Origin of the sequence: Pontibacter toksunensis, assembly GCF_042686245.1 — a bacterium.
Classification (GTDB): domain Bacteria; phylum Bacteroidota; class Bacteroidia; order Cytophagales; family Hymenobacteraceae; genus Pontibacter; species Pontibacter toksunensis.
Genome location: NZ_JBHUOX010000013.1, coordinates 1 through 57,671, shown reverse-complemented (window position 1 = coordinate 57,671; position 57,671 = coordinate 1). Strand labels below are relative to the sequence as shown.

36 protein-coding genes (1 of these 36 running past the window's edge) are annotated in these 57,671 nt (G+C 47.9%); 25 read left to right on the top strand and 11 right to left on the bottom strand.

What is annotated here, in order from left to right:
* A protein-coding gene (locus ACFS7Z_RS16735; RefSeq protein ID WP_377486961.1) for a SusC/RagA family TonB-linked outer membrane protein crosses the window boundary here: on the bottom strand, positions 1-981 show its beginning. Its footprint begins 2,298 nt before the window's first position; 981 of the gene's 3,279 nt are visible here — the first part of the coding sequence; it begins with the start codon at positions 979-981; its stop codon lies beyond the left edge, outside the window.
* 37 nt (positions 982-1,018) lie between these two features.
* Positions 1,019-3,196: a fasciclin domain-containing protein gene (locus tag ACFS7Z_RS16730; protein ID WP_377486958.1), complete on the bottom strand. Its 2,178-nt coding sequence runs from the start codon at positions 3,194-3,196 to the stop codon at positions 1,019-1,021.
* A gap of 1,323 nt (positions 3,197-4,519) precedes the next feature.
* Here ACFS7Z_RS16730 and ACFS7Z_RS16725 point away from each other — a divergent pair.
* From ACFS7Z_RS16725 to ACFS7Z_RS16715, 3 genes are all read left to right on the top strand, one after another.
* Positions 4,520-7,498 carry a glycosyl hydrolase 115 family protein gene (locus ACFS7Z_RS16725; protein WP_377486955.1) on the top strand — a complete coding sequence of 993 codons (2,979 nt, stop codon included), beginning with the start codon at positions 4,520-4,522 and terminating at the stop codon, positions 7,496-7,498.
* Positions 7,499-8,083: 585 nt separating this feature from the next.
* A complete protein-coding gene (locus tag ACFS7Z_RS16720; protein ID WP_377486952.1) occupies positions 8,084-8,641 on the top strand; it encodes a glycoside hydrolase family 28 protein in 558 nt (185 codons plus the stop codon).
* An 89-nt stretch (positions 8,642-8,730) separates the two neighbouring features.
* Positions 8,731-10,425, top strand: a complete 1,695-nt coding sequence (locus ACFS7Z_RS16715; RefSeq protein WP_377486949.1) for a helicase associated domain-containing protein — start codon at positions 8,731-8,733, stop codon at positions 10,423-10,425.
* A gap of 264 nt (positions 10,426-10,689) precedes the next feature.
* On the opposite strand, the gene ACFS7Z_RS16710 is transcribed toward ACFS7Z_RS16715, so the two are convergent.
* Positions 10,690-11,853: a glycoside hydrolase family 43 protein gene (locus tag ACFS7Z_RS16710; protein WP_377486946.1), complete on the bottom strand. Its 1,164-nt coding sequence runs from the start codon at positions 11,851-11,853 to the stop codon at positions 10,690-10,692.
* 133 nt (positions 11,854-11,986) lie between these two features.
* Positions 11,987-12,349 (bottom strand): hypothetical protein, encoded by a 363-nt coding sequence (locus ACFS7Z_RS16705; RefSeq protein WP_377486943.1) that lies wholly within the window; start codon positions 12,347-12,349, stop codon positions 11,987-11,989.
* A 371-nt stretch (positions 12,350-12,720) separates the two neighbouring features.
* Between ACFS7Z_RS16705 and ACFS7Z_RS16700 the strand changes: the two genes are divergently transcribed.
* Positions 12,721-12,882, top strand: coding sequence for a chryseobasin-related MNIO class RiPP peptide (locus ACFS7Z_RS16700; protein ID WP_377486940.1), 162 nt, complete (start codon positions 12,721-12,723; stop codon positions 12,880-12,882).
* 27 nt (positions 12,883-12,909) lie between these two features.
* A complete protein-coding gene (locus ACFS7Z_RS16695) occupies positions 12,910-14,049 on the top strand; it encodes a multinuclear nonheme iron-dependent oxidase (RefSeq protein WP_377486937.1) in 1,140 nt (379 codons plus the stop codon).
* A 236-nt stretch (positions 14,050-14,285) separates the two neighbouring features.
* On the opposite strand, the gene ACFS7Z_RS16690 is transcribed toward ACFS7Z_RS16695, so the two are convergent.
* From ACFS7Z_RS16690 to ACFS7Z_RS16680, 3 genes are all read right to left on the bottom strand, one after another.
* On the bottom strand, positions 14,286-16,325 hold the full coding sequence (locus tag ACFS7Z_RS16690; protein WP_377486934.1) for a PAS domain-containing protein: 2,040 nt from the start codon (positions 16,323-16,325) through the stop codon (positions 14,286-14,288).
* Between the two features lie 377 nt (positions 16,326-16,702).
* A complete protein-coding gene (locus ACFS7Z_RS16685) occupies positions 16,703-17,917 on the bottom strand; it encodes a sensor histidine kinase (protein WP_377486931.1) in 1,215 nt (404 codons plus the stop codon).
* 466 nt (positions 17,918-18,383) lie between these two features.
* Complete coding sequence (locus ACFS7Z_RS16680; protein WP_377486928.1) at positions 18,384-19,517, bottom strand: parallel beta-helix domain-containing protein; 1,134 nt, start codon at positions 19,515-19,517, stop codon at positions 18,384-18,386.
* Positions 19,518-20,134: 617 nt separating this feature from the next.
* On the opposite strand from ACFS7Z_RS16680, the gene ACFS7Z_RS16675 reads away from it, so the two are divergent.
* The 13 genes from ACFS7Z_RS16675 to ACFS7Z_RS16615 all read left to right on the top strand — a co-directional run bounded on the left by ACFS7Z_RS16675 (position 20,135) and on the right by ACFS7Z_RS16615 (position 39,650).
* A complete protein-coding gene (locus ACFS7Z_RS16675) occupies positions 20,135-21,103 on the top strand; it encodes an ROK family protein (protein WP_377486925.1) in 969 nt (322 codons plus the stop codon).
* Between the two features lie 411 nt (positions 21,104-21,514).
* Positions 21,515-22,726: a DUF4861 domain-containing protein gene (locus ACFS7Z_RS16670; protein ID WP_377486922.1), complete on the top strand. Its 1,212-nt coding sequence runs from the start codon at positions 21,515-21,517 to the stop codon at positions 22,724-22,726.
* 363 nt (positions 22,727-23,089) lie between these two features.
* Positions 23,090-24,190 (top strand): LacI family DNA-binding transcriptional regulator, encoded by a 1,101-nt coding sequence (locus tag ACFS7Z_RS16665; protein ID WP_377486919.1) that lies wholly within the window; start codon positions 23,090-23,092, stop codon positions 24,188-24,190.
* Between the two features lie 1,076 nt (positions 24,191-25,266).
* Positions 25,267-25,887 carry an RNA polymerase sigma factor gene (locus ACFS7Z_RS16660; RefSeq protein WP_377486916.1) on the top strand — a complete coding sequence of 207 codons (621 nt, stop codon included), beginning with the start codon at positions 25,267-25,269 and terminating at the stop codon, positions 25,885-25,887.
* A 135-nt stretch (positions 25,888-26,022) separates the two neighbouring features.
* Positions 26,023-26,298 (top strand): hypothetical protein, encoded by a 276-nt coding sequence (locus tag ACFS7Z_RS16655; protein WP_377486913.1) that lies wholly within the window; start codon positions 26,023-26,025, stop codon positions 26,296-26,298.
* Between the two features lie 30 nt (positions 26,299-26,328).
* A complete protein-coding gene (locus ACFS7Z_RS16650) occupies positions 26,329-27,594 on the top strand; it encodes a glycoside hydrolase family 88 protein (RefSeq protein WP_377486910.1) in 1,266 nt (421 codons plus the stop codon).
* 106 nt (positions 27,595-27,700) lie between these two features.
* On the top strand, positions 27,701-28,960 hold the full coding sequence (locus ACFS7Z_RS16645) for a DUF2264 domain-containing protein (RefSeq protein ID WP_377486907.1): 1,260 nt from the start codon (positions 27,701-27,703) through the stop codon (positions 28,958-28,960).
* A 155-nt stretch (positions 28,961-29,115) separates the two neighbouring features.
* Complete coding sequence (locus ACFS7Z_RS16640) at positions 29,116-32,280, top strand: SusC/RagA family TonB-linked outer membrane protein (RefSeq protein ID WP_377486904.1); 3,165 nt, start codon at positions 29,116-29,118, stop codon at positions 32,278-32,280.
* An 8-nt stretch (positions 32,281-32,288) separates the two neighbouring features.
* Entirely contained in the window at positions 32,289-33,962 is a 1,674-nt protein-coding gene (locus ACFS7Z_RS16635; protein ID WP_377486901.1) for a RagB/SusD family nutrient uptake outer membrane protein, read from the top strand.
* Between the two features lie 220 nt (positions 33,963-34,182).
* Positions 34,183-34,554: a DUF2264 domain-containing protein gene (locus tag ACFS7Z_RS16630; RefSeq protein ID WP_449301460.1), complete on the top strand. Its 372-nt coding sequence runs from the start codon at positions 34,183-34,185 to the stop codon at positions 34,552-34,554.
* Positions 34,555-34,679: 125 nt separating this feature from the next.
* Complete coding sequence (locus ACFS7Z_RS16625) at positions 34,680-36,902, top strand: family 43 glycosylhydrolase (RefSeq protein WP_377486895.1); 2,223 nt, start codon at positions 34,680-34,682, stop codon at positions 36,900-36,902.
* Positions 36,903-37,009: 107 nt separating this feature from the next.
* Positions 37,010-38,419, top strand: a complete 1,410-nt coding sequence (locus tag ACFS7Z_RS16620; RefSeq protein ID WP_377486892.1) for a BNR repeat-containing protein — start codon at positions 37,010-37,012, stop codon at positions 38,417-38,419.
* A 70-nt stretch (positions 38,420-38,489) separates the two neighbouring features.
* Positions 38,490-39,650: a glycoside hydrolase family 88/105 protein gene (locus tag ACFS7Z_RS16615; RefSeq protein ID WP_377486889.1), complete on the top strand. Its 1,161-nt coding sequence runs from the start codon at positions 38,490-38,492 to the stop codon at positions 39,648-39,650.
* A gap of 209 nt (positions 39,651-39,859) precedes the next feature.
* On the opposite strand, the gene ACFS7Z_RS16610 is transcribed toward ACFS7Z_RS16615, so the two are convergent.
* Together ACFS7Z_RS16610 and ACFS7Z_RS16605 are read right to left on the bottom strand one after the other, a co-directional pair.
* On the bottom strand, positions 39,860-40,957 hold the full coding sequence (locus tag ACFS7Z_RS16610) for a PepSY-associated TM helix domain-containing protein (RefSeq protein WP_377486887.1): 1,098 nt from the start codon (positions 40,955-40,957) through the stop codon (positions 39,860-39,862).
* Between the two features lie 4 nt (positions 40,958-40,961).
* Positions 40,962-43,304 (bottom strand): TonB-dependent receptor, encoded by a 2,343-nt coding sequence (locus tag ACFS7Z_RS16605; protein WP_377486885.1) that lies wholly within the window; start codon positions 43,302-43,304, stop codon positions 40,962-40,964.
* A 335-nt stretch (positions 43,305-43,639) separates the two neighbouring features.
* On the opposite strand from ACFS7Z_RS16605, the gene ACFS7Z_RS16600 reads away from it, so the two are divergent.
* The 3 genes from ACFS7Z_RS16600 to ACFS7Z_RS16590 all read left to right on the top strand — a co-directional run bounded on the left by ACFS7Z_RS16600 (position 43,640) and on the right by ACFS7Z_RS16590 (position 49,826).
* Positions 43,640-46,105: a TonB-dependent receptor domain-containing protein gene (locus ACFS7Z_RS16600; RefSeq protein WP_377486882.1), complete on the top strand. Its 2,466-nt coding sequence runs from the start codon at positions 43,640-43,642 to the stop codon at positions 46,103-46,105.
* Positions 46,106-46,252: 147 nt separating this feature from the next.
* Positions 46,253-47,104 carry a 3-keto-disaccharide hydrolase gene (locus ACFS7Z_RS16595; RefSeq protein WP_377486879.1) on the top strand — a complete coding sequence of 284 codons (852 nt, stop codon included), beginning with the start codon at positions 46,253-46,255 and terminating at the stop codon, positions 47,102-47,104.
* 352 nt (positions 47,105-47,456) lie between these two features.
* Positions 47,457-49,826, top strand: a complete 2,370-nt coding sequence (locus tag ACFS7Z_RS16590) for a beta-L-arabinofuranosidase domain-containing protein (protein ID WP_377486876.1) — start codon at positions 47,457-47,459, stop codon at positions 49,824-49,826.
* Positions 49,827-49,920: 94 nt separating this feature from the next.
* Here the strand turns inward: ACFS7Z_RS16590 and ACFS7Z_RS16585 are convergent, their stop codons facing one another.
* Complete coding sequence (locus ACFS7Z_RS16585) at positions 49,921-50,388, bottom strand: MarR family winged helix-turn-helix transcriptional regulator (RefSeq protein WP_377486873.1); 468 nt, start codon at positions 50,386-50,388, stop codon at positions 49,921-49,923.
* Positions 50,389-50,843: 455 nt separating this feature from the next.
* Between ACFS7Z_RS16585 and ACFS7Z_RS16580 the strand changes: the two genes are divergently transcribed.
* The 3 genes from ACFS7Z_RS16580 (at position 50,844) to ACFS7Z_RS16570 (ending at position 52,890) form a co-directional block, all read left to right on the top strand.
* Positions 50,844-51,140: a PDZ domain-containing protein gene (locus ACFS7Z_RS16580; protein ID WP_377486870.1), complete on the top strand. Its 297-nt coding sequence runs from the start codon at positions 50,844-50,846 to the stop codon at positions 51,138-51,140.
* Positions 51,141-51,158: 18 nt separating this feature from the next.
* Positions 51,159-52,235, top strand: a complete 1,077-nt coding sequence (locus tag ACFS7Z_RS16575; protein WP_377486867.1) for an alpha/beta hydrolase family protein — start codon at positions 51,159-51,161, stop codon at positions 52,233-52,235.
* Positions 52,236-52,641: 406 nt separating this feature from the next.
* Positions 52,642-52,890: a hypothetical protein gene (locus ACFS7Z_RS16570; RefSeq protein WP_377486864.1), complete on the top strand. Its 249-nt coding sequence runs from the start codon at positions 52,642-52,644 to the stop codon at positions 52,888-52,890.
* A gap of 143 nt (positions 52,891-53,033) precedes the next feature.
* Here ACFS7Z_RS16570 and ACFS7Z_RS16565 read toward each other — a convergent pair whose 3' ends face one another.
* Positions 53,034-53,186, bottom strand: a complete 153-nt coding sequence (locus ACFS7Z_RS16565; RefSeq protein WP_377486861.1) for an adenylyltransferase/cytidyltransferase family protein — start codon at positions 53,184-53,186, stop codon at positions 53,034-53,036.
* Positions 53,187-53,803: 617 nt separating this feature from the next.
* Here ACFS7Z_RS16565 and ACFS7Z_RS16560 point away from each other — a divergent pair.
* Positions 53,804-57,406 carry a PVC-type heme-binding CxxCH protein gene (locus tag ACFS7Z_RS16560; protein WP_377486858.1) on the top strand — a complete coding sequence of 1,201 codons (3,603 nt, stop codon included), beginning with the start codon at positions 53,804-53,806 and terminating at the stop codon, positions 57,404-57,406.
* Positions 57,407-57,671 lie beyond the last annotated feature (265 nt).

The following is a 57,671-nucleotide window of genomic DNA, read 5'->3' as shown; positions in this document are numbered from 1 at the left end:
GGGATCGTATGGGTCATACTGAAACTCCTTCACAAAGTTCGTATTCAAAGGAACGCCATTGCGGTTCATGTACCCCTCCGGAATCAGCATGGAGTATTGATCTCCGGTAAGCATCGGGATGGCATCCGGCTGCTTGCTGATAACACCTTTGAAGGTATAGGTTACTCTTGGCTTTCCTTTTGCTCCGCGCTTGGTGTTGATGACCAACACCCCGTTAGAGGCCCGGGGACCCCACATGGCAGTGGCAGCCGCATCCTTCAGCACGGAGATATCTTTTATATCGGAGGGAGCAATGTTGAGCAACTGGGCGTAGCCCTGCTCATCGGCGGTGGCGAAGTTAAAGTCGTCGGAAATGGTGATATCGTATGGCATGCCGTCTACCACCACCAGCGGATCTGACCCCTGGTTGATAGATGAGGTACCCCGGATGCGGATAGCCATTCCGGAGCCCGGATCACCGGAGTTGGCCACGATGTCTACCCCAGCCAGACGGCCCTGCAGTGCCTGGTCAATGGAAGTGGCCTGCACCTCAGCCAGTTCACGTGCGTCGAAGCGGGAGACAGCCGTTGTCAGGTTCCGTTCCGCAACATCCAGCATACCTGTATTCGTGGTCTCCTCGGCCACAATTTCCACTTCTCCCAGTGTTCTGTTATCAGCCTGCAGCTTTATATTCATCTCGGTGTTGCTGCCGATGGGCTGTGTAAAGGTCTGGAAGCCGATATAGGAAGCTCTGATGCGGTTCTTGGGGTTGGTGATTCTGAGTGCAAAGTTTCCGCTCAAATCAGAGCTTACGCCTGATACTACCCGCTGGTCGCTGTCTATTTCCATAACTGACACACCGATGAGGGGCTCTCCGGTAGTTCTATCCGTCACAGTGCCCCTCACGAGAAGGCCCCCCGGCGTCTGGGTCCAGGCTGTGCCACTCAGCAGCATTACCATGCTTAAAAGGACACGGAAAATAATTGTACTGATATTTTTCATATGTATAACCTAATGAGTCTGTTACAATTCAATCATTCTATTCAGCATGTTGCAGGTAGTTGTCGATCTGGTGCAGCACGCTTCTGTTGGCAATTACATTGCTGTTCTCATTCACCACATGGGCTGTTCTTCCCTTCATATCAGTAACTGTCAGCTGGTTGGGCATATTCGCAACTGATAAGGTTGTCACATCACCCTGTGGGGTTTTGTACACAGATTCAAGGCGGCCTTCCTCTCTGCCGTTGGCAATAAGAGCAAAGCGGTTGAGGATATGGTACAGAAGGAAGCTCTCGATCTTTTGTTTCTCCGCCAGAACGGTAGTAGCAGGGTCGGCTGGCAACACCCCGTCGGCAACAGCCTGCTCCATTGCCTCGTTGGACGGGATAAAGTAAGTATAGAATGCCCCATTCGAAACACTGGTGATTTCACCGGTTTTCTTATCATAGATAGACGCGTTCTCCAGGTAGTTAAAGAAAGCGCTGAACTGCGGGTACTCTTTCATGTGGAGACCTATAGCCAGCTCAGGAGAAAGAAGCGGTTTGTCCAGGTAGTACACCACCCCATTCGATGCTTCCTTTCTGGCGGTTACCTTCGGGAGGTTGTTTTCAGCCAGGGCTGTCTGCGGATCCGGCTCCAGGTTACCAGCAGCGTATACCATGTTGTCTTTGAACTTGATAAGCTCTCCGCTGTAGGTATCAATGATGCCTTCGCCGCTCAGATCGTCCAGTTCCCCGTTCAGGGTAATGGCAATGTGAGAGCTCATGAGCCGGTCTAAGCGGGTTACTGCAAAGTTGGTTGAGCCGTTGTACATCCAGGAGTTTGCCTGTTCATCAAAGGAATAACCTGCCTCTGCCAGCACTTCATCAGACAGCAGAAACATGGTAAAGCTGACATTAGGGTTAGATACTGCGCTTCTAAGTTCCCGCTGCAGAAAGCGGCTCATGAGAGAGAACTTGGGGTCGAGGTATACTTTGCCAAATACACTATGGAAAGCATCTGACTCCTGCACCTTGTTAGCTCCATAAAACATCCCGTTGCTGAGCACCTTGGGGTCCACGATGTCAGTAGCAAGGTCGAACCGGGCAGGCTCACCCACATAGTTAGCGGTTGTGTTAAACTTGCTTGGCCATACAGTTGTCTGCCACATGTGGGCATTCAGAAAGTCAAAGATGATCTGCGGGTTCATATCGTCCAGCGACTCATAGTGCTCCAGCAACACATTATCGATGTAACTTTGAAGCACCTCGTTCGTCGGGACGAACATCGACCAGCTGTCGGTTTGCCCGTCGTTGTCCATCAGCTTCAGGAAATTTTCATTCCCGGGGTTAAACGCTAGGGCACTGGCAAAAGTCTTAAGGTAAACATCGCCCGTCGTTCCCTGAATTTTATTCCATTTTTCAGTAGCCTGCGCATTTACGGTATAGGTTGCCCCATACTTTTCCAGCAGTCCTCTGAACCTGGAGTACTGAGGCTGTGAACGCAGGTACTCATCTATGTTAGGCAAAGGCAGAAGAACCTTGTCAATAATGTGGATAAGGCCGTTCTCAGCTCTGACGCTGTGGTCGTTACCTACCACAGCAGCTCCTGCTACGTTAAAACCCGTGAAAGGCACGTTGGGGTAGAAGGTCGTGTAGTCAAGAGCAGAAAGCCCCTTTCCTGAGAAGTACCGGTCTATGAAGTAAGGAATGTATTTATTATTGTTGTCTTCCGGGAAATAGGTGTTCCCGTTCCGGTTGTTAGCCAGCACCCGCACCTCCCCCTCTCCAAAATTTGCCTTGTAAGGCCCGGTGTAGTAAGCTGAGCGTCGTCTAAAAGCCTCATTCTCCACCCAGCCTATTGAGGACTGGAAATCTGATAGGTATTCCTTATTGAAGGCATTGTATACCAGGGCATAGGTTACAATTCTCCGGGCCGTCTCCTCATCCACATCATTGATGCCACCCAGGTTTTGCTCCTGAAAGAAAGCCGCAAAAGCCTCATCGGTAGGAGCGAAAATCGTCCAGTAACCCGAACTGCTGAGCGTGTGCTTGTAACCAGCTTTTTCAACGCATGCCAGAAAATTCTTAAAGTTTCCCCTTGCCTCCAGTTGTTGGTAAATAGGGGCACCCAGGTTTTCCGGCCTGGCATAGAATTCATCAAATGTTTTATCCCGGCAGTTAGTCAGTAACACCAACAGCGACAAATAATACAGTAAAACTTTTGCAGGTTTTCTCATAAATATAATGGTATATTACTCTATCTCTGATTTATAATATATTTTATAAAGCCATGGTGATCTGAAGCTGACTACCTGGTGTAAATACCTGGTAATGTGCTATTTTCTAAAAAGAACACAGGCCAGTCTTTCATAGCTAACTTTTGTACTGATTATGAAAATTGCATTAATGGGATTTACCATCCGCTTTGAAACTGCATAGACAGCTGCCAGTTGTTGCTAATCGACATTAGGTGCTGTAGGTGCTCAACAGGAATAGCATTTTACCTTATAAGCTGTTATATATAATATAGATATATTAAATATTATAATGCGCAACTAGCTACGGAACAGCTGGCAGGGGAGTAACTTTATACCTCCGCCAGCTGTAGCTAAAAAAGAAAATAAACTACCCTTTCAAGCGTAATTTATGTGTGATTCCTTGCCTGCAAACCACCTGATTGATAATGCATATCTCAAGGAAAAGCCTTAAAGAATGATAACATTAAGATATGGAAACACGATAGGCTGAGACAGCAATGAAAAATGGCCGCTATACTTACTATAGTAGGGTTACTCTTGATAAGTACTCTGTCATTTATCATACTGGCATGTCTTGAGCTGGCATGTTTTAGATTGAGATGTAAATTTTCCCCATTCGCTACACATTAAAGGTTTGAGTATAACATCTATACTTGATGCTTTATATAAATATGTTTTAATAAATATAGGGAGTGATTACTTATAAGGTATCCTGTTGTAACCTGCTTCTCCTATAGCTTTGCAACTAAAGTTACCTCTTAACCGAGCGACATTCCTCTGAAATGAACTGATAGGGTTATCAAACCGGCGAACCGTTGCAGGGTTTTCCTTACTGCGTTGCATGCACTCTCCCGGTGATATGCTGATCTGTATCAACAAGACTTTTAGCACCAATTTATGGTGGCAGTACTGAGGTAAGGAGCAGGATAGTGCAGGACATTAAGTTTTAATGTGCATTCTAAATTGTAACTTAGTTATTACACTGTCACATCTTGCTTATTTGTCAGGAGTGACAAACCAGAATGGCTATTGGGGAAGAATTACCGGGAGCACCGATGGCGAACGCATTGATTAAGATGAGAAATGGCAGCGAACAGAGGTGTTGTCTTCGTTAGTAGCTACGTACAGCAAAAATCCTTTCTTGATTCACTGTTTTCTATGTTGTCAAGACAAATAGGTAGAAAGGTGTCAACAAACCGCAAGTATGAAGGCTATAGCAGCAGCCTGGCTTGTTAAACTACTTTCCCAACTATAAATGCAGCGAGCATTACTTTAAATCTTGAGTTCTATAGCCACCCCCTGATGAAAGGAAACATAGCTTTTATTGTTGTCTTTGTTCTTTGTCTGGCAAGTGCCAGGCTTCTGGCGCAGGATTCCTCAAAAAGTAGTATCAGCATCTCTGCTGATGCCACGCCTGGCGCTTTCCCTCTCGTTCAGGCAAAAAAAGCGGCACCCGTTTTTATCGATGACCAGGATGCAAAGGTAGTGCGCATTGCGACGGAGGCTTTACTTCAGGACATAGAAAGTGTTACTGGTATCGAGACAGCAGTCAGAAGCAGCGGGAACTGGAAGGAAATCTCCGGCTACCCGGTCATTATCGGCACGGTGGGACAGTCTGCCTTAATAGACCAACTGGTTAAAAGCCAGAAGCTCCCTGTCAGTGACATCGGCGGGAAATGGGAGAGCTACAGCATTACGGTGGTGGAAAACCCCTCTGATAACGTAAAAAGAGCCCTGGTAATTGCCGGGAGCGACCGTAGGGGGACTGCGTTTGGTGTGTTCGAACTCTCGCGGCGGCTGGGCGTGTCGCCCTGGTACTGGTGGGCAGACGTGAAGCCACGTCACCAGGAAAACCTCTTTGTTTCCGCAGGGGCGCTGGTACAGGGGCCTCCGTCGGTGAAGTACCGGGGCATTTTCCTCAACGACGAAGACTGGGGCCTGCAGCCGTGGGCGGCCCAGAACATGGATACCGACATCAAAGACATCGGCCCCAACACCTATGCCCGGATCTTTGAACTGCTGCTGCGCCTGAAGGGCAACCTGATCTGGCCGGCCATGCACCCGAGCACCAAAGCCTTTTTCCACTACCCCGGAAACCCAGAGGTGGCCGATGCCCATGCCATCCTGGTGGGCACATCGCATGCCGAGCCGATGCTGCGTAACAACGTAGATGAATGGGATGAGAAAACGATGGGTTCCTTCGACTACTTCAACAATAAAAAAACTGTTTCTGATTACTGGCAGAAGCGGGTGAAAGAAGCTCATGACCTGGAGGCTATATACACGGTGGGCATGCGGGGCGTGCATGACAGCGACATGAAAGGCGCAAAAAACACAGCAGAGGCAGCGGCCATGCTGAAGAAGATTATAGCAGACCAGCGGGAGATGCTGCAAAAGCATGTAAACCAAAATGTAGCGGCCATCCCGCAGGCATTCACAGCTTACAAAGAGGTGCTGGATATTTATGACCAGGGCCTGAAACTCCCGGAGGACATCACCATTGTGTGGCCCGACGATAACTACGGCTACATCCACCGGCTAAGCAACCCGCAGGAGCAGCTGCGCCCGGGTGGTTCGGGCGTGTATTACCATGCCTCCTACTGGGGGCGCCCCCACGATTACCTCTGGCTCAGCTCCACGCACCCTTCCCTGATATGGGAGGAGATGATGAAAGCCTACCACATGAAGGCAGACCAACTGTGGGTGCTGAATGTGGGGGATATAAAACCGCTAGAGTATAACATCGAGCTGTTCCTGGACATGGCCTATAATGCTGCTGCTTTTCAGGAAAGCGGCTCGGTAAAAAAGCACCTGCAGCAGTGGGTGGAAGAAATATTCGGTGAAGAAAAAGCAGCTTCTATAAGTAAACTGATGTGGGCGTATTACGATCTGGCTTTTGAGCGGAGGCCGGAGTTTATGGGCTGGAGCCGGACTGAGCCCACCACACAAACCAAGCTGACGGAGTACAATCATTTCTACTATGGAGACGAGGCACAAAGAAGGATAGACCGCTACGATGCCCTGGAAGAGCAGGTGAAGAAATTGCGCAGCCAGGTAAGTGCGGCAGATGCGGATGCCTTTTACCAGCTGGTGTATTACCCGGTGGTGGGAGCCTCGCTCATGAACAAGAAATTTCTCTACCGGGACAAAAGCTATTTGTATGCAAGGCAAAACCGGGAAAGCGCCAGCGACTATGCCCAACTCTCCCGCCAGGCCTATGACGGTATTATAACGGAAACAAATTACTATAACACCCAGCTGGCAAATGGCAAATGGAACGGCATGATGTCCATGGAACCTCGGAACCTGCCAGTGTACAAAGAACCGGTGCTGCCGGAGTTAAACAACATAGGCTCCGGTGTATGGAGCGTGGCACCAGAAGGGTTCGTGACGGCAGATTCTTCTCTAGTCGCGGGGCAGCAACCGGCACTTCCTACCTTTAGTAAATGGGGCAGCCAGGCGTATTTTATTGACCTGTTCCTGACCGGTAACCAGACAGTCTCCTGGAAGGCTGCAGCCTCTGATAAATGGATAAAGCTCTCGGAGGAAAGGGGGAAGCTGAACAGTGATATGGGGCAGAAAGAGCAGCGAATCTGGGTTAGCATCGACTGGAGCAAAGCACCCAAACGAGTAGAATTAACCGGCCACATCACTTTAAAAGGAGCAGGCAAAACGCACAGGATAGAGGTAGGCGCACGAAACCCCGCCGAACCAGCGCTTGCTGCTTATGGAGGGTTCATGGAAAGCAACGGCTACGTCTCCATCTTTGCAGAAAACTATAGTCGCAAAACAGACAAACAGACCAAAGGGTGGCGCCTGGCAGAAGATCTCGGTCATACCGGAAAGTCACTGGTGGCGCTTCCGCTGGAGGTAAAACCAGTGGAGGAAGCTGAAATCGTAGGAGAGGACTTGCCTTTTGTAGCGTATGACTTTTACACCTTTACAGCGGCGGCACCTACTGTCACTGTTTCCACACTTCCCACGCACCCGGTTACAAGCGAGCACGGCATGCGCTATGGGGTGTCTATCGATGACGGACCGATAGAAGTGGTGGACTTCCAAACCTTTGGCAGAAGCGAAGAATGGAAGAAAAACGTCCTGAAAAACAGGGCGGAGCGACAGGTGAAATATCAGCATCTCAGCAAGGGCAGGCACACACTGAAGATTTATCTGATCGACCCCGGCGTAATACTCGACAACATTATCATTGACCTGGGAGGACTGAAGCAGGCGTACTCTCCCATACCGGAATCCAGAAAGCGCGCTGGTGTTTTGCATTAAGCAGTATCAGGGCTTTGTGTGGATGATGCGGCAGTAGCCTTTTATGGCGGGTAACTAAGTTATGAAGAAAGATAACAGGCTGGTTGCTGTAAACTTCACTGCAGCACCGTCTTCTTATCCAGCAGGAAGAGAAGAGACAAAGAACATCCTATCCAGAAAAAACCATCTCAGGTAGCCGGAACATAGTCAGTCCCGGCAAGCACTATGGCAGGAATTACCAGGGAACTTTATGTAACAGGTGGCCGCAAGAGTGGCTGCCAGGCGCATGTTATGAGTCTAGGTATAACATCAGCGATAAGTTGGACAATGGAAAGGAGAACCTGCTCGAGGTAACATGGTGAGCAGGATACCGGTAGCCCTATCGGTGAACAACGCAGAGCGCCTAGCGGACTACCAGGTATACGGGGTGCCATGGGCGTGCCAGTTGCCGGGCAGGTTCCTATGTAAGGGCGAAGGCTGTGGAGCAGGTAAGGGCAGGATAGGGTAGTTGCCAACACATAGTATCTTGACTTATCCGGTTTCTCTTTTTTAAGAAACAGCAGGTGCAGTTTCCCTTTTTGTATCACCAGTAGAAAACCCAAAATCATGAAACCCCCGATGCTTTGCCTGCTGCTCCTCTTTTCTTTTATTTTCTTCTCCTTCCAAAAAGACAAGAGTAAAGTTACCCTTCACGAGATAAAGGTAGCGGCTCCTTTCAACATGCTCGGTATCAGCGTTCCGGATTTTAGCAAGTGCAGCAAATTGCCTATCACTGATTTTGGAGCCGTTCCCGGGGATAAGGAAAAAGTAACCAGGGCTATTGCCAGGGCAATCGACAAGGCGAATGAAATAGGGGGTGGCATCGTCATTATCCCTGAAGGAGAGTGGCTCACCGGAAAAATCCACCTGAAAAGCAACGTGAACCTGCACCTGAACAAAGGAGCTGTGCTTCTTTTCTCCGATAATCCTGCTGATTACCTGCCGGCTGTTCATACTACTTGGGAGGGGATGGAATGCTATAATTACTCCCCACTGATTTATGTTTACGAGTGTAAGAACATCGCCATTACAGGAGAGGGTGAGCTGAAAGCAAGAATGGATACCTGGAGGATATGGTTTGCACGTCCCAGGCCCCAGGCAAGCAGCACATACACGAGAACATGAATAACTTCCGCGATGGCAATGAATGAAGCTATGCCAGCTAACGAAACAAACAGAACCCCTACATCATAAAAGCAGGAGAAACAAAAGACATGGCACGTTTAGAGAAGAAGCTGTTTGACGAGAACTTTCTGAATTCCTGGAGCCTGAATTACCAGAAGCTGAGAGCGCTTTGCAGGCAGGGTAAACCGGTAGCGGCCAATGTCGACGAGCAGCTGGCGCAGTGGATAAGCATCCAGCGACGCATCAGGCACATGCTGCCGTGTGAGCTGAAAACGGAGCTGGCAGCGCTTCGGTTCGACTTTGATGAGAAGGATTTCTCCTGGGCCACCATGTACAGGCAGTTAGCTTGGTTTGCGGAACGCAACGGTCACACGTGCCTGCCCCCCGACCAGCAGCATGAAGACCTGAAAGACTGGCTGGTGAGGCAGATCATTGGCAGAAGCCTCCTCTCAGATGACCAATTCCGGAAGCTGGACAGCCTGCGCGTCGACTGGGATATGCCTATCAGCAGAGAGCATCGGTGGGAGCAGATGTATTGGAAGCTAAAGGACTTCTACCTCACTTTCGGGCATAGCCGTGTACCTCAAAAGTGGGCCAAGGACAAGCAACTTGCGCATTGGGTGACAGTGCAGCGAAGGACGCACTCCAGCAATAAATTAAAAGAAGACCGGAAACGAAAACTAGATGAACTGCACTTTGTCTGGAGCATACAGGACGTATATGCGTCTCAGTGGGAGCACTATTTCCAGCAACTGGTTTCCTTCCATAAAGCCCACGGCCACTGCAGTGTACCGGGCAAGTACGAAAAACTAGTTAGCTGGATCGAAAGGCAAAAACTCGCCAAAAAGGACAACGCACTGCCGCCCGACCGTGAAAAGCGGCTGGACCAAATCAACTTTATCTGGAGCTGCGAGAGCATCAAGCAAAAGCGTTGGGATGATGCATACGCCCAGCTTTATGCTTACCACCAGCAGTACGGCCACAGCTTTGTCCCAGTCCACTTCAGCAAGAACAAAAGCCTCGGGATATGGGTTGCCACGCAAAGGGCCCGTGAAGCGAAAGGCAAGCTAGGACCAGCTAAAAAGAAGAAGCTCGATACCTTGGGTTTTGTATGGACCAGGGACACGCAACGTCAGGTAAAATCTGCTTACGATACACGGTGGGAAGCCAACCTTGAGAAGCTGAAGGTCTACAAACAGAAAACTGGCTCCTGCCAGGTCTCCCTCAGGATAGATCTGGCCCTTCAGCGCTGGACCAGATGGCAGCGGAAACTTTTCTACCAGGGCAGACTATCACCGGAGCGCATAGACAGGCTGAACGCGATCCGGTTTCCCTGGAGCGTACAGGATGGGTACTGGATGCAGATGTACCGTTCCCTGCTCAATTTCAGGGAACTGTTTGGCCATACCCGTGTCCCTTTCCGGTGGGAAGCAAATCCGCAACTGGCGGCATGGGTTTACAGGGTGAAATCAGAAAAGTCAGCATTGGCCTCTCAGAAGAAAGAGCTGCTGAACAGCATTGGGTTTGACTGGACTCTGCGCAGAAGAACAGCACTGCCATGGCAGGACATGTATGCACGTCTGGTGGATTACAAAAAGGAACATGGCCACACGCGCGTTCCTGCAGGCAGCGGCAAAGACCTGAAGCTGGGCAAGTGGTGCAGCAGGATGCGAAGTGAACGGGCACATCTCGATCCGGAGCGTGTTGCGCTGCTGGAGGCTATTGATTTTGACTGGAGCAGCAAGTGTTCATGTGAAAAGGCCGCAAACAGAACCAGCAGGTAGCGTGGCAATTTCAGAATAGCAGGAATGCCAATTGTACGGGTGGCAGCGCTTTCCCGCTGATCAGGCAATCGAATATGACGGGCCGGGGCAGGTGGATTCAGTAAGCAAAAAGGGAAATTGTAATACTATCTGAAAAAGTTTATACAGGCATCTTCAGGTTGCTGACGCACGCCTGCGAAATGGCAGAGTCTCCGCTCGTGAGTCGGAGAAATGACATGAAAAGCCAATGCTGTTTGTGGCAATACCACCCAGCTTAATCGGGCGTCACTTGTTCTTATCTGCCCTTACGCCCGAGGGCAGCTTTTGCGGTGTGGTAGTAGGCCCGAAGACTTTTATTTTTCCGTCTTTCACCTCCATCCGGTCAATAAACACCACCCGTTCGTCTCCTGTTTTAGTTGTCCTTCCGTGGTAAACAATAAACATCTCCTTGCCGTCCGGTGAGTACGTGATGCTGTTGTGCCCCGTGCCTGTTACCGTACCGCCTTTACCTGTGTTTTTCTGCAGCACCGGGTTATTAGCTGCTTTTTCGAAAGGTCCTAAAGGCGAGTTGGAGGTGGCATAACCAACAGCATAATGCTGGCCACCGAAGTAATTGGACGAATACATGATGTAATACGTACTATCTTTCCTGAACGTAACGGAACCCTCTGTCCAGCGGCGGTTCACCTCGCGCGCTGTTACGGATCGGCTTTCCCATTCAGTTTGCTTGTCGTTAAGGCCCACAGGCGGCCGCAGCAACAGAACAGGTTCGCCAATAACACCGGAAAAATCAGGTTTGAGTTTAACGCCATACACCCAGCTTTCCTCAATCTCCTTGAACCAGCCCTTTTCCCGGGCCCAGTCGGCTACCTGGCTTTCCACCGGGTGTTTGTAGGCCGCACGGGAGTAATACAAATAAGCTTTTCCATCAGTGTCGAAAAACACATTGGCATCTATGATAGGATAGCCGGGATCAAATATCGGTTTGCTTTCCATGTCAATAAAGGGCCCGGTGGGTTTGTCGGCTACCGCCACCCCGATGCGAAAGTTCTCCTCTTCATTTGCAGGATTTTCCTTCCACTGTGCACTGTAAAACATATAAAACTTCCCGTTCACCTCATACACCTCAGGCGCCCAGTACGCACCACCCCAGCCGGCGTTTGGGTCGCTCCAGCCGTTTTTATTGTCGTGGAAATACACCTGCCCCTCCTTCTTCCAGTTCACCAGGTCTTTCGACGAATAGGCGGCAAATCCCTTTTCCGCTCCGCCGCCTGTGCCATACATATAATACGTATCCCCGGTATACAGCACGTAAGGGTCGCCGAACTGCACGTTCAGCGGGTTTGAATAAGTGGTTTGGGCCGTATCGACACGCCTGGCTGTTTGGGCCATTGAAAATTGCAAAGGCAGACAGGTCAGGAACAAAAACAACAGCAGGGTATTTTTCATTGTCATAATTATACTTCTCAAAATAAATCCACACTGACTATCCATTGCGTGGTTAGGATAAATCTGATGACAGTACGTACAAGCTTCTATACCGGAATCAGGAGAAAATGCAACCGGTAAAGGTGTCCTGAACTTACTCATCATTCCTGGAAAAAACCAGTTCCCCGTCAACTTCTGCAATCTCATACCCACTTTGCTTCGATGCAAGGACCACATCGAACTGTTTGAACAGTGAAAAGAACTCATCCCTGGATATCTCCTCTTCGAAGTACACTTTCAGAATGTGGTCTCTGTCCTCGGTAGATTTCTGGTTGTCTTTGCAAACTATAAAACCTGAAAACAGGTTGTTGTTTCCACCAGAGAAGCCAACCCCAACGGCTTCATACCTGCTTGTGTCTACTTTCTTTGACGCAAGAAAATTTTGAAGACCTGCCTGGCTGCTGACAGCAGCAGCGGCAGCTCCAAAGAGGTCCGTGTTCTGAACGTTCGTTTTCATTATTATCATTTCATGGTTTACTCTACCTTTTACTTCTGTGCACCCGAAATAGGTTTGCAGAAGAACAGGTTATCCTTTTATTTCCTTTGCCTCTGTCCTGCTTTCCCTGTATCCGTTCTTACAAGGCCTTTATTAATTTACTGCTTTGGCATGGCGTGTTTTCTAAAGTTTAAGAAATAATTTCCTGCAGCCTCTGAATGTCATGCCTTTCCTCCCTTGCAAGTGAGCTGAAGCTTTGCGCAAACCGGTACCTGTGCACAGGAGATCAAATTAATGCGCTTATGTTCCATACACATGCAACCCTTGATGGTGTACCAAGGGTCATGTAGTTGAAAAGAGAACTTGTGACTGCACCCATAATAAATAACAAGATGAAACTACCGAAAGCGTTACTCGGAGCCATACTGGTTGGCATTACGGTACAAACCGTGGGTTGTACAAAAGAGGAGTTATCCGGGCCTAAGACGGAGCAGGGCGGTGAGAAAGGGGTTGTAAAGGTTCCAGATAACTGCCCGGCCTGTGGCATGGGTTAGGCCGTGAACGCACAAGAACAGCACACTGTGAAAGAGGAACCGGAGATTTTAGCCTCTATTGCCTGTAATTTAGATGCCGATATACTGTCGGCGGCTTTCCCTTTGCTGGAAGAAGGAAGGGTAGAGGCGATAGAATGGTCTTTTGACACGCTTTACTGGACAGCGCAGGTGCCTTACTGGTTCACTGAGATGCTGCTCGCTTACAGCCAACAGAAAAGGCTGATTGGCCATGGCGTTTACTTTTCGCTGCTCTCAGGTAAATGGACGAAGGAACAGCAGCACTGGCTGGAACAGCTGAAACAGCTGTCTTCGCAATATTCCTTCGATCACATCACCGAGCATTTTGGCTTTTTCACTGGCCAGAATTTCCACTCCGGGGCTCCTCTCCATGTTCCGTACACCAGCACAACCCTGCGCATCGGGCAGGACAGGTTAAGCCGCATATATGACGCCTGCGAGTGCCCGGTTGGGCTTGAGAACCTTGCTTTTTCTTACGCTTTGGATGAGGTGAAGCAGCATGGCGAGTTCCTGGAAAAGCTGGTAGAACCCGTGAATGGCTTCCTCATACTGGACCTGCACAACCTCTACTGCCAGCTCCACAACTTTTCCATTTCCTACGACGGCCTGATCGCGCTGTACCCACTGCACCGTGTGCGGGAAATCCACATCTCAGGAGGTAGTTGGGAGGAGTCTGCGCTGGTACCGGCCAAAAAGATAAGAAGAGATACGCACGATGGCGCTGTGCCGGAGGAGGTTTTCCAGCTACTGGAACTTACCTTGCCGAAGTGCCCCAACCTTAAATACGTTGTGCTGGAGCAACTGGGAAGCGGCCTGAAGAACGAAAGTAGCAGGGCCCGGTTCCGCCAGGACTTTATGAAAATGGAGGCGTTGGTGCAAAAAAGCAGGGGCAGCCTCCACAGGCAGGGCGAAAATCAGTTTTTGCCGCTACAGTCGCTTCAGCCAGGCTCGGTTATCGAGGACGATTTGCTCCACGGCCAACAGCTGCAGCTCTCGCATATACTCGAAACTGCATCCTCTTACGAGGAAGCCTGCAACCTGCTTCGTTCCTCGTCGCTTGCTGAGTCGGTTTGGAAAGTAGAGAAGTGGGAGCCGCATATGCTGGAAACGGCTATGAGCATTGCTCAGAAGTGGAAAAGGCAAGGGTGATGGTGTCCTTTAGTGCAAAGCAGCCCACTCCCCCTGGGGCGTTGAGGAAATTAGCGGGACAGGTATGTTTTCTCTGCTGCTTAATTGGAAACAGCGGACTTATTTACAGGATACATGGCAGTTCCTAAAAGCAGAAACCTCTTTTTGTGCCAGAAAATGCATGATACCGGGTGGGGAGGAATTCAGATAAAAAACTACTGGTATACCTTAGAACAGATTAAAACAGCCCCTGGCTCTTACTTTCCAGCCAGCTTTCTTCTGTATTTCGCTCTTAACTTTACAAGTATTTTTTTCAGCCTTTTGATTTCGGTTATATCCCGGAAGTCTACCACGCCTGCGGCTATATTGCCTTTTTTATCTATAATGGGGCGGCCGGTAACGCTGATGTACCTTCCTTTGGGATGTTTCCTGTTCCGGATCAGCATTTCTACATCGTCCGATGCCTCGCCCTTAAGAGCTTTGGCCAGCGGAAGTTCCTCCGAAGGAAACACCGTTTTTCCGTCTGGCCTGAACACCCCATACCGCGTTGACCATGCGGCCAAAGGCATTTCAGCTGCGCCAATACCCAGGATCTCCTCCGCATTCTTATTGAACAGGAGGAAGTTTCCCTGGCTATCAGCTACCACAATGCCCTCGCCTATACTGGCAACAACTGCATTGAGGCGTTTCTCACTTTCCCGTATCAGCATTTCCTGGTTTTTCTCATTTGTAATATCCCGGCAAACAACCACACTGCCAATCACTTTTTCCTGATCATCGAATATTGGTCGCCCTGTTACTTTGATGTGCCTGCCCTCTGGAATATTGGCATTCCGGACAAACAGCTCCACATCATTTGTGCCCTCGCCCTTCAAGCCTTTAGCCAAAGGGAGCTCTTCCGGTGGGTAAAGCGATTTGCCGTCCGGCCTGAAAGAACCGTAGGTGGACGACCAGTCTGAAAGGGGCGTATCAGTCATGCCCAAACCCAGTATTTCCTCCGCAATGTCGTTGAAGTAAGTGAATCTGCCGCGGGCATCCGAAACCACCACACCCTCGCCCAGGCTGGCGAGAATAGTCTTCAGCTTTTGCTCGCTCTCACGCAGTCGTACCTCTGCCTTCTTGCGTTCTGTGATATCTGTTGCGATGCTGCACAGCGCATTGGTACGCCCTTGTGTGTCCCGCAGTGGAAACTTTACAGTGAGGTACGTTCTCTCTTCCGGGGTCAGCTGAAATACTTCCTCCATGTGCCGCGTTTCACCCTCCTCCAGCACCTGGCGGTCGTGCTCCTCAATGGCAGCGGCTACTTCACGTGGAAATATTTCTGAATCTGTTTTGCCCTTTACACTTTCTGCCCTAACCTTGAAAACCCGCTCGAACTCCGCGTTTACAAGCTCGAACCTGCCGGCGGTGTCCTTGATGTAAACCGGTGTGGCCGTGTTGTCGAGAATTGACTGCAGCTTCTGGGCGTTCTCACGGAAGATTAGGTCAGCCCGATACCTTTCCTTTCTGGCGCGGTGCCTCTCCAGGGCATTCCTTCCCAGCAGAAGCATGGAAACCATGTAAGTGAGCAGGGCAAACATGGCCGTGCCGAACTCTTCGGAGTAGTAGCCGGCGTATTCTCCCTGCAGTTTAATCCAGCCGAACAGGAGTGGGAGCAACAGGGCCATGATCCGGAAAAAAAGCTGTTCGCCTGTGTCTTCGCAGAATACCAGGAGCATGCTTCCCTTATCCGGCCGGGCAAAAAGCAACCCCAGGGCCAGCACTAGGAAAGCCAGGGCCGTATGCAGGGCCATTGGTATATAGGCTGCTATGCCAATGAGGTACTTTACCCCGTACACGTAGCCATAGAGCGAGAGCAGCGCAATCAGTGTGATTCCTATACTGAAGAACTGGGCCGGACTTTGCTTTCGTGCGGTCTCCACATCAATCATCAGGATGGACAGTGAAGCCAGCATAAAGCAAAAAGCTGTGTTTGGTGCCATTTGGTTGATGAGGCCAAGGTTCTCTTCGCGCAGCTCATCAGCAAACAGCAGTTGATCCAGGGGGTAGTTCCAGGAGGTAAAGACAGAGACGAACTTGAGGGCACAGGCAGCAAACACAGTAACTCCTATCAGCCTGGTGAGCCGGACATGGGCGGGCAAAGGGTTCTGCAACAGCCAAAGGCACGTGCCGCAGAGAATAAAGCAGATGGCGGTCAGCGGGTTCATGGCCACATATCCATCTCCAATTCTCTTGATGACTTCAATCTCCAGCCACCAACCTGCCAGCACCAGAAGCCCCCCAGCTATAACCAGCACGCTGGACACGCTTGATAGCCATATAAGCCTCCTCTTTATTAAAGGCTTTACGGCTGTTAGGTCAGCCGGCAGCTGCACGGTATTCATAGCAACGTCACATAAACAAAAGAAGGTATAGGAGTATTTTACGTAACGCTGCTAGATTGAGCCACGAAACGGCGGTGCTTCTACTGTCAGAAAGGCAATTCAGCCCCTAACGGAATAACCCGGTGAGGGCACTTTACTGACTTGCAGCGACCTGAGAAAAGTGCGTTAATAAGCGTAGCGTGGTAAGCCTGGGTGGAAATAATGATTTTGAGCTGGAAACAGGGGCTGCAGTGCCTGATAATGATGCTGCGGTTATTCTAATAAAAGCCTGTTGCAGATGAACGAGGCCTTTAAAAGGTGATGGTAATGGTTGTTCCTTTATTTAAAGTACTCCGCACCTTAATTCGCCCTCCAGCCTTATCTATCATTCTTTTTACAATGTACAGGCCCAGGCCGCTTCCCTTTACATGGTCATGGAATCGCTTGAACATGGTGAATACCTTGTCCTGCCTGTCAGAGGGAATTCCGAGCCCGTTATCTGTAACTGAAAGATGCACTTTCCCACCTGATTCATACAGCTTCACGATCACCTTCAGGGGGCGTTCAGGGGAGCGATATTTGATGGCGTTGCTCAGAAGATTGGAGAGGATGCTTTTGAGATTCTTCTTCAAGAAATTAAGCTTAGGAGCATTCTTGCAGTTAACCTCTATTTCTGCACCAGACTCTAGCAGCAGATGGTGCAAATCCTGTTTGACATCTTCCACTACTTCTGCAATGTTTATCTCTTCGGTAGTTCCTTCCTCACAGTTCTTCTCGATTTTAACTACTGCTGAAAGCTCCTTGACTGTTACGGTTAGCCGTTTGAGGGAATCCTTCATCATCCCTATTATCTGGTTAACTGCTTCTCTGTCCAGATCTTCTTCGGCGACCGTTTCAGAAAGGGCATGAAGTAAGCCCTTGATGTTGGCAATGGGTACCTTCAGATCATGGGAGGCTATGTAAACAAAGCTGTCCAGGTCAAAGTTGGTATTAGACAGGGTTTTGTTTTTGTTTTGCAGTTCAATGTTGGCAGTGTGGCTGCGCTCGAGCAAATCCAGGCTCTGCAAGTGAAAGGCCAGCAGATCTGCAAACATGGTAAACATGCCAATGATCTTTGAGTTGTTCACTTTAGCAGGCCTGGCATCGATGGCGCAAAGCGTTCCGAAGAAGGTGCCGTCTTTAAGAAAGATGGGAACAGAGATATAGCTTTTAAGCCCGTATATCTTCGGGGTATGATGATGTTTGTACAGGGGATCTATATCTACATCATCTATGACGATGGGCTTATGACTGTCTCTTATTTCATTGCAAAGGGTTGTCTCAACTTTCAGTTCACCGCCCTCTTCCAGGCCGAACTGTACTTCGTCCCGAACACTGCAGGCCAGCCACCTTGCTTGTGTAACCCGCGCTACTGCTGCAAATCTCATTTCGGTTATTTGGCATATGACCTCCAGCATAGTAGGAACAACCGGGAGTTGCCTTACCGCCATCATATCTTTATATAACTCGTCCTGCTTGTCTATCATTTAGGAGTGTAAAAGCATTGCAGATGAGCCAAAACTTCCTGACCTCTTTGTGTAAGCCTAATTTAGTTAATCGATATCAATAAATGAAACATTAGCTGCTAAGCTAGCTTAACACCGAGTTTCGAACTTTATTGTGTTATATTGTATCCTACAATTGGCTGTTTCTCTTTGAGTTACATTGCTGGTGTCGTTGCCACAATGTTTCACTATAAACCATTTTATTATGTTTTCGGTATTGCCGCGGCTTTACAGGTAGATAGTAGTGTCAGCAGTGTTGGCATTAGCATAAAGATGAATCTATGTTCTGCAAACAGCCCTTTATGCTCGTGCTAAGGAGGTGCAGCGTGAATTATCAGTAACTTAAACCTAGTTAAGAGTTGGATTGCTTTAATGGGTATAAGTGAACGACCCTCTCCGGCCAGGCAGCAGCCTTACAAGAGCATGCATGGCAGCAAACAACATCCGTCTAGTCTGGACAGATTGGTAAAGTAGCGGGGTAACTGGAGCCATAATTATTGTTCCGCCAGCAGTTATCTTCTCCGGATCCGTCCCAGAACAGGTCCACTCCGGGCACCGGTATGGGAAGTGTTGGCGGAGCGGCACCATTGTTCTTTACCACATTGTTTACTACCCGCACTCCGTCGGGGTTTGGTTCAATGGTTTCGAAGGCTTCGTCTGGCATGCCGGCAAGGCCCCCTAACAACGTTGTGCTCACCACCGCTATGCCAAGGAAATTGTTGCCCATCACCTTGTTTTGCTCTAGCCGCGTGTTATCAGTGCCTACAACCAATACTCCTGAGCCGCTCGGCACATAGTTCTCAAAGCCTCCTCCGGGCTCAGAGAAGTTTACGTGGTTGTTGTCAAACACCTTGTTCTTGGTAAACAGAATGTCTGATGAAGTAGTTACCCGTAACCCGGGGAGCAAAATTATCAGCACACCCGCAGCATTGTTATAGCTCTGGTTATAGCTTGCCACTACTTTAGAGCAGTTTTCTATTTCAAGGCCAATCACGTTTTCAAACGTTTTGTTGTGGTACATCTCTGTGTCTTCGCACTGGCCAATGTAAATGCCACTGTCGGTGTGGCCGCTTGCTATGCAATATTCTATAAGACCATGACTAGATGCAATCGGAAACAAGCCGTACTCCCCGCAGTTAACTGTTGTAACATGGCTGAGCACGTAGTCATCAGCCCGAATCATAATTACGCCGTTTTCTTCAAAGTCACGCAAGGTAACATGGTACAGTTCAAATCCATCTCCATTGGCCGTTACACGAATGCCGTCTTCCTTGCCTCCGGGGTTCTCGATTACGACGCCGCCGCTGCCTCGTAATGTAATGTTTGGCTTATCAACCAGAATGGCTTCTCTGTAAAGCCCAGGCTTGATAAGAATCATATCCCCCGGGGCTGCCGCATCAACAGCTGCCTGAATAGAGCTTCCGGCGGTGACGATGATGTCAGGCCTCAGCCAGTCCAGCTCAGAGAAGAATTCTTCCTCGCAGGCGGTAACAAGGAGTGAGAGAGAAAAAAGAGCCATGCTTGCAACTATTCCTGTTAGCCGCTGACGGGCCTGGTGCAGAATTTTAACTGACTTTTGCATATAAGTGTGCTTTCAGAACGGGATTTAGAAAAGGAGTATGAGCAAATCAAACAGAAGGGCAGTCAAACTGTAGTCCTTCCCCAGGGGCTGTTATTCAGGAGAAACCATGAAACCTGCTGAAGCCTGCTGATAAGCTGGTTTAGCTGAAGGAACTTCATGTTCCGGCTTCATTTGTGGAAAGCCGGATTTTGGCAGGAACGGTATCTGCCCATATGAGGGAAACAAATTTTACCCATTGCTCCTGGCCAACTGAGAGTATCCTGGAGGTTTAATTTTTAGATTTCCAGCGTGTGAGCAGTATATTAAAACCTATTGGATTGGATAATTCCAACTATGATACTATTGTACGATTCAAATATAATTTTGTATATCTTTTTCCTGGTTATTTTCTGATTCAGGAGATAACCCATTAAGCCACTTGACTCAGTACCAGCCTTACCCTGAGTACCCGTAACGGCCTACAGAAACAAGGCTGAAGAAGCTATTGAAAGCAACAGCACTGAAGGGAGTGAAAATCAAGCGCGATTGTTAACTTCGCGTATTCTAAGAGAGCAGGTAGCCTCCCTTGCAAAGGAGGTGCCGTGAATTATTTACTACAGGTAACAAAAGATAAATTGATGAGCAACAACTTACAGCAATATGCCATCGGAGTAGATATTGGGGGCACCAATACCAAGTATGGCATCGTGAATCACCGCGGAGACATTTCCCACAGTGGCAGAATGTCCACCAGCGAGTTCCTTACAGCAGAAGCTTTCGTAGCCGCGCTATATTCTGCTATACTTCCGGCTATTGATGCAGTAGGTGTCGAAAATATCAAAGGCATTGGTGTTGGCGCTCCTAATGCCAACTACTTTACCGGCTCTATCGAGCACGCTCCCAATCTGAACTGGAAAGGCATTGTTCCGTTTGCCCGGCTGATTAGCGAGAGATTTCATTTGCCTTGTTCTATAACCAATGATGCCAATGCCGCTGCGGTGGGCGAAATGATGTATGGTGCGGCAAAGGGGATGAAAGATTTCATTGTGATAACCCTGGGTACCGGGGTGGGCAGTGGCATTGTAACGAGTGGGCATCTGATTTACGGCCACGACGGCTTTGCCGGAGAACTGGGCCATACTGTTGTACGGCACGGTGGCAGGCAACACTGGTCTACCGAGATTTACGGTTCTTTGGAGGCCTATGCTTCCGCCACAGGCATCGCCATTACAGCAAGGGAAATGATTGCCGGCGCGGACAAGCAAAGCCTGTTGAAACAGTATCCTCTGGAGGAGATTGATTCCAAAGCTGTTTATGAATGCGCGATGAAAGGTGATGAAATAGCGAAGGAAGTCTATCGCTTTACCGGGCAGATCCTGGGGGAGGCACTGGCCAACTTTGTGATGTTCTCCTCGCCGGAGGCCATTATCCTGTTCGGCGGCGTGACCAAAGCGGGGAACCTGATCATGGATCCGGTGCGGGAACACATGGAAAAAAATCTGCTGGCTGTTTTCAGGAACAAGGTCATGCTCACTTTTAGCGAACTGAAAGAAGCGGATGCTGCTATCCTGGGTGCCAGTGCCCTGGTATGGGAAATAAAAAGATAAAAGCTCTTTTGCTGAGGCAAGCCAGGGACAACGACAGTGCAGGCCCATATTGCAAGAATGTTGATTAGCTGCCACTACGGAGGCCTCACGCTCTTTCAGATGCAAAGTCCTCCAGTTGCTGCTTATAGCAATCGGAGGACTTTAATTTTGAAGAGCTATGAGTTAAAACCTGCTCAACTTTAAGTGCAGCTTTAAAACTTTTATGGCTAGCCGAGTCCATTCGCAATCGGATAATGATGTCTTGCATGTCCAAAAGGAGTGAAAAATAGCTCTTGGAAACATAGGTTGCTTTTAGTGGTGGAGCAGCAGGAATATAGATTTTATTCTTATCATTAAGTGATGCAAGTAAAATCTAGTTCTCCTTCTAACTCAGGAAATCAATAAATAAAACGGACTTTGATGATTTGTACTTTGAAATTCAGAAAATTAGCATGGGCAGGTAGTATAGTTGCCACCATACTCTTCTCCTCCTGCCAGCAGGAAGAGAGCAATTCAGTAGCCTTTACGGTAAAGAATAACCTGGAAGCAGACCGGGTATCTGAGACAGTGAGTGTGCCTGTACATGAGGTGGAGGATTTGGTAAGCGCATTCGGAGTTGAAAATATTTTAATCCGGGACGGGGAGACAGACAGTCTGCTCGTGACGCAGGCTTTGGATAATGATGCAGATGGTACAGTAGATGAAATCCTGTTTCAGACAAGCATAAAGGCAAACGCTGAAAAGAAATTCACAATAACGGGTGCTGAGGACGGAGCAGCACAGCAACCTAAGAGCAAACTCACAACATACTCCCGCTTTGTGCCGGAGCGCACCGACGACTATACCTGGGAGAATGACCGTGTCGCCTTCCGTACGTATGGGCCTGTGGCGCAGCAGATGGTGGAGGAAGGGAAGCCAGGTGGTACGCTCACTAGTGGTATGGATGCTTGGCTGAAGCGCGTGGACTATCCCATCATAGATAAGTGGTATGAGGGGTACAAAGGAGACCCGAACTTTTACCACCAGGACCGCGGCGAAGGCTATGACCCCTACCACGTGGGGCCCAGCAGGGGCATCGGAGGTTTAGGTGTATTGGAGAATGATACGCTGTACGTTTCTAGGAACTTCACGGGCTACAAAACCATAGCAGAAGGTCCTATCCGCACTATATTTGAACTGACATATGCACCTTGGGAGGCGAACGGCCGCACCATTACTGAAAAGAAGCGCATCAGCCTTGACCTGGGCAGTAACCTGACTCGCTTCGAGAATCACCTGGAGGCAGACCAGCCCTTGCCAAACGCCACCATCGGAATTACACTGCACGAGAAGGAAGGCGAAGTGAAAGCCAACCCGGAGCAGGGGTGGTTCCGCTATTGGGAACCGATGGATGGCTCAAATCTGGGTACAGGCATTGTGCTTGCCCCGGGTGTGGTAAAGGATTATAAGGACCACCGCGTGGAAACGAAAGACCAGAGTCACCTGTACGTCATCACGAACCCCGACAGCAGCAAATTAGTATACTATGCCGGCTTTGGCTGGGAAAAGAGCGGCCAGTTCAAGTCTAAAGAAGAGTGGGACCAGTACTTGGCTACTTTTGCAAAACGGATAGCATCGCCGCTGGAGGTAAACTTCCTGCGTTAAAGCAAAGTTGGGGAAGCTGGTGCACAGGCTGTTGGTAAAGTAATCGTTATCCGGGGATTGGCTGCTTCCGAAACAACGTTGTGCCCTCGTATGCAACTTACTATAGATAAGCAGAAAACCAATGCAGCGCCTTGCTGGTTTTATTAGTGTTGATGCGGAGCCGGTATTGTCTTCTGTATAATGTGTGAGCAATATATACTCTGCCAGGCCGCACATATGCAGATAATAGAACCGGCAGGTTTGTATTTGCTAAGGCTTAATATTGTAAAGCATGAAGCCATCACAGTAGCCTTACCTTTTAGAAATGGTATGTGCAGTGCCCTTGGGCACAGATGAACAGCATAGAGAGAATGTAATACCAGGATGATGAACAGGCAACCACAGTACACAATTAAAGATATTGCAGCAGAGATGGGAGTGTCTGTGTCTACTGTTTCCAGAGCACTGAGCAACCACCCGCATATCAGCGAAGAAACAAAGGTGCGGGTGCGGGAGCTAGTCGAGAAGCATGACTACAGGCACAATGCCCTCGCATCCAGCCTGCGTAACAGCCGGTCTAATACCATCGGTCTTATCCTTCCCCGGCTGTCGCAGTACTTTCCGTCCACTGTGGCCACTGCCATTCAGAACAAACTGCATGCATATGGCTATAACCTGATGATATGCCAGTCGAATGATTCACCGGCTATGGAGAAGGAACTGGTAAACGTGCTGTACGCATCGAGGGTAGAGGGGCTTATTGTTTCGTCAGCCTTGCACACGGCTGACTTTTCGCATTTCAATATTTTCTCGAAGAGCAGAATCCCCCTTGTCTTTTATGACAGAGTCCCTACTAACTACGATGCCCATAAAGTGGAGGGAGATGATTATTCCGGCGGATACCAGATGACCCTGCATTTATTGCAACAAGGCTGCCGCAGGATTGCCCATATTGGTGGTCCGCTAACCTGCAGCATTTATCAGAACAGGTACAAGGGCTATCTGAATGCGCTGAAAGAGTATGATGTGCTGCTGGATGATGACCTGGTATTCTTTCATGAACTGACGAAGGAAAATGCACAGAAGACTTGCGATGTCATCTTCTCCAAAGCAGCCCTGCCGGACGCCATTTTCGCCTGCAACGACACCACCGCAATTGCTGTGCTGGAATACGCTAAAAAGCGGCATATCCGGATTCCTGAGGACTTAATGCTTACGGGCTACTCCAACGATCCCCGAACAGAAATCATCACGCCGGCTATTACCTCTGTTGAGCAGTTCCCTTATGAAGTAGGTGGTCAGGCTGCCACCCTGATGATGGACCTGCTTCAGCATAAGATAGAGGAGAACAACAACTATGTTTCCATCACCACTCCTGTAGAACTGATAAAGCGTGCGTCCAGTGAGGCAATGGAAACCCAACTTTTACAGACAAGCCAGCTGACACCCAGCCAAGCAGGTAAAGCTAAACAGTCAACAAATTAGGTAGTTTGAGCAACCTTCTGTTTTACAGGTGTAGTCCTTTCTAATATACAGCCTATCAACACAGATATTGGGTCTTTCTTTATTGAAGCTTTATCAAAGCACCACTCTATTCAACCCTGCACAAGTTGCTTTGGCTTGTTACACCTCACAGCTTCGCATAGTGCAGCATCATACTTTGAAGTGGAAAAACTGTCAATGCTATTCTCTTTGTAGTTTACGCGCAACTGTTTCTCCAATCAATTATTGGCAGGCTTACCTATTCATATAATTTACATACTAACTTAGAATAGTCTGCTCTGATACTTTTTAGCTCTTACTAATTATCCTATTTTCTCCATCACGTTTCCTTCGCTACTCCGGTTTTAATAACATAGACAGTAGGCTTTTGAAAGCCAAATCCATTGTTTTTAGTGTCCTCAATCTGATTTAAAAGAGCTTCAGATTGCTTCTGATGAGTACAATTCTGTACATAAGTGAGGGGTTTTTTACAGCTGCAATGTAAGTGTGTGCTCATCTTTTTTATCTAAAAAAAGTCCGGTAAATTTTTGGTGTCATAAAAACGTTTATTACATTTAAAGAGTAAAGCATACTTATAATCAATGCTTTTAAGCAAAAGTAAGTACTCAAAACAGGAAGCGCTGCTACAAGTATTATATGACCTACAATAGAGCAACACAGAAAAATTTAGTTAATCCTAAACTGCTGGGAACTATATTTTTATATAATATGCAAACGTTTGCAGTCCTTTTGCTTCGTATTTCCTGCAAACGTTTGCAGATGCTTCACAAATAAAACCGCAATACCTCAAAATGAACATAAAACCTGACATAATGTACGCAGTAGGCCTCTGAAACTAGGTGGATAGAGAGGCAGGCTCTGCGGGAAAGTCTATTTGCCACTATTGAAAAAACACGCGATGAAGGATAAGTGCCTGCATCCTTTCTTCTTGGGGCATGAAGGAGTAAGACCTGTAAGCCTAAGCTGAAAGTAAAATATAACAGAACAAGAGCACAATACGAAGCGCCATAACAGGTATAAGGCGCATTAAGAAGGTTGATTCTATAAATGAGGTTGATATGAAAATAGCTTTACTAAAACAAGACGAGGTAAGAACGGCAACCCATATAGCAAAAGGTGATGCAGAAAAGTCTTTGTGGGAATTGTTCCAGGCGGGAGATCAGAATGCCTTTGCTACTATTTATAAAGATTATGTTCAGGTTATCTATAACTACTCAAGGAAGTTCTCAGACAATGAGGAACTAATAGAGGATTGTATACACGGACTGTTCCTGGATATGTGGAAGAACCGTGTGAATCTTTCGCAGCCTGCCTCCATCCGGTATTACCTGTATGCTTCTATTAAAAGAAGAATCTACAAAGAGGTGCTAAAAAGAAAGGACATCTTGTTTGATGACTACACTAACCTTGAAGAGGCTTTGAAGGACTCCAGTGCCTCCATCGAGGACCAACTTATCAACAGGCAAGGCAAGGCGTTACAGAAAATCAACCTGAAGCAGGGCTTATTGCAACTATCCGAGAATCAGCGTAAGGCAATCTTGCTGAAGTTTTACAAGAACCTCTCTTTCCAGGAGATAGCTGCGGTGATGAACATGAGCACCGATAACATTTATAAACTGGTAAGCAGGGGGATAACGATTCTTAAAAAGAACGTAAAGAACCTGCATATCGCCTATTAAGCTTTCTTCCTATCATTTTTTTGCTTTAACCGTTTAACTTTTCCCTTCATTCTTAAATAATTTGGTAAGTATGTCCAAATTTTACTGAGAAAGTCTCTTTAATAAAAGAAACATCAAAGAAGAAGGCTGAAAAAGATGAACTTAAATTATGAACGTTACTTAGCAGAGGAGTTTGCTGAAGATGAAAAATTCTGGCTTTGGGTTATAGAAGATGATGCTGCTCAAGATGCCTTCTGGAGGCAGTACATCGCTCAGAATACTGAGAAAGCGAAAGAAGTGGAACAAGCAAAGGAGATGGTGTTGCAGATTAATGCAGCTAACCACAGACTTGCTGACAAAAAAGTAAACTTACTTTGGGAGAAAATTCAAAGTTCAACGGAAGGTCTTGATGCAACAGTCTATACCAAGTGACAATTATCAAATCTCCTTAATATATTTAATATGAATTTAAACAACAGGTACAGTACATTATTTCTGGTTGCTTTTTCCTGGCTACAGTTTTCCTGTAGCAGCAGCAGCGGCGGCGGCGAAAATGTTCAACAACAACAATCAAAAATCTCTCCGGACAAGGAGGTAGAGGAACTTGCTGAAGAAAACCTGGAAAAGGCTGCCGCACAATACAAAGTGTTGATGGAAAGACTCCCTGAGGGGCGCTTTCCTAAGACTTATTATGCAGAGAATGATTCGCTTGAAACCAGCGATTCAGGATGGTGGGTGAGCGGTTTTTATCCTGGTACCTTACTATATCTATATGAAGAAACAGGAGATGAGGTATTGCTTACGGAAGCAAAACGGATAATGACCGTGTTGGAAAAGGAAAAATTTAATACCGAAACCCACGATCTTGGGTTTATGATGTTTGATAGTTTTGGCAATGCCTATCGCTTAAATCCATCTGATGAATACAAGGATATCATAATACAAAGTGCCAAATCTCTGGTCACTCGGTATAATCCGAAGGTTGGGGCGATTAGATCATGGAATTCAAAACCGGAAGACTTTCTGGTAATCATCGATAATATGATGAACCTGGACATGCTTTTCTGGGCTACAGAGCAAACCGGCGATTCAACCTATTATAATATTGCGGTGGAACATGCTAATACAACTATGGAAAACCATTTCCGGGAAGATAACAGCACTTACCATGTTCTGAATTATGACCCTGAGACCGGAAATGTACAGGAGAAAAAAACTGCGCAGGGCTATGCAGATGAATCGGCATGGGCCAGAGGACAAGCCTGGGGTTTGTATGGTTTTATCGATGTGTACAGGGAGACAGGCGATGAAAAGTACCTGGAGCAGGCAAAGAAGATAGCAGAATTTATTCTGAACCATCCTAATATGCCTGAGGATAAAATACCCTACTGGGATTTCAATGCTCCGAATATCCCGAATGCCCCGCGCGATGCTTCCACTGCTGCCATCATGGCATCTGCTTTATTGGAACTCAGTGAGTATGTAGAAGGCGAAAAGGCCGAACAATATTTCAACAATGCAGAACAAATAATCCGCACCTTGTCTACCCCTGAATATTTGGCAGCACCAGGTACGAATGGCGGCTTTATCCTGAAGCACAGTGTTGGCAGTCTTCCTGCAAATTCCGAAGTAGATGTTCCTCTTACCTATGGCGACTATTATTATGTTGAAGCGCTAAAGAGGTACCTGGAATATGGCAAAGAAGGATCAGCAGAAGTACCGGAATAGGCACGGCATTCCCCAAAAAAGATCTTTCTTTTTCATACCATGACCAGGAGGAAGAAAGAGTAGATATTAACATAGTTAGGTTACGAGTCAAAAAACAAGTTTTAATATGAAATATTATACAAGCCTTAGCTTGATGAAAAAATGTACAGTTTTGGTCTTCTTGTTTGCTTTTATGTTTCATGAAGGGCATGCATATGTAGATCCTCCTGTTAAAAAAGAGCCGAAGGTAAGAGAATATTATGTGTCTACACTTGTGAAGATCGCTGATCCTGTCTTACAATCATTAAGCAAGAACGAGTTAAGGAAGAGGATGCCGGTTGAGAAATCGCCAGGTGCCTGGGATGATCGTACGCATGTTACCTACCTGGAAGCCTTGGGGCGCCTTTTGTCTGGTATGGCTCCCTGGCTGGAGTTAGGTCCCGACAAAACTCCGGAGGGAAAGCTTAGAGAAAAGTATATTCAGCTGGCCCTGAAGAGCATCCACAATGCTACTGATCCCAAATCTCCGGATTTTATGAATTTCACCAAGGATGGCCAGCCACTGGTAGATGCTGCGTTTTTGGCCCAGGCCCTATTAAGAGCTCCGAATCAATTGTGGGGGAGGCTCACTCCGGAGACACAGCAAAATGTACTTACAGCTTTAAAGTCTTCCCGTGTCATCAAGCCTCATTATAGCAACTGGTTATTATTTACCGGAATGGTGGAAGCTGCCATATTAAAATTTGAAGGCGAAGCAGACATGGTAAGAATGGATTATGCCTTAAACAAGCATATGGAGTGGTACCTTGGTGATGGTATGTATGGAGACGGACGGGAGTTTCATTGGGACTATTACAACAGTTTTGTAATTCAGCCGATGATGCTCGACATTTTTAAAGTCCTCAAAGAAACCAGAAATGAAAGAGAAAAAGATTTTGAACGTGTAAAACATAGGGCAAGAAGATACGCTGCTATTCAGGAGAGGCTAATATCGCCGGAAGGGACTTATCCGCCAATCGGACGTTCTTTGGCCTACCGTTTTGGTGCTTTTCAACTACTTTCCCAGGTTGCTTTGTGGAAAGAGTTACCTGAAGATATCGATCCCGCACAGGTACGCTCGGCATTATATACTGTTATAAAGAATCAAATAGAAGCCCCCGGCACTTTCGATGAAAAAGGCTGGTTGCGCATTGGTTTTTATGGTCACCAGCCGAACATAGGCGAAGGTTATATTTCGACCGGCAGCCTTTATTTATGCTCAGAAGCATTTCTTGTACTTGGCTTGGCTCCCGAAGATCCGTTTTGGACAAATCCTGCAAAACCATGGACGCAGAAAAAAATATGGAGTGGCGAGCAAATTCCTATAGACCATGCTATTAGAGACTAATGATGCTGCTTGTGGAGGAAATTACTTTTATTGATAAGTGATTTTTTGTATCGCTTGCACCGTCTCTGGAGTGACTAAACCAATTATAACATAGAGTCTTATGAAAGTTTGCAATCTTAAATTATTTCCTGTTTAAGTAAAAAATAATGAATGGTATGAAAAAAGTAACTACACATTTTTTGGGAAGGTATAGCCTGGCTCTTGCAGCATGCTGTGTCTCTTTCCCGGGGGTAGCGCACAGTTACTCTAGTGCAAACAGGGTTGAATCTGTTAATGATTTAAGCAAAAGCGCTTTAGCAAAATTTCTAGATGAGGCTCTCGCCAATTCAGGCCATTCATGGTCTACAGGAGGGACATTTGCATTCCAGGAACTGGCTGTAACCGGAAAGGTTACAGATGAAAGTGGTGTGGGCTTGCCTGGTGTGACGGTATTGCTAAAAGGAACTGATAAAGCTGCTCCAACAGACGCAAGTGGGAATTATACTATTACTGTTCCGGATGGAAATGGCACACTGGTTTTCTCCTATATTGGCTTTGCGTCACAGGAAGTGCCTGTTAACAACAGGTCTACTATCAATGTGACGTTGGGAGCTGATGCAAAAGCTTTGGAAGAAGTAGTGGTAGTAGGTTACGGCACGCAGAAAAAAAGTGATGTTACAGGAGCCGTAGCCAGTGCTAATCTTGAAGCTTTTAGGGAAGCACCTAACACTAATGTTGTCCAAAGTTTGCAGGGTACTGTTCCAGGATTAAATATTGGTCAGGTAACCTCTGCAGGTGCTACACCCGAAATAAGTATACGTGGTAGAAGCTCTTTAAGTGGAAATCAAAATGTACTGATCATTTTAGATGGGATACAGTATAATGGGTCCTTGGCTTCGATAAACCCTAATGATATTGAGTCTATCGACATTCTTAAAGACGTAAGTTCAACAGCGGTTTATGGAGCGCAGGCAGCTAACGGTGTGATTTTAGTTACTACAAAAGGCGGTAAAAGAAATCAGAAACCTCAAATCACAATTAATTCTTCATATGCAACTTTAAGTCCTACGGTTGATCTAAGACCAATGCGTAGAGATGAATATATCGCTTATCTTGAAAGACAGCTTTATCAATATCAATATTTACCACCTGCATACACGACTCCAAATCCAGATTACCAAGGGTATTTTGGAAACAACCCAGGGGCTAATGTAAACTTTACCTTACAGGATCCGAATAATCCCGGTAATTTTAATAATACTGATTTTGACTGGTATGATGAAGGTACTCAGAACAGTTATATTCTAGAAAATAAATTTAGCTTGTCTGGTGCTTCTGAAAGAGTTAGCTACTTATTGTCTTTAGGATTAACTGAGCAGGAAGGACTTGTTAAAAACGATAATTTTTCCAGGAAAAGTGTTCGTGTAAATCTTGATGCAGATGCCACTGACTGGTGGAATATAGGAATCCAAGCTTTTGGTTCCTTCATAAATCAGGATGGTGATGAGCCAGCGCTTTTTGAATTACGTTCATTCTCTCCACTGCTGACGCCATATGATGAGAATGGTAACTTAGTACGAAACCCTTCCGGTACTATAGAGTTAAATCCTTTTTTAGCTTATGATACAGAAGATTATGAGCGTCATGATTACTTTTTTGCCAACTTATATTCAGAGATTAATATTCCTTTTATAGAAGGACTTTCTTATCGTTTAAATTTTGGTAATAATTACAGGATTGATAAGCAATATGGTGCAAGCATTTACGGTGCAGGGGGAGTAGGTGATGCAGGGAAATATATTAATTTTTACAGAGATTATACCCTGGATAATATCCTGAAATATAACCGTGTGTTTGGAAAACACGATTTAGGTGCGACATTGCTCTATGGTGCTATTGAGCGAAAAGGCGAAGATACGGATATTTATGTATCTAATTTTAACAGATTATCTTTAGGCTATAATGACCTTAACGTGGGTTCAGTTCCTGTACCAAGCTCCGGAGCTTTTACAGAGAGCCTAAACTACCAGATGTTTCGGGTAAATTATAAATTTGATAATCGCTATATCTTTACCGGTACAATTCGAAGAGACGGTTTTTCTGCTTTTGCTGAAAACCAAAAAACAGCCTATTTCCCTTCAGGAGCTCTGGGTTGGAATGTTTCTAACGAAGCCTTTATGCAAGATGTAAGTTGGGTAAACAATCTTAAATTCAGAGTAAGTTATGGGATTAGTGGTAACCAAACCGGAAGATATAGCTCGCTTGCACGATTAACTACACGTGCAGCTTATGTGTTTGGCGATGGTGCAGGTCCTGCCTTCGGTCAGGAGTTAACTTCTCTGCCTAACCCTAATTTGCGATGGGAAAAAACGACTGGTCTTAACCTGGGACTTGATTTCGGACTTTTTTCAAACCGTTTACAGGGTAGTATCGATGTTTATAACAATATAACCAACGATTTGCTGTTTGCTGTTAGAGTTCCCTACCTAACTGGTTTTAACTCAATTCAAACCAATTTAGGAGAGGTACAAAACAAAGGGGTAGAGCTTTCGCTTACTGGTGATGTTGTGCGCTCAGAAGATTTTAGCTGGAGTGCAACGACCAATTTCTCAGCAAATAGAAATAAAATCATTTCACTTACCGGTGAAGATGCAGATGGTGATGGTGTAGAAGATGATTTAATACAAAACGGGCTCTTTATAGGGCAGCCTATTAACGCAATTTATGGTTATGAAGTGAATGGTATTTATCAGATTGGAGAAGATAATATAATTCCTGGATACGGACCTGGAAATTATAGAGTTGTAGATCAAAATGGTGATGGAATTATTGCCCAGGCAGATGACCGAAGAATATTAGGTACACGTGATCCCGCCTTTAGAGCATCGTTGTTGAATACTTTTACATACAAGAATTTTTCTTTAAATATTTTCTTCAATTCTGTTCAGGGTGGTGACGAATTCTACATAGCAGAAAACGATAATGCTTTGTATAGAAATGCCAATACCTTGTGGTTAAATCATTTAAGTGGTATTGATTATTGGTCTCCACAGAATCCTGGTGGTTTAAATGCATTGGCTGCAGGAGCGCCTGGTATCGCGGGTACACGATTTGAAAACAGGAGTTTTGTACGATTACAAGACGTAAACCTGAGTTATAATTTCGATCAAGCTCTTTTAGAAAGATTTGGAATAGAAGGCTTGAGCCTATTTGTGAGTGGTAAGAATCTGGCCACCTGGACAGATTGGAGAGGTTGGGATCCTGAGACTGGTGTGGGGTTAGACCGAGGAGGAAGACCAGTATTAAAAGCGTATTCGGTAGGTCTTAATTTAACATTGTAAGAAGAATCATGAAAAAGATATTAATATTTCTGTCGTTTCTTGTATTTATGTCCTCGTGTGACGAAGATTTCCTGGATGAAAGACCAGAAGATTTCTTAAGTTCTGCGAATGCATATACAACCTATTCAGATTTTAGTGCTTCTGTAAACAATTTATATTTCCTGGTTAGAAGACAATTCTACAACAGGGATGACCAAAGACCATTTGATTTCATATACGGTACAGATCTTGTTTATGATGGCGAGCCAGGAGGCTTCGTACGACATGGTAATATGGCACAGGCTTATAATCCTGCAAGTCCCATCCCTACGGTACATTGGAATTTGCTATACAAAACCATAGCCGAGGCTAACGCTATTATAGAAAGAGCTCCAAATTCGCAGATGAGCGAGGCGGAAACTCAGGACATCGTTTCTCAGGCTCGTTTTTTTAGAGGGTTTGCTTACAATGTTTTAGTAACCTTATATGGTGGGGTACCTTTGGTTTTAGAAGAGGTGACTTCTCCTAAAGTTGATTTTGTACGTGCCAGCAAAGAGGAAGTGCTCAATCAAGTGGTAGAAGATTTAACCTTTGCTGCTGAAAATTTGCCAAGTATCGATCAAGTGGTAGATGGTAGGGTAAGCAATTTGGTTGCCTATCATTATTTAGGAGAAGCATATTTGGCTTTAGGACAACCTGCAGATGCCATTGAAGCTACTTCCAAAGTTATAGATGATCCTAATACAGCACTTATGCAATCACGCTTTGGTACCCGTTCCGATGAAAATCTCGGAGATGTGTATTGGGATTTGTTTAGACGCGGAAATCAAAACAGGAGTAGTGGAAACACAGAGGCTTTATGGGTTATTCAATTTGAATTGGATATTCAGGGAGGTGGTATAGTATCTGGAGGTATGGGAGGATCTTATTTAGCCGAAAGACATTTTGCTCCCTTATTGAGATTCCCGCCTTTCAACTCCTGGCCCGTTGGAGATTATACAGGTGGTCGCGGTATTGGCTGGGGAATACCTACGGATTACTATGAAAATGCAATCTGGGGTGAAAATGTAACCAATCCTGATTTTGTTAATGACATCAGAAACGCAAATCATAACTTTGTTAGAGTGTACAACAAAGATAATTCAAGCGCCCTGGCAATTATCGCAGAAGCGATAGGTCGTGATACTGTCTGGTCAACCGAGACAGCACCTAAGCGAAGGGAGTTTTATGCTTATCCAACCAAAGTTACAACTCCTTTTAATCATCCGGCAGGCTTATACAGAGTACCAGCTACCGTACCATATGCACTTACTGGTGCTGCAGGTGGAACCTATACAGATCAATATATGGTACGACTAGCAGAGACCTATTTGCTTAGAGCTGAGGCGTATTTAGCAAATGGCCAACCCGAACTTGCTGCTGAAGATATTAATACCGTACGCAGAAGAGCAAACGCATCAGTTATAACTGCTGCAGAGGTGGATATAGATTATATTCTGGATGAGCGTATGCGCGAACTCGGTTTGGAAGAAAAACGTAAACTTACCTTAATGCGTTTAGGCTTATTGTACGACCGCGTCTTGAAATACAACCCGTTTTATGTAGACCAAGGATTAAGTGAACATTTTAATCTTTGGCCGATACCAGCTGATGAGATAGAAGGTAACCGCGGTGCACAATTAGAACAGAATCCTGGTTATTAATTTAAACCTCTTAAAATCAAAAAACTGTGAAATGTTGTAGTTTAAGAACAAAGATTATTACCCAGTTTTTAGTTTCATATTCATGATGTGCAAATAATTCTGGCTAAACATGACTCATCCCGAACTTTTTAGACGGGAATGGGCGCCAATTCATTGAGCATATTGGCTAGTGCCAATCGGATACGGTAAAGCGGTGTAGAGGCTTCTCTATACTGCTTTCCTGTTCTATGAGATCCCTGCCGCAGGGGCTTTCCATCACCTAGCAGATATGGCGTGGCGGCGGCAATTTCCTGAGTCCCTGAAACCGGGACAGGTACGCACCGCCTTAACGGCTGTAAACCAGAAAACGCTGGAGGCACCCTCTGCTTTCACCAAAGAGGGCTGGCTTAACATTGGCCTGTACGGGTACCAGCCAGATGCGGCCGACTTTTATATTACCACTGGCAGCTTATACCTTTGCGCTGCGATTTTCCTGCCGCTTGGCCTGCCGGAAACAGATCCCTTCTGGTCATCGCCGGCAGCCCCCTGGACAGCCGTGAAAGCTTGGACAGGGCAGGATTTTCCTGGAGATCACGCCTTGGACCTACATTAAAACAACAGCTAAGATAGCTGTTCCTCAAGGGTTATAGCCAGTATAAGTTTATAAAGACAGAAAAAGTAAAAGCTGAATCTAATATCAACATGCACTTCCATTCTATTCTAAAAAGATATACCCGCGTGAGCACACGCAAACGCTTGGGCCTGTACGCGGGTATGGCCCTGAGTGTACTGGCTGCATCCTGTGGGCAGCAACTCACAAACTCCACTGCCGGAAACGGTGAAGGAAAGACTATCCAGGCAGAGGTAGCAGCAGAAAAGCCAGGTGCCTACCTGTTCACCTACTTCACGGGTAACAGCAAAGACGAAGAAGCCATTCGGTTTGCCCTGAGCAACGATGGGTATACCTACAGGGCCCTGAACGGAAACAAGCCTGTCATTAATTCAGCAGACATCAGCTCCACTGGCGGTGTGCGGGACCCGCACATTCTGCGCGGGGCCGATGGCAAAACGTTCTACATGGTGGTAACTGATATGGTGTCGGCCAACGGCTGGAGCTCCAACAGGGCCATGGTGCTGCTGAAGTCTACGGACCTGGTGAACTGGACCTCCAGTGTGGTAAATATCCAGGAGCAGTTTCCCGACCAGGAAGACCTGCTGCGGGTGTGGGCACCGCAGACCATTTATGATCCCGAAGCCAGAAAGTACATGATTTACTTTTCGATGAAGCATGGTGAGGATCCTGACAAGATCTACTATGCCTACGCCAACGATGACTTTACTGCCCTGGAAACTACGCCAAAGCAACTGTTCTACAGCCCCACCAACAGTGCTGCCATTGATGGCGACATCATTTACAAAGACGGCAAGTACCACCTGTTTTTTAAAACAGAAGGAGAGGGGGCAGGTATAAAAATCGCTACTTCCGATAAGCTGACGGAAGGGTATGAGCTGCAGGACAAGTATGTGCAGCAGACGAAGGACCCGGTGGAAGGTTCAGGTGTTTTTAAGCTCAACAACAGTGATGAGTATATCCTGATGTATGACGTGTATACAAAAGGAAAATACCAGTTTACCAAAAGCAAAGACCTGCAAAACTTCACGGTGATAGATGAGGAAGTGCGTATGAATTTCCATCCCCGCCATGGCACCGTGCTACCCATCACGTCCGAAGAAGCAGCTAGGCTGATGCGCAAGTGGGGAAGCACCGATGACATCATCATGTCGGCCAAGGCCCCTGCCCTGAAGAAGATAAACATCTCCCTGGACACGGCAGGAAAAAGGCTGACGCTGCCTGTAAAGCCGGGTACCAGCTTAACCTCTTTTGACCCGGCCTTTATCACTTTCCCTGGTGTTACCATTACACCAACATCCGCCCAGAACTTTACAACTGGACCAGTAAAGTACACGGTGCAGATACAGGGGCAGGAGCCTCAGACGTATGACGTGGTAGCAAGAGAATACCACAACCCGGCGCTGGAAGGCTTTTATGCCGATCCGGACATTATCTATTCTGAAAAAACAGGCAAGTTTTATATCTACCCCACAAGCGATGGCTTTACCGGCTGGTCAGGCACGTATTTCAAAACCTTCTCTTCCGAGGACCTGGTGAACTGGAAAGATGAGGGGGTGATACTGGACCTGAACAAAGACGTGAGTTGGGCTGACAGAAATGCCTGGGCACCCACCATCATTGAGAAGAAGATGAACGGGGAGTATAAGTATTTCTATTACTTCACAGCCGCACAGAAGATTGGTGTTGCTGTGGCTGATAACCCGACAGGCCCTTTTGTAGACTCCGGAAAACCATTGATCGATGCTTTTCCGAAGGGAGTGACAGGTGGGCAGCAAATCGACCCTGATGTTTTTACTGATCCGAAAACAAGCAAAAGTTACCTGTACTGGGGCAACGGCTATATGGCCGGTGCCGAGTTAAATGAAGACATGATTTCCCTGAAGCCAGGTACAACAAAAGTGATGACGCCGGACGCTACATTCAGGGAAGGAGCGAACGTGCTTTACAGGAACGGGACTTATTATTTTATGTGGTCTGAAGACGATACGCGCAGTGAAAACTATAGAGTACGCTACGGCACTTCTGACTCCCCGCTAGGAAAAATAAAGGTACCGGAAAGTAACCTGGTCATCGCCAAAGACCCGGCGGCAGGAATTTATGCGACAGGCCATCATTCCGTTATTCAGATTCCGGGCAAAGAAGAGTGGTACATTGTGTACCACCGCTTCAACTATCCTAACGGAATCAATATGGGAAGCGCTGCTGGGTATAACCGGGAGGTGAGCATAGACAAATTGGAGTTTAACCCGGACGGCAGCATCAAACAGGTGAAGCCGACGCATGAGGGGGTAAAGGGAGTTAACCTGAAAAAGGCTGGGATGAACTAATTGACTAATAAATCAGAAGGAAAAAGTCTAAAAAAGCAGTGTACCTGTCTCTATATAGGAAAGCACGGGCTTAAACCTTGGCCAGACACGCATACAGTTTAACTTAAGTGTCTAAAAATAGCAAAGCTGATTTCAATGGCCTTTCGCACTGCGCCACAGTGATGTACAGAAGCTCTTACATGACGTATAAATATACTTTTCAGGGGTGGTTAACGGTGGCCGTTCTCTCAGCCACTTTAATGGCCACTTCCTGCACGACCTCCCGTCTGTCTGAACCCAATACTATAACTGTGGCAGATGGCTGGGCGAATAATTCTGTGAATGCAGTGGTATTTCGTAAAAACTCGCTGGTTACACATCAGGATACGCAGTACACCGCATGGTATGATGAGAACCAGCATGTAGTGTTGGCGAAGAGGAAAAGCGGAACAGATAACTGGGAAATACAGAAGACTAATTTCAAAGGCAATGCAGCGGATGCCCATAATACCATCAGCATCATGGTGGATGGGGATGGCTACCTGCACCTTTCCTGGGACCACCATAACAACCAGTTGAACTATGCCCGCAGCGTGAGCCCTGGCTCCCTGCAAATGACAAACAAAATACCCATGACGGGCCAGAATGAGCGGGTCGTGTCTTATCCTGAGTTCTACCGGCTGCAGAACGGCAACCTCATGTTCTTTTACCGCGATGGCGGCTCCGGGCAGGGCAACATGGTCATCAACAGCTACGACACCAACACCCGGCAATGGACCCAACTGCACAGCAGCCTGATAGATGGCGAAGGCCAGCGCAATGCCTACTGGCAGGCGCACATCGACCAGCAGGGCACCATCCATGTGTCGTGGGTATGGCGCGAGAGCCCTAATGTAGCCAGCAACCACGACCTGAGCTACGCCCGCTCTACTGATGGGGGTAAAACCTGGGAGAAATCGACCGGGGAGAAATATACATTGCCTATAACAGAAGCCACAGCAGAAAAGGCATGGGAGATTCCGCAGAACAGCGAACTCATTAACCAGACGTCGATGGGAGCCGATGCCGAAGGCAACCCTTTTGTCGCCACTTATTGGCGGGAGGCCGGTTCCGAAATTCCGCAGTACCACCTGGTGTACCACAATGGCAAGACCTGGCAATCGCTTCAACTGGACTTTCGCACAACACCCTTCAGCCTGAGTGGGGTAGGTACCAAACGCATACCCATTGCCAGGCCGCAGGTGCTGGTAAAGAACGCGGGTGCCAATACATCGGTGCTGATGCTCTTCCGGGATGAGGAAAGGGGCAATAAAGCCTCAGCGGTGGTCATAAATAAACTGTCGGACCCAAAATGGTCAATTGTGGACCTGACACAGGAGTCGTTAGGCTCTTGGGAACCCACCTACGATACGGAGCTTTGGAAAGAAAAAGGAATACTGAACCTGTTTGTGCAGAAAGTAGAGCAGGTAGATGGCGAAGGACAGGCCAACATGCCGCACCAGCCGATAAAAGTAGTGGAGTGGAAGCCCGATTTTTAATGATTAATAAGATTAAGCCTGTACCAGCAGGTCAATTAAATAACAGTATCAACCCGTTTTAAATTTTGACATGAAAATTAAATCATCTATTTATCTAGCGCTGTTGCTGGGGATTTTCAGCGCATGCGCAACAACTACCGGAACATCGTCCGAAAATCCGCTTGTCCCTCAGTCGAAAGAAGAGGTTGCCCAGGTTATCAATAAGGCGAACACTTACTGGCAGGAAACAAACCCTGACCATGGATGGGCTTTTTGGGACGTTGCTGCCTACCACACCGGCAATATGGAAGCCTACAAGGTGACGAAGAACGAAGATTTCCGCCAATACTCAGAAGCATGGGCGGAGAAAAACGAGTGGATGGGCGCGAAGTCGCCCGACAAGGCGAGTTGGAAGTACAAATACGGAGAGACCGATGACCATGTGCTGTTTGGTGACTGGCAGATTGCTTTCCAGACATACATCGACTTATATAACCTTGACAAAGAAAAAGATGAGAAGAAAATAGCCCGTGCCAGGGAGGTGATGGAGTACCAGATGACCACACCGAATAACGACTATTGGCATTGGGCCGATGGCCTGTATATGGTGATGCCGGTGATGACCAAACTTTATAAGACTACGGGTAATGAGCAGTACCTGGAGAAGCTGTATGATTACTACCGCTACGCCGACTCTGTAATGTATGACCCGGAAGAGCAACTATATTACCGTGATGCAAGGTATGTGTACCCAAAGCACAAAAGTGCCAGCGGTAAGAAAGATTTCTGGGCACGTGGAGACGGTTGGGTATTTGCCGGGCTGGCCAAGGTGTTGCAGGATATGCCAAAAGACGCGCCGCACCGTGAGTTTTTTGTTGAAAGGTACAAGAGTATGGCAGAGGCTATAAACAAATCCCAGCAGCCTGAAGGTTACTGGACACGCAGCATCCTGGACCCGGAGTTTGCACCTGGGCCTGAAACGAGCGGCACCGCTTTCTTTACCTACGGCTTGCTTTGGGGCATCAACAACGGCTACCTCGATAAGGAAAAGTATTTGCCGGCTGCTGCCAAAGGGTACAACTATTTAACCACAGTGGCTTTGCAACCGAGCGGAAAGGTTGGCTATGTGCAGCCAATCGGCGAAAGAGCCATCCCGGGACAAGTGGTGGACGCGAATTCTACTTCAAATTTTGGAGTTGGGGCTTTCTTACTGGCAGCCTCCGAAATGTACCGCTATGTTGATAAGAATTAGAATGTAGCATTCGATTAGATGTAACTTTGGCTAAAACGACATTAGGCAGGTTGTAGCGGGAGTGCATGTAGTTTGCTTCAAAAACGGACAATTACATGCATTTTCTTTGTGGCGTGCTAAGTATCTGCAGGAAGGCTCAGCCTCTTCTCCTGAACAAGAGCCATTTTGCTGAGCGTAGAAGACAGCAGGTGTATCGTTCCATTAGGCTGCTAAGGTAAAGATAGCTTAGCCCTGGCTTTTGGCACTCTTTTATACTCCTTTTTGCCGCGTAGCCTCCATATGAAAAAGCCTGAAATAGCCAGAACACCTGGCATCAGCCCGAAGAAGGCATACAGTAATTTTACAGGCAGTCCGGCAAAATCACCGAAGTGAATGGGGTGCAGCACCGTCAGAAAACGGTCTAACCAGGGCTGGTCGCGCAGGAAAAATGGCTCCCCAAGTTCGCCTGTTTCGTAGTTCACAGGGACTCTGCTGTAGAACCGGCCGTAGTAGGAAGGATCTGCTTTAAGGCGGCCCAAAAGCTGCAGCTGCCCCTCATTATTAACCGGGAAGCGGAGATAGCTAATTTCGAAACCGGGATAGGTCGTGTTTATGGTTGCCATGGCAGCATCCACGGAGGCTGTTATCTCCGGGACAGCTACTTCTTTCGGGCCACCCTTTAGCGCGGCGTTTACCACCGTTATAGCCAGCGACAAACCCGTGACGCACATGAGCAGGTTAAACGCCAGCGCCCACACCCCCACAATGCGGTGCAGACTGGAATAAAAGCTGCGTGGGCTCAAAAAACAAACCCGTTGCCGGAAGGTCAGCACTTTCCGGATTGATTTGCGGTACAGGATAAAGCCGGTAATGGTGAGCAGTAGCAGCGCCACGCCCACCAGCAGTACGACGATTTTTCCAGGCGTGCCGGAGAGCAGGTTGTAGTGCAGGTTCAGCACCACGTAAGAGAAACGGTTGTGCGCCTGCCCAACAACGGAGAGTTTTTCCCCAGTTTCAGGGTGCACAAATAGCCACTGGCGCAGCTGCCCCTGGCGCAGTTCGTATAGCAGCGCCTCATCTGAAGAGGCCGGCAACGAGGGCACCCGGATATCCCAGCCCGGATTCTCCGCTCTTACCCATCCGATTGAATTATCTATATGAAGCGACTGCGCCGGTGTTTCCAAACGGGACTGCCTGGAGAACACAGCTTCATCTATCTCATCATCAAAAACAAGTATAACACCGGAAAGGCTGATAACCAGGATAAATATCCCGGCTATCAGCCCACACCAATGGTGGATAGAGAATGTGTGGTTCGTCTTCTTCAAAGTCTTACCACTTATAGGCTGCTCCTGCCTGGAACCTGGCGCCGTTGGCTCTTGTGAAGTTGTCGTCGCGGCCGTACCAATAGGCCTGCGGCAGGTAATACGCTTTGTCCAGCAGGTTCTCGATGCCCAGGTTCAGGCTTAGCTTATCAGTGGCCTGGTAAGAAGCGGCAAGGTTGAACACATTAAACGCCTTTACAGGGCCCTGGCCAGAGTTGTAGCCTCCTCTGGCATTGCGCTCAAACCTGTCGCGCTCACCGGAGTAAATCCACTGCAGGTTCAGGTTCAGGTTTTTTGCAGGCTTCAGGTTGAGGTTTGAGGTGAATTTGAACGGCGCGATGCGCAGGCTCGTCAGGTACTTGTCTTCATTGTCGGTGTACTCGCCGTTGTTATTGAAGTCAGCTTTTCCCTCGCTGTAGGAGGCGCTAGCACCTAAGGTAATCTTCTCAGACAGGAATATGTCCATCATTGCTTCGAATCCCTCTACACGTTCCGGTGCACGCTCAATCTCGTACACACCCTCTGCGTTGGCAATCAGGTTGGCTCCAAGCCTGGAGGTGCTGATGAAGTAGGCTCCACTGAAGGAGGCGATGCCGACCTGGCTGTGGAAGCCAGCTTCATAGTTGTTCACAATAACAGGCTCCAGGTTCATCTGCGAGATAAAGTTTTCCTTGGCACCGCGCACATAGCGCCCCACGTCTATCATAGAAAAGCCCTGTGAGTAGCTAACAAAAGGCTTGAAGTACTCCAGCGCAGAATAGCGGAGTCCGGCGTTAAAGGTGTTGGCGTTGAACTTCAGTTTGCCGCCCTGCACATAATCACCGCCTGCGCCACTGGCCAGCACCAGCTGCTGGAAATCATCCACGGTAACAGACACATTGTCGAAGCGATAGCCTGCCTTAAAGTTGAGGTGTTGCAGGATGTCGAGTTGTAACTGGGCGTAAGGCGCCAGGTTCTTCAGGTCCATTTCAGGTACCCAGGTGCGGCCATCCACCAGCGGCTGTGACGTCACATCGTTCAGGTAGTCGGCGCCATAGGCAATGCTGCCATTCACTCCGCCGCCTAAACTGAAGGGAGTGTTCAGGTTCAGGCGCAGTCCGTATTTGCGGGACTTGATGGTAGACTGACCGCCATTCTTAAAGTAAGGGGTATACCCGTAGACGGTGAAGAAACTCTGCATATAAGCGCTCAGCTCCATGTTTGTGTTCAGGAAGAGGTTCTTACCGATGTAGCGTACCTGTGCGTTGTGGTTATACTTAGTGCCCTCCGGTTCGCCAAGCACTTCTCCTCTTACGCCTGTGGTTGGCTCCTCGCCATACTTACCCAGTTGCATCACATAGTCTGACTTCTGGCGGCTGCCGAAGTAGTTGTACATGGCCTCCACGCGGTGGTCAGAGCTGAAGTTATACCCTGCTTTGGCAAAGCCATTGTACAGACTCGTTTCACCAAGCCCATAAACCGGGGAAATAACCTGGCCCTCGCCGTCGCGCATCACACCTGTTTTTTCGTAAGTGCCGCTGGCCACATAGTCAAAATCCTTCAGCTTACCTGAGAACTGCTGGGAAACGCGGCCTCCAAATGTGCCTTCCGGGTGGAAAAGCATCCCTGTTCCTGACAGGGAGGTATAGGCGCTGAAGGGTTTGCTGGTAGTTGGTTGCTTCGTGATGTAGTTTATCAGGCCGCCGTCGGCTCCGTTTCCATACACGGCCGTGGCTCCTTTTACTATCTCCACGCGCTCAATAGCGGCAGGGTCGATGGTGCGCACATCGCGGCTGCCGTTGCGCAGGGGCGTAGACTGCGGAATACCGTCTACCATAATAAGGACATTCCGGCCGCGCAGGGTCTGCCCCACGTTGCTGGTGGTGTTGCTGTTGAGCGCCAGCCCCGGTACTGAGTTAGCCAGTATGTTGGAAATGTCCGTGCTGATCTGCGACTGCAGTTGCAGTGTGCGGGAGTCTATTACGTGCACAGAGGCAGGTGTCTCATCCAGCGTTTCTACGCTCCGGCTTGCTGACACCACTACTTCGTTCAGAGAACTGGTGCTTGGCTGCAGCGTAACACGCAGGTCCAGCCTGTCACCACTTTGCAGTACCACAGGCTGTCGCTCAGCTTTATATCCTACTCCGCCCACACGTAATGTATAGCTGCCCGGCTTGATGTTGCTGAGGGTAAACCCACCACTTTCGCTGGTGTTGGTGCCCAGCACTGTTTCCTCCAGGGCAACTGTTACAGATTCCAGCGCTTGTCCTTCAGGCGATGTCACTTGACCGGTGATGCTGGCGTTCTGGCTTTGCGCCTGCCCAACGGACAAGGCAAAAAGCCACAGAACAAGGAGTAGAGACTTCTTCATAGAGATTAAAACCTTATTTAGACTGATTATATATAAGACAAAAGTATATACTGCAGCTTTAGCAGACAATCTTTATTTATAATAATTCTAAATAAAGAGGAACTTTTTCTTTAAAAACGCCTACGCACTGCAGGAGCCGGCACCATACCTATGAGCCTGGCAGGTATTACCCGGCGAAGTAGGAAGGCCATGCGGGCCGCTATCTTCTATACCCGCAAAAACTCCATAGGGAAGTATGAAAGTAAGCTGCACCATTTGTGTTGGCAGGTTAGGAAATTAACTGTAATTTACCTTATCAATAAATAAGAGCCTTGCCTCACATCGCTAACCAGCTTATGCGTAGAGTTTTACTTTCAGACAAAAGGAGCGCTTGCTTTACTGGCTGCTGCCTCATGCTCCTCTTCCTGTTTCCGCTGCTTAGCCTGGCGCAGGGAGGCAGAAAAGCGGCCGTAAGCGGCAAAGTGGTGGATGCCCAAACCGGCACGCCCCTGCCTTACGCCAGTGTGGGTTTGTTCAAGAGTGCTGATAATAGCCTGATCTCCGGAAACATTACAGATGAGGCCGGGGAGTTTAAGCTGGATGCTCCTTTAGGTGAATATTATGCGCTGGTAGAGTTTATGGGCTATAAGGCCTTGAAATCACCGGCCTTCAAACTTAGCTCTGATAAGCCCGACCACCACCTTGGCCTGTTGAAGCTGCATGAGTCGGCAGCCACTGCCCTAAAGGAGGTGGTGGTGCAGGCCGAAAAGAGCTCCATGGAGTTGTCGTTGGATAAGAAGATTTTCAACGTAGGGCAGGACCTGGCAAACGCTGGCGGTTCTGCGACAGAAATTCTGAGTAATATTCCGTCTGTGTCGGTGGATGCAGAAGGGAACGTGAAACTACGGGGCAGTGAGAATGTACGCATCCTGATTGATGGAAAACCATCCGGGCTGGTAAGTTTTAAAGGGGGCAGCGGGCTGCAGCAGTTGCAGGGCTCTCTGATTGAGAAGGTAGAAATCATCACCAACCCGTCGGCGCGCTACGAAGCGGAGGGTATGTCCGGCATCATCAACATTGTGCTTAAAAAAGAGCGCAAGAGTGGGTTCAATGGCTCCTTTGAGGTGATAGCCGGTGAACCTACCAATTATGGCGGTGCCGCCAACCTCAACTATCGCCACAAAAGGCTGAATTTCTTCGTGAACTATGGCCTTGCCTACCGTATTACGCCCAGCCTTGGCTCGCTTTACCAGGAACTGACTACTGATAACGTCACTACCATTTTAAGACAGGAACATAGCACCCGGCTGAAGGGATTTAACAACAACATTCGGGGCGGGCTCGATTATTTCTTCACCGAAACCAGTATCCTCACAGCTTCCTACCTGTTCAGGCGGAGCGATGCAAACCGTGTCCGGAACATTCGCTACGAAGACTACCTTGGCAGCAATGACCTCCAGAGTTATACTACCCGCAAACAGGTGGAAGACGAAGAGGAGGTGAATGCGGAGTATGCCATCAGCTATAAGAAAACCTTTGCCCGCGAAGGGCAGGAGCTGAACGCTGATTTCCGGCTCCTGGATTACTGGGAAAGCTCTGACCAGGTATATACCCAGAACACCTTCTCACCCGATGGCACGCCTGATGCTGCAAGGAGACTGCTGCAGCGCTCCCTGAACGATGAGTATGAGAAGCAGTACCTGGCCCAGGTGGATTATGTGCAGCCAATAGGTGAAGGCGGCAAGCTGGAAGCCGGTCTCCGAAGCAGTTTCCGGGATATGGTAAACGATTACCTGGTGGGGGATGAGAATGCCGCCGGGGAAATCACCCCGCTGCCCGGCCTGGATAATTACTTTATCTATAATGAGAACATTAATGCCGTTTATGGCATCCTCGGAAATAAAACCAAGAAGCTGTCGTACCAGGTTGGGTTGCGGGCTGAGCACACTGACGTAAAAACCACGCTCCGGGAGACAAACGAAGTAAACCCGCGCCGCTACACCAACCTGTTTCCGAGTGCGCACCTGACGTATAATCTGCCCAAGGAGCATGCCCTGCAAATCAGTTACAGCCGCCGTGTGCGCAGGCCTGTTTATTTTGACTTAAGCCCTTATTTTACTCTGTCAGACAGCCGTAACGTGATGGGCGGTAACCCTAACCTCAACCCGGAGTTTACGAATGCCTTTGATTTTGGGCACATTAAGTACTTCGATACGGGCTCACTTTCCTCTTCTATCTTCTACCGGCACAGTACAGGTAGAATAACCACCATCCGGCGGGTAAATGAAGAAGGCGTTGCCACGCTGCGTCCTGAAAACCTGGCCGCGGAAGATGCATTTGGCCTTGAATTCACAGGCTCATTTACGCCAGCCATTTGGTGGAAGCTGGACCAGAGCTTCAACTTCTTCCGCTCCATTATCGACGGCAGTAACTTCGAGGAAAACTTCAGCACTGATACCTACAGCTGGTTTACCCGCCATACTTCCCGGTTCACCCTTCCCAAGGCTATAGAGTTTCAGGTGCGGGCCAATTACGAAGCACCTCAGAAAACACCGCAGGGACGCCAGAGAGCGTTGTATTACGTAGACCTGGGTATCAGTAAAGATATTTTTAACAGAAACGGCACTATTACCCTCAATGCACTGGACTTGTTTAACACCCGCATCAGCCGCTCTGTTTTCGAAGGCGAAAGTGTGGAGGGGGTAAGGTTTTATACCAGCAGTGAAAACCAGGGGAGAAGACGGCAGGTTAACCTCACGCTCAGTTACCGTCTGCACCAGGCTGCCCCTGCCGGTCAGCCTAAAATCCTTGGCAATGAGTAAAATGCCTCATGCAGAAAAGTTATCTGAACAAGCGGTATGTAGAGGCAGAAAAAGAAAGAATCAGCCCTTGATAAAAAAGTATCGTTCCAGCTCATGCGCTTCGGCTACCTCGAATTTGAGAATCAAATGAACCTAACTCATTCAAAAATGAAATTTACAACCTTACTCGCTACCTGCCTGCTCCTGGTGGGCTTGTCCTGCACCGTACAAAAGAAAGAAGAAGCTACTGATGAGTGGGTGCAGCTTTTCAACGGAAAAGACCTGGAGGACTGGGATGTGAAAATCAACGGCTATCCCCTAAACGAGAACTATGGAAATACCTTCCAGGTAGTTGACGGCAAGTTGACAGTTAACTATGATCAATATGATGACTTTGGTACGAAGTACGGGCATCTCTTCTATAAAGAACCCTTTTCGGCTTACCTGCTGGTAATGGAGTACCGCTTCACAGGAGATCAGGCAAAGGGAGGACCCGGCTGGGCTTTCCGGAACAGCGGCGCCATGCTGCATTCCCAGCCGGCTGCCACCATGGGCCTGAATCAGGACTTCCCGATCTCCCTGGAGGCGCAGTTGCTGGGAGGGAACGGGCAGGACCCCAGGACTACGGCCAACCTTTGTACGCCCGGCACCAACGTTGTGATGGGGGACACCCTCTTCACTCCCCATTGTATTAACTCCAGCTCTAAAACATACCACGGCGACCAGTGGGTGCGCGTGGAAGCGCTGGTCCTAGGCGATTCCTTAGTGAAGCACATTGTGGAAGGCGACACAGTGCTGACATTCCAGAAGCCGCAGATAGGCGGCGGAAGCGTAAGCAACTTTGACCCGGCCGTGAAAAAAGACGGGCAGCTTTTGAAAGAAGGTTATATCTCTCTGCAAAGCGAAAGCCACCCCATTGAATTCAGAAAAGTAGAGCTATTTAACCTTGAGAAATACATGGATGATCCGAAAAAGCTAAAAAGCGTTCTGCGCGATCTCCAGACACGGCAAGGGCATTAACAAATCTTAAAAGAGGTCCCTAATCAAATTGCCTTTTCTCTTATGCTTATCTACAGCATATTGATCTTCCTCAATGCGTTCAATAGAAAAGCTGATTAGGCTTTTCTATTGAACGCATTGAGGAAACATTTTGCTTCTTCCCAACTTCAGAAGCAGCCAATCGGAATCATAAAATTCAAGAAATCATCCTCTTGAAAAACTATTCTCAGCAATTGTTGGTTTAGGATTCTTTACCTACATTTATAAATGTAAACTTTACACTTGTAAGTAAGGCCGGCGCAGTAATTTTCTCTGAACTAAATACTGCAGTATTCTGTCCTTTTCAGGAGTCATATCAATGCGATAATCAGAAATGAAAGTTACCATCTTAAGCTCAGCTTTATTACTTCTCCTGCCTTTATTGGGCTTTAGCCAGTCCCGCCCTTTAGAGACCTTTCCGCTTTCTTCTGTGGCTTTACTGGAGAGTCCTTTCCGGCAGGCCCAGCAGACCGACATGGACTATATTCTGGCGTTAGAGCCGGACAGGTTGCTGGTGCCCTTCCTCAGAGAAGCAGGTATTGAAGCAAAAGCAAAGAGCTACGGAAACTGGGAGAATACCGGCCTCGACGGGCACATTGGTGGCCATTACCTTACCGCGCTTTCCCTGATGTATGCTTCAACAGGTAACCAGGAACTGCTGCAAAGGCTGAATTATATGGTTGACCAGCTGGAGGCTTGCCAAAAGAAGAACGGGAATGGCTACATTGGAGGCGTACCGGGTGGCGAAGCGATGTGGCAGGAAATAGCGAAGGGTAACATCGACGCGGAGAACTTCTCTCTCAACGATAAGTGGGTGCCGTGGTACAACATCCACAAGACCTATGCCGGCCTGCGGGATGCGTACTTGTTCACGGGCAACGAGAAAGCAAAGGACATGCTGGTGAAGCTTACTGACTGGTGCCTGCAACTAACGGCTGACCTGTCTGATGCCCAGGTTCAGGACATGCTCCGAAGTGAGCACGGGGGCATGAACGAAGTGTTTGCTGATGTAGCCGAAATCACCGGCGACAGCAAATACCTGGAGCTGGCACGTAAGTTTTCCCATTATTCTGTTTTGAACCCTTTGCTGGCCGGGAAAGATGAACTGACGGGTATGCATGCTAATACCCAGATACCAAAAGTGATCGGCTACAAGCGCGTAGCAGAAGTGGGCGGTGACAAAGCGTGGGCAGATGCGGCGGCATTCTTCTGGAACACTGTGGTTAATGAGCGAACTGTATCAATTGGGGGTAACAGTGTGCGCGAGCATTTCCACCCTGTCAATGACTTTTCTCCGATGATAGAATCGAAGGAAGGGCCGGAAACCTGTAACACCTACAACATGCTGAAACTCTCGAAGCAACTGTACCTGACGGATGCTTCAGCGGAATACATTGATTACTATGAGCGGGGCCTGTACAACCACATCCTCTCCTCGCAGCACCCTACTAGGGGAGGTTTCGTATACTTCACACCCATGCGGCCCCGGCACTACAGGGTATACTCCAAGCCGGACGAGGCTTTCTGGTGCTGTGTTGGCTCCGGCCTGGAAAACCACGGCAAGTATGGCGAGTTGATATACGCACATAATGACAAAGACCTTTTTGTCAACCTGTTCATCCCTTCCACCCTCGACTGGAAAGAGCGTGGTGTTACGCTGACTCAGAACACTAGTTTTCCTTTCGAAGAAGCATCTTCCCTTAAACTAAAGCTGAAGAAGCCACAGAAGTTTGCGCTTCACATCAGGCGGCCAGGCTGGGTGACAGAAGGGGGGCTGAAAGTGCTTGTTAACAACAAAGAAGTGAAGGCAACAGCTGATCCTTCTGCTGCCTATGTGTCGGTAGAGCGCAAATGGAAATCAGGCGATGTGGTTTCTGTGTCGCTGCCCATGCAAACCAAGGCAGAGTACCTGCCTGATTCCTCCGGCTGGGTGTCTTTTGTACACGGCCCCATTGTGCTGGCTGCTGCAACAGATAAAACAAACCTGGAAGGGCTGATAGCGGATGGCAGTCGTATGGGGCATATTGCCAATGGGCCTTCGTATCCGATTGAAGAAGCTCCTGTGCTGGTTTCGTCAGATAAAAATATTGCCTCCGCTTTGCAGCCCGTTAAAGGCAAGCCGTTAACGTTTACAGCCTCCGGCCTCATCTCTTCAGATAAATATAAAGATGTGGAGCTGGTGCCATTCTTCCAGGTGCATGATGCACGCTACATGCTGTACTGGCCGGTATCAACCCCGGAAGAACTGGAAGCCAGGAAAGCAGCAATTCGGGAAGAAGAGAAAGTGAAAATGGTGCTGGAGGCAAGTACTGTTGACAGGGTTGCCCCGGGAGAGCAGCAACCGGAGTCAGACCACAACTACAAAGGGGAGAAAACAGAGTCAGGCGTTTTCCGTGACCGCCACTGGCGCCATGCCAGCAGGTGGTTCAGCTATGACCTTAAAAACAAAAATAAGGAAGGCCATACGTTGCGCGTCGCATACTATGGCTTAGACAAAGACCGCAGCTTCGACATCTATGTAAATGACATACTCCTAAAAATGGTGCAGCTGGATGGCTCGAAGGGAGATACTTTTTTTAATGTGGATTATGCGCTTCCGGAGAAAGCCATCAACAGTGCACCTGGCAACGTGCTTACAGTAAAATTTGTAGCACACGAAGGCTCCGTGGCAGGCGGCATATATGATGTGCGCTTGCTAAAGTAAGTATACAAAGTTTCGTTCAAGGCTGATAGTAGTTTCTTTTAGTCTTGAATGAGACGGTTGCTGGGCACCCCGGTTAACCTAATCAGCAGTAATTTTATTTCACTGTTTTTACTGACTCTCTGACCTTGTAAAGCAGTGTTACTAGTGTACTGGCTTCTTCCTCTGTCAGGTCCTTCATCATAGCATCCAACTGAGGCAAATCTTTATCAATAGCCTCAACCATGTGCTGACCTTGTTCTGAAATCAGAATATTCACCAAGCGCTTATCATCTGAATTCTTTGTGACGTTAACTAGGCCCTTGGCTTCAAGGCGGGTTACCAAGCGCGAAACATCCGACATTTTATCCAGCATTTTTTCGCGCAGGAAGGCAGTAGAGACAGGTTTCGGAAATTTGTCACGCAAAATGCGCAGGGCGTAGTATTGCTGGTTGGTTAAGTCTTGTTTCTTAAAGAAACTCTCATAGCTGTTTATCAGGAACCCGTAGGTGTACAAAACACTGAAACTTGCTTTCTGCCATTCGTTCCGAAAGTAAGTCAGGCCAACATCATTTTCTTGTATCATACTTGTTATTAGGTGAGAGGATGAAGTATAGCGAAAAAATCGCCAAACTCCAATTTTCTAGTTATCGCTCTAGTTGGCGAGAAGGAGCAAAGGGGCAGTAATCCAGGTGTAGCTTGCCTGTATGTGCTTTCGTTTTGAATGCAAGGCCCTTCTTCTAAGGCGTTTTCGTGGTAGGCAAAGACTGAACACAGCAAAGTGGAGCAAGCGCCGGAGAAGTTTACCGTGACAATAAGGCTACTCGTATGCTTTTAAGTCGGATTAGTATAAATGATGGCGGCAAACAACAAGGCTCTTTTCTAAGTGCTGAAGATAGTTCGTAATTTCCTGACGAATAGGGAGTTTGAGTAGCTTGAAGCTGAGCCCGCAACCGTGTTGGTAAAATAGGCGGGAACAACTTTTTCAGGCAATAGAACAGAAGACTACTACCAATCCCAATCAACCGCCTTGCCTTTACTATGAAAAAGATTGTTTTAATAGCCATAGCAGTTTATATGCTATGCTTGCCTGCAGAGGCTCAGAACCTGAAACGCAGGCCCTTTCTGGGAGTACAGATAGCCCCTGTTCCCGATTCCCTGGCGGCAGCCTATAACATGAAATCCACAGCAGGAGGGAGAGTGGCAGCTGTTATTCCTAACAGTACAGCCGCTGCGCTTAAACTCCAGCCAAACGATGTCATCCTCAAAATTAACGACACCGACATCAACACCTTTCAGGACGTGGTTACCAAGGCCCGTACCTTCACTACCGGTTAGCCTGTGAGGGTGAACATCATGCGTAACGGAAAATACCTGGTGCTGAAGGAAAAGGTGAAAGCAATGCCGCAGGAGACAGACCCGAATGCTGAAGTCATATACGACGAGGTGAAAACGGAGCTCGGCTATACCCGCCTGATAGTGAAAAAGCCAAAAGGGAAAGGCAAGTACCCTACAGTCTTTTTTCTTCAGGGCTATGGCTGCAACTCCATTGATAACCTTCCCCTGCACGACCCACAGCGCAAACTGATGGATGGCTTGGTGGAAAAAGGGTATGCGGTCTTTAAAATGGATAAGCCCGGCTCCGGCGATAGCCAGGGCAGCGCCCCCTGCATGGAGATTGCCTACCCCGAAGAACTGGCCGCGTTTTCAGCCGCTTTAAAAAAGGTGAAGAGCTATGAGTTTATAGATGCTGAAAAAGTCTTTCTCTTCGGTCATTCCTTGGGAGCCAATACAGCACCGGTTATCGCAATGAATACAAAGGTGAAGGGCATTATTGCATACGGTGTGGCAGGTAAGCCGTGGTATGAGTATATGCTGGACGTATTCCGGGAACAACGAGCCGTGGAAGGTACGGACCCGGTGCAGATAGACGAGGACATGAAAGTTCTGGGGCCGCTTACCTATGAGTTCATGATACAGAAGAAGTCGCCGGACGAGTTGCTGAAGAACCTGGCTTATAAGCCTTATTTAGAGCAGAATTTTGAATACGACGGCAATGGCCACATTTTTACGCGCCACTATACATTTATGCAGAGTATACAGGATGCTCCTTTCAACAAGGCTTGGCGCGACGCAGATACCCATGTGCTGGTTATTTATGGTGAGGCTGACATTGCCGCTATCAGTCCGAATAATTCTGAGTTGCTGGTAGATGCCATCAATACCATGCATCCCGGTTCGGCAACGTACAAATTCTTACCTGGCACTGATCATGGCTTCATCAAGGTAGGCACGAAACAAGACCTGATGCGCCTCCGGGAGAGCGAGCAATTCGGAGAGTATGTGCGAAATAACTTTAACCCGGCGCTGGTAGAGATGGTAGATAGCTGGATACGGCAAACGCTTCAGAGCCCGCAAACAGGCAGCAACTAAGTTTTTCTGACATATTTTTATCGAAGGCATCAATACTGCCTCTGTGGCCGCTTTACTTTTTTGGTAGACTAATTAAATAAATTCTTTTTATTAGTAAAAACAGTGCAGTTCCCCTGTCTAACAAGGGTTGAGATACACTGCGGTATATCTCCTGCGCTTATCTTTGCTAAAAATACCTACTAGTGAGTATTGGAAAAGTATAGTGTACAAGCTATATTTGTATAAATATATTAATTAATAGTAATTTATCTAGTTTAAAGGTTGTGCTGTTTTTCTCCTGCCTTATCCAGGCTTTGGAACAAACTTATTAGAACTTAAAAATTTCTGCGTTTCCTGCTAAGGCTTTTACTGACGAACACAGCCAAGGTGAAAGGTCCGCAGGGCAATGGGAGCATCCGACATACCAATGGAAACAGCTACTTTTAATTACTTACACGTCACCTTAGGGAAGCGGGAAGCTTTGAACTTATACTACCGGCTGACTGGTTTTATCAGGGAGCATGACACCATTGGCTTTAGCAGGTTTATGGCCTTCAGAGACAGCTCCCTGAAAGACGATGCGCTGATGGAATTTGTGCTGGACATTATGGTGACCCGGCACCAGGATATGTTAGTACAATTCATGCCTGCGACAGGAAATACAGTAAACGCCTGAAAGGCCTGTTTCAACTTTTGTGCGCCAAAAGAGGAAAAGCTGTGGCTGATAGTTCAATTCGCTGTTCAAATCGAGAAAGCAGAACCTGGTTTGCTATAGCAACAGACTGATCAAACCTTTCCTGCCATTTTCCCTTAATTTTATTATAGTCTATACCGTAAGAGCGCAGCATTTCCCTTATCAATGCAGCACACCAGCACCGTCAGGAAATCATACCTTTCCAGAGCAAATTCTATCATTGCATGGTGCCCTTTATGAAAGGGCAGAAACTTGCCGGATACGAACGCTTTAGACATGCCTTCTGTTTTCTCTTTCGCTTTTCAATTGCATGGCCCTTATCCCGCATCATGCAGAAGCTTCCTTTTACTAAAGCAAAATATATTTATTCCGGCAAGTAGGCTGACGTAGTGCCTTTTTATTAGTTAGATGAGGCTGCCGGAGTCGTTCTGAGTCGTCACAATTCCTTTGTTAACATAGTATCAGAATTTGCTAATTCAGAAGAGGCAAACGATAAGTGTATTTGTTACGTTTGCATAGGGCGCTTTATTTTTTATTGTTTATATTTAAGATAAAGTTGCCGTAGAGGAAGCTGGAGCATTCAGATTAAGCTTTACAGCGTGCTAAAGAAGGCAACATAATAGGTGAAGCTAGCTTCTGGCCCCCTCTAATAACCAAGGCTGAAATAATGCTGAAGCAAGATGGTTCAAGTATAAATTATAGCGTGTAATGCTTTTGAAGTAATTAATCACGTTGGGCAAACAAAGGCTTCATAATCACGAACAGTAAGTTATGACAGTATGAAATTGCTTTGCGGTTCTTGAGTCGCTGGCAACTCCAAATTTATAGATGTACCTGTGCGGTATTGTGTGAAAGCAAATAAATGTAAGATCAAGTAAATAAAAGGAACGCTTATATGAAGAAGTTACTGTGCATTATTTTTCTTTTTAGTTTGGCCATCGGTGGCTGTACCGAAAAGGCTCAGACAGGGCAGAGCGCCCGATCTGAGTCTCCTGCCAAACGGATTGATATCCTTTTCCTGGGGCACAACAGCAAACATCACGACTCAGAGAAGTATTTCCCGTCGCTGGCGCTTCCGCTCTTCCAGGAAGGCATCAGCCTGCACTACACCGCAGACCCGGCAGACCTGACAGAGGAGAACCTGAAGAACTATGACGGCCTGATGATCTACGCCAACCACGAGAACATCACCCCTGGGCAGGAGCAGGCCATCAAGAATTTTGTGGAAAATGGCAAAGCGCTGATTCCGATTCACAGCGCCTCCTATATGTTCCGAAACTCCGACTGGTACGTGAACGCTGTGGGTGGGCAGTTCAAGTCGCATAAAGTGGGCACCTTCACAGCCCCTATCGTAAAGCCGGAGCACCCTGTAATGCAGGGGCTTTCTGAGTTTGAAACCTGGGACGAGACCTATGTGCATCACAAAGTAAATCCTGATATGACCGTGCTGATGGAGCGGGTAGAGGGAGATCACCGTGAGCCTTGGACCTGGGTTCGGAACCAGGGTAAGGGAAAAGTGTTCTATACCGCCTATGGGCATGATGAGCGCACATGGAGCAATCCTGGCTTTCAAAAACTGGTGGCAAACGGCGTAAAGTGGGCAGTAAATGAGGAGGCGTTAGACAGATTGGCACGACTGAATATCCCTCAACCGGAATTTGAGGACGCTAATATTCCGAACTACGAGCAACGCGACCCGGCTCCAAGGTTTCAGCATGCACTCACACCAGAAGAGTCTCAGAAACTGATAAAAGTCCCTGTTGACTTTGAGCTACAACTCTTCGCTTCAGAACCGGACATCATCAACCCTATTGCCATGGCCTGGGACGAGCGTGGGCGCCTTTGGGTAATTGAGACAACGGATTACCCGAACGAGATTCGCACCGAGGATGGCAAAGGCGATGACAAAATCAAAATACTGGAAGACACGAACGGAGACGGAAAAGCAGATAAAGTGACTGTTTTCGCCGATGACCTGAACATCCCGACTAGCCTGACTTTTGCTAACGGCGGTGTTATCATCTCCATGGCTCCGAACTTTGTTTTCCTGAAGGATACAGACGGTGATGACAAGGCTGATATAAAGGAGAACATTATCACAGGCTGGGGCAAGAGCGATACACACGCAGGCCCTTCTAACCTGAAATACGGACTGGACAACAAAATATGGGGTGTAGTAGGCTACTCCGGGTTCAATGGAAATGTGAGCGGCAAAGACTTAAATTTCAGCCAGGCCCTCTACCGCTTCGACCCGGATGGAAAGAACCTGGAGCCTCTCGGAAGAACAACCAACAACACGTGGGGCCTTGGCTTCTCAGAAGAATTTGATGTATTTGTGTCCACTGCGAATGGCCTGCACAGTGCCTACTTCGCCATGCCAAACCAGTATGCGAAACGCGCGGTAGTAGGTGGTTCCGGCAACACCGTGTACAGGATAGACACACACTACGACATGCCGCACATCACCCCGTACCTGCGCCAGGTGGACTTTCATGGAGGCTATACAGCGGCGGCAGGACACAATATTTATACTGCCAGAGACTATCCAAAGTCTTTCTGGAACAGCGTGGGCCTCGTGACCGAGCCAACAGGGCGTGTGCTGCACAAGGCGGTCCTGAAGCGCAAAGGTGCCGGTTATGTTGAAAGAAATGGCTTTAACTTACTATCAAGCTCAGATGAGTGGTTTGCACCCGTGCATGCAGAGGTAGGTCCGGACGGAGCTATCTGGGTGGCAGACTGGTATAATTTTATCATCCAGCACAACCCAACGCCGCGCGGCTTCGAGAACGGGGAGGGCAATGCCTACGTGAACCCATGGCGCGACAAGCAGCACGGCCGCATCTACCGGCTCGTGTACAAGGGCGCTAAGCCAAATGAGCCGATGCAGCTCACTGCAAGCAATGCAGAAGGACTACTGGCCGCATTGAGCAACGACAACATGTTCTGGCGCACCACAGCACAGCGCCTGATTGTAGAGAACCAGGTAAAAGAAGTTATCCCCGGGTTATATGCACTGATCAACGACCAGAGTGTGGACGAGATTGGCCTGAACAGCCCTGCTGTGCACGCACTGTGGACGCTGCATGGCTTAGGCGCCCTGGATGGCTCTAATGCACAGGCACTGGAAGTAGTGACCAAAGCCCTTTCGCATCCGGCCGCTGGCGTAAGAAAGAATGCCGTGCAGGTACTTCCAAGAAATGAGAAAACACTGGCCGCTATTCAGAGCGCGGATTTGATAAACGACAAAGACCTGAAAACGCGCCTTGCCGCTGTGCTGGCCATTGCTGACATGCCTGCCTCTCCGGAACTCGGAAAACTGGTGTATGAGGCAAGCCAGAAGTCGGAGAACGCAGAAGACGAATACCTTCCGCAGGCATTCTTTGCGGCAGCATTAGCTCACCAGCAGGGATTCATGGCAGCAGCCCCTAATAACCTTTCACTGGAAAGACCAGATTCTGTTCTGACGCTGAATGAGCGCCTGGTGAAGAGCATGGGCCAGGAGCAGTACAGGCTGGACAGATGGACGCCTATTCTGTTCCCGCCGGATGTTACCGGCAAGGAAATAACCGTGCGTGCTTCCATAGGCCCGTCTGATGATGGTTTTGAGGGCGTCGTGATGTCCCATGGTGGCAAAGACGCTGGGTACAGCCTCTACGTGCAGGATAATAAGCTCAACTGGATAGTGAAGCAGAACGGAAAGATTTATAAAGCGACTTCTACGACAGCCCTGCCAACTGAGAGATTCAATGCGGTGGCCAAACTGGCCTCTGGGGGCGTAATGACCATCCAGGTGAATGACAAAACCGTGGCAGAGGCCAAAGCGCCTTCTCTTTTCACCAAGCCGCTGGCAGTGGAAGAAGTCCGCACAGGCCGGGATGCCAGGGAAGAAGAAAACAAAGTGGGGGATTACCCTGACAGATTTTTCTTCAAAGGCGAATTAAGGAGAGATGCCAGCCTGGAACTGAAGAAACCTGTTGAATCTACAAGGCCAAAAGGTAACACTTCTGTGGCTGCAGTTACCAGAGATAAAAATGTGCGGGCAGTTGCTCCAAATACCAAGCCGGCTGCGAAAGCCTCCGCTGCCAAGCCAGCCGCCAAACCTACGGAGAAGGGTGCAACCATCGACATCAAGGTAGTGGAGCACGAAATGAAGTTTGACCAGGAATCCTTCACTGTGAAGGCCGGTCAGAAGGTGACCGTCAATTTCATCAACCCGGATTTTATGCAGCACAACTTCGTCGTTATTATGCCAGGTACACTTGAGAAAGTTGGAAAGGCCGCTGATGTGCTGGCTCGTGACCCGAAAGGCGCTGAGAAGAACTACATCCCGAACATGACGGAGGTGATTGTCGCCACTCCGCTGGTGGATCCGCAGGGCCGGGAGACGCTTGTGTTCACCGCTCCCGACAAACCGGGCTTATACCCGTTTGTCTGCACGGTTCCGGGACACTGGCGCCTGATGAACGGCATCATGAAGGTAGAAGCAAGTAGCTTATAAGAGGGCACAATTTGCAACAGATACCATAGTAGTAGGCAAGGCAGGTGCCGGGGCAGTATACTAAGCTGTTTTGGGCCTGCCTTTAACCCTGTAGCGGTGGTGCCGGTAAAAAGCAGCAGCAAGCCTGCCGCTGCTCATAAAGGTAAAACACAGCAAAAGAAATGAGTTTGAAAGACATCAAGTTTGGCGTGAGCACCTGGCTCTGGACCTCGCCCTTCAGCACCGACACCGTCTCCCTCTTCCCCAGGATAAAGGAGATGGGCTA

What these genes read in the sequence shown, in the direction of transcription:
- ACFS7Z_RS16580 (WP_377486870.1), top strand. Translation starts at nt 50,844, where the DNA reads ATGAAAAAGATTGTTTTAATAGCCATAGCAGTTTATATGCTATGCTTG.
- ACFS7Z_RS16660 (WP_377486916.1), top strand. Translation starts at nt 25,267, where the DNA reads ATGAAAATAGCTTTACTAAAACAAGACGAGGTAAGAACGGCAACCCAT.
- ACFS7Z_RS16615 (WP_377486889.1), top strand. Translation starts at nt 38,490, where the DNA reads ATGAAAATTAAATCATCTATTTATCTAGCGCTGTTGCTGGGGATTTTC.
- ACFS7Z_RS16675 (WP_377486925.1), top strand. Translation starts at nt 20,135, where the DNA reads ATGAGCAACAACTTACAGCAATATGCCATCGGAGTAGATATTGGGGGC.
- ACFS7Z_RS16645 (WP_377486907.1), top strand. Translation starts at nt 27,701, where the DNA reads ATGAAATATTATACAAGCCTTAGCTTGATGAAAAAATGTACAGTTTTG.
- ACFS7Z_RS16700 (WP_377486940.1), top strand. Translation starts at nt 12,721, where the DNA reads ATGAAACTACCGAAAGCGTTACTCGGAGCCATACTGGTTGGCATTACG.
- ACFS7Z_RS16600 (WP_377486882.1), top strand. Translation starts at nt 43,640, where the DNA reads ATGCGTAGAGTTTTACTTTCAGACAAAAGGAGCGCTTGCTTTACTGGC.
- ACFS7Z_RS16655 (WP_377486913.1), top strand. Translation starts at nt 26,023, where the DNA reads ATGAACTTAAATTATGAACGTTACTTAGCAGAGGAGTTTGCTGAAGAT.
- ACFS7Z_RS16595 (WP_377486879.1), top strand. Translation starts at nt 46,253, where the DNA reads ATGAAATTTACAACCTTACTCGCTACCTGCCTGCTCCTGGTGGGCTTG.
- ACFS7Z_RS16575 (WP_377486867.1), top strand. Translation starts at nt 51,159, where the DNA reads ATGCGTAACGGAAAATACCTGGTGCTGAAGGAAAAGGTGAAAGCAATG.
- ACFS7Z_RS16635 (WP_377486901.1), top strand. Translation starts at nt 32,289, where the DNA reads ATGAAAAAGATATTAATATTTCTGTCGTTTCTTGTATTTATGTCCTCG.
- ACFS7Z_RS16715 (WP_377486949.1), top strand. Translation starts at nt 8,731, where the DNA reads ATGGCACGTTTAGAGAAGAAGCTGTTTGACGAGAACTTTCTGAATTCC.
- ACFS7Z_RS16680 (WP_377486928.1), bottom strand. Translation starts at nt 19,517, where the DNA reads ATGCAAAAGTCAGTTAAAATTCTGCACCAGGCCCGTCAGCGGCTAACA.
- ACFS7Z_RS16710 (WP_377486946.1), bottom strand. Translation starts at nt 11,853, where the DNA reads ATGAAAAATACCCTGCTGTTGTTTTTGTTCCTGACCTGTCTGCCTTTG.
- ACFS7Z_RS16640 (WP_377486904.1), top strand. Translation starts at nt 29,116, where the DNA reads ATGAAAAAAGTAACTACACATTTTTTGGGAAGGTATAGCCTGGCTCTT.
- ACFS7Z_RS16705 (WP_377486943.1), bottom strand. Translation starts at nt 12,349, where the DNA reads ATGAAAACGAACGTTCAGAACACGGACCTCTTTGGAGCTGCCGCTGCT.
- ACFS7Z_RS16585 (WP_377486873.1), bottom strand. Translation starts at nt 50,388, where the DNA reads ATGATACAAGAAAATGATGTTGGCCTGACTTACTTTCGGAACGAATGG.
- ACFS7Z_RS16685 (WP_377486931.1), bottom strand. Translation starts at nt 17,917, where the DNA reads ATGATAGACAAGCAGGACGAGTTATATAAAGATATGATGGCGGTAAGG.
- ACFS7Z_RS16605 (WP_377486885.1), bottom strand. Translation starts at nt 43,304, where the DNA reads ATGAAGAAGTCTCTACTCCTTGTTCTGTGGCTTTTTGCCTTGTCCGTT.
- ACFS7Z_RS16570 (WP_377486864.1), top strand. Translation starts at nt 52,642, where the DNA reads ATGGAAACAGCTACTTTTAATTACTTACACGTCACCTTAGGGAAGCGG.
- ACFS7Z_RS16730 (WP_377486958.1), bottom strand. Translation starts at nt 3,196, where the DNA reads ATGAGAAAACCTGCAAAAGTTTTACTGTATTATTTGTCGCTGTTGGTG.
- ACFS7Z_RS16725 (WP_377486955.1), top strand. Translation starts at nt 4,520, where the DNA reads ATGAAAGGAAACATAGCTTTTATTGTTGTCTTTGTTCTTTGTCTGGCA.
- ACFS7Z_RS16590 (WP_377486876.1), top strand. Translation starts at nt 47,457, where the DNA reads ATGAAAGTTACCATCTTAAGCTCAGCTTTATTACTTCTCCTGCCTTTA.
- ACFS7Z_RS16650 (WP_377486910.1), top strand. Translation starts at nt 26,329, where the DNA reads ATGAATTTAAACAACAGGTACAGTACATTATTTCTGGTTGCTTTTTCC.
- ACFS7Z_RS16720 (WP_377486952.1), top strand. Translation starts at nt 8,084, where the DNA reads ATGAAACCCCCGATGCTTTGCCTGCTGCTCCTCTTTTCTTTTATTTTC.
- ACFS7Z_RS16565 (WP_377486861.1), bottom strand. Translation starts at nt 53,186, where the DNA reads ATGTCTAAAGCGTTCGTATCCGGCAAGTTTCTGCCCTTTCATAAAGGG.
- ACFS7Z_RS16665 (WP_377486919.1), top strand. Translation starts at nt 23,090, where the DNA reads ATGATGAACAGGCAACCACAGTACACAATTAAAGATATTGCAGCAGAG.
- ACFS7Z_RS16560 (WP_377486858.1), top strand. Translation starts at nt 53,804, where the DNA reads ATGAAGAAGTTACTGTGCATTATTTTTCTTTTTAGTTTGGCCATCGGT.